The organism is Streptomyces sp. NPDC004667 (genome assembly GCF_040609475.1).
In the GTDB taxonomy this organism is placed as follows: domain Bacteria; phylum Actinomycetota; class Actinomycetes; order Streptomycetales; family Streptomycetaceae; genus Streptomyces.
Map to the genome: position 1 here is coordinate 1 of NZ_JBEXKC010000041.1, position 56,277 is coordinate 56,277.

52 protein-coding genes (1 of these 52 only partly in view) are annotated in these 56,277 nt (G+C 73.1%); 23 read left to right on the forward strand and 29 right to left on the reverse strand.

Annotated features, from left to right (window positions below):
- The first annotated feature begins 678 nt into the window (after positions 1-678).
- Entirely contained in the window at positions 679-1,677 is a 999-nt protein-coding gene (gene trpS, locus ABZW32_RS22540) for a tryptophan--tRNA ligase (protein ID WP_356218430.1), read from the forward strand.
- A 34-nt stretch (positions 1,678-1,711) separates the two neighbouring features.
- Here trpS and proC read toward each other — a convergent pair whose 3' ends face one another.
- The 4 genes from proC to ABZW32_RS22560 all read right to left on the reverse strand — a co-directional run bounded on the left by proC (position 1,712) and on the right by ABZW32_RS22560 (position 4,788).
- On the reverse strand, positions 1,712-2,521 hold the full coding sequence (proC, locus tag ABZW32_RS22545; protein WP_356218432.1) for a pyrroline-5-carboxylate reductase: 810 nt from the start codon (positions 2,519-2,521) through the stop codon (positions 1,712-1,714).
- A 96-nt stretch (positions 2,522-2,617) separates the two neighbouring features.
- A complete protein-coding gene (locus tag ABZW32_RS22550; RefSeq protein WP_356218434.1) occupies positions 2,618-3,355 on the reverse strand; it encodes an ABC transporter permease in 738 nt (245 codons plus the stop codon).
- Positions 3,352-4,200 carry an ABC transporter ATP-binding protein gene (locus ABZW32_RS22555; RefSeq protein ID WP_356218436.1) on the reverse strand — a complete coding sequence of 283 codons (849 nt, stop codon included), beginning with the start codon at positions 4,198-4,200 and terminating at the stop codon, positions 3,352-3,354. Before ABZW32_RS22555 ends, ABZW32_RS22550 begins: the two co-directional genes overlap by 4 nt.
- Positions 4,201-4,254: 54 nt before the next feature.
- Positions 4,255-4,788: a hypothetical protein gene (locus tag ABZW32_RS22560; RefSeq protein WP_356218438.1), complete on the reverse strand. Its 534-nt coding sequence runs from the start codon at positions 4,786-4,788 to the stop codon at positions 4,255-4,257.
- A 212-nt stretch (positions 4,789-5,000) separates the two neighbouring features.
- Here ABZW32_RS22560 and ABZW32_RS22565 point away from each other — a divergent pair, with 212 nt between their 5' ends.
- Entirely contained in the window at positions 5,001-6,365 is a 1,365-nt protein-coding gene (locus ABZW32_RS22565; protein WP_356218440.1) for a S41 family peptidase, read from the forward strand.
- 87 nt (positions 6,366-6,452) lie between these two features.
- On the opposite strand, the gene ABZW32_RS22570 is transcribed toward ABZW32_RS22565, so the two are convergent.
- Complete coding sequence (locus ABZW32_RS22570) at positions 6,453-6,755, reverse strand: peptidase (RefSeq protein WP_356218442.1); 303 nt, start codon at positions 6,753-6,755, stop codon at positions 6,453-6,455.
- A gap of 105 nt (positions 6,756-6,860) precedes the next feature.
- Between ABZW32_RS22570 and ABZW32_RS22575 the strand changes: the two genes are divergently transcribed.
- Positions 6,861-9,008 carry a serine/threonine-protein kinase gene (locus tag ABZW32_RS22575; RefSeq protein WP_356218444.1) on the forward strand — a complete coding sequence of 716 codons (2,148 nt, stop codon included), beginning with the start codon at positions 6,861-6,863 and terminating at the stop codon, positions 9,006-9,008.
- A gap of 148 nt (positions 9,009-9,156) precedes the next feature.
- Here ABZW32_RS22575 and ilvD read toward each other — a convergent pair whose 3' ends face one another.
- From ilvD to ABZW32_RS22600, 5 genes are all read right to left on the reverse strand, one after another.
- The gene (ilvD, locus tag ABZW32_RS22580) at positions 9,157-11,007 is read right to left on the reverse strand and encodes a dihydroxy-acid dehydratase (RefSeq protein WP_356218446.1); all 1,851 of its coding nucleotides are present in this window, start codon (positions 11,005-11,007) and stop codon (positions 9,157-9,159) included.
- Positions 11,008-11,129: 122 nt separating this feature from the next.
- Positions 11,130-11,798 (reverse strand): TetR family transcriptional regulator, encoded by a 669-nt coding sequence (locus ABZW32_RS22585; protein ID WP_356218448.1) that lies wholly within the window; start codon positions 11,796-11,798, stop codon positions 11,130-11,132.
- Positions 11,795-12,619, reverse strand: coding sequence for a sugar phosphate isomerase/epimerase (locus ABZW32_RS22590; protein ID WP_356218450.1), 825 nt, complete (start codon positions 12,617-12,619; stop codon positions 11,795-11,797). The genes ABZW32_RS22585 and ABZW32_RS22590 overlap by 4 nt, the downstream gene beginning before the upstream one ends.
- Positions 12,620-12,675: 56 nt before the next feature.
- Positions 12,676-13,326, reverse strand: coding sequence for a class I SAM-dependent methyltransferase (locus ABZW32_RS22595; protein WP_356218534.1), 651 nt, complete (start codon positions 13,324-13,326; stop codon positions 12,676-12,678).
- 22 nt (positions 13,327-13,348) lie between these two features.
- Positions 13,349-14,275, reverse strand: a complete 927-nt coding sequence (locus ABZW32_RS22600) for a Ppx/GppA phosphatase family protein (protein WP_356218452.1) — start codon at positions 14,273-14,275, stop codon at positions 13,349-13,351.
- A 62-nt stretch (positions 14,276-14,337) separates the two neighbouring features.
- Here ABZW32_RS22600 and ABZW32_RS22605 point away from each other — a divergent pair, with 62 nt between their 5' ends.
- Positions 14,338-15,156, forward strand: a complete 819-nt coding sequence (locus ABZW32_RS22605) for a hypothetical protein (RefSeq protein ID WP_356218454.1) — start codon at positions 14,338-14,340, stop codon at positions 15,154-15,156.
- 5 nt (positions 15,157-15,161) lie between these two features.
- On the opposite strand, the gene ABZW32_RS22610 is transcribed toward ABZW32_RS22605, so the two are convergent.
- On the reverse strand, positions 15,162-16,922 hold the full coding sequence (locus ABZW32_RS22610) for a hypothetical protein (protein WP_356218456.1): 1,761 nt from the start codon (positions 16,920-16,922) through the stop codon (positions 15,162-15,164).
- Between the two features lie 147 nt (positions 16,923-17,069).
- On the opposite strand from ABZW32_RS22610, the gene radA reads away from it, so the two are divergent.
- The gene (gene radA / locus ABZW32_RS22615; protein WP_356218458.1) at positions 17,070-18,491 is read left to right on the forward strand and encodes a DNA repair protein RadA; all 1,422 of its coding nucleotides are present in this window, start codon (positions 17,070-17,072) and stop codon (positions 18,489-18,491) included.
- 199 nt (positions 18,492-18,690) lie between these two features.
- Positions 18,691-19,815 carry a DNA integrity scanning diadenylate cyclase DisA gene (gene disA, locus ABZW32_RS22620; protein ID WP_356218460.1) on the forward strand — a complete coding sequence of 375 codons (1,125 nt, stop codon included), beginning with the start codon at positions 18,691-18,693 and terminating at the stop codon, positions 19,813-19,815.
- 323 nt (positions 19,816-20,138) lie between these two features.
- On the opposite strand, the gene ABZW32_RS22625 is transcribed toward disA, so the two are convergent.
- Positions 20,139-20,951, reverse strand: a complete 813-nt coding sequence (locus tag ABZW32_RS22625; protein ID WP_356218462.1) for a hypothetical protein — start codon at positions 20,949-20,951, stop codon at positions 20,139-20,141.
- Between the two features lie 160 nt (positions 20,952-21,111).
- On the opposite strand from ABZW32_RS22625, the gene ABZW32_RS22630 reads away from it, so the two are divergent.
- The 7 genes from ABZW32_RS22630 to ABZW32_RS22660 all read left to right on the forward strand — a co-directional run bounded on the left by ABZW32_RS22630 (position 21,112) and on the right by ABZW32_RS22660 (position 27,465).
- A complete protein-coding gene (locus tag ABZW32_RS22630) occupies positions 21,112-21,720 on the forward strand; it encodes a phosphatase PAP2 family protein (RefSeq protein ID WP_356218464.1) in 609 nt (202 codons plus the stop codon).
- 29 nt (positions 21,721-21,749) lie between these two features.
- The gene (locus ABZW32_RS22635; protein WP_356218466.1) at positions 21,750-22,676 is read left to right on the forward strand and encodes an A/G-specific adenine glycosylase; all 927 of its coding nucleotides are present in this window, start codon (positions 21,750-21,752) and stop codon (positions 22,674-22,676) included.
- A gap of 227 nt (positions 22,677-22,903) precedes the next feature.
- Complete coding sequence (locus tag ABZW32_RS22640) at positions 22,904-23,464, forward strand: SigE family RNA polymerase sigma factor (protein WP_030236813.1); 561 nt, start codon at positions 22,904-22,906, stop codon at positions 23,462-23,464.
- Positions 23,465-23,502: 38 nt separating this feature from the next.
- Complete coding sequence (locus ABZW32_RS22645; protein WP_356218468.1) at positions 23,503-24,153, forward strand: hypothetical protein; 651 nt, start codon at positions 23,503-23,505, stop codon at positions 24,151-24,153.
- A gap of 16 nt (positions 24,154-24,169) precedes the next feature.
- A complete protein-coding gene (cseB, locus tag ABZW32_RS22650) occupies positions 24,170-24,883 on the forward strand; it encodes a two-component system response regulator CseB (protein WP_356218470.1) in 714 nt (237 codons plus the stop codon).
- Positions 24,884-24,940: 57 nt separating this feature from the next.
- Entirely contained in the window at positions 24,941-26,251 is a 1,311-nt protein-coding gene (gene cseC / locus ABZW32_RS22655) for a two-component system sensor histidine kinase CseC (RefSeq protein ID WP_356218472.1), read from the forward strand.
- A gap of 44 nt (positions 26,252-26,295) precedes the next feature.
- The gene (locus tag ABZW32_RS22660) at positions 26,296-27,465 is read left to right on the forward strand and encodes a LamG-like jellyroll fold domain-containing protein (RefSeq protein WP_356218474.1); all 1,170 of its coding nucleotides are present in this window, start codon (positions 26,296-26,298) and stop codon (positions 27,463-27,465) included.
- 43 nt (positions 27,466-27,508) lie between these two features.
- On the opposite strand, the gene ABZW32_RS22665 is transcribed toward ABZW32_RS22660, so the two are convergent.
- Positions 27,509-28,117, reverse strand: coding sequence for a M23 family metallopeptidase (locus ABZW32_RS22665; RefSeq protein WP_356218476.1), 609 nt, complete (start codon positions 28,115-28,117; stop codon positions 27,509-27,511).
- Between the two features lie 816 nt (positions 28,118-28,933).
- Entirely contained in the window at positions 28,934-31,459 is a 2,526-nt protein-coding gene (locus ABZW32_RS22670) for an ATP-dependent Clp protease ATP-binding subunit (protein ID WP_356218478.1), read from the reverse strand.
- 451 nt (positions 31,460-31,910) lie between these two features.
- Here ABZW32_RS22670 and ABZW32_RS22675 point away from each other — a divergent pair, with 451 nt between their 5' ends.
- Positions 31,911-32,492, forward strand: coding sequence for an SCO3374 family protein (locus ABZW32_RS22675; RefSeq protein ID WP_356218480.1), 582 nt, complete (start codon positions 31,911-31,913; stop codon positions 32,490-32,492).
- On the opposite strand, the gene ABZW32_RS22680 is transcribed toward ABZW32_RS22675, so the two are convergent.
- The 12 genes from ABZW32_RS22680 to ABZW32_RS22735 all read right to left on the reverse strand — a co-directional run bounded on the left by ABZW32_RS22680 (position 32,471) and on the right by ABZW32_RS22735 (position 41,663).
- The gene (locus ABZW32_RS22680; RefSeq protein ID WP_030236840.1) at positions 32,471-32,812 is read right to left on the reverse strand and encodes an Lsr2 family protein; all 342 of its coding nucleotides are present in this window, start codon (positions 32,810-32,812) and stop codon (positions 32,471-32,473) included. The two genes, ABZW32_RS22675 and ABZW32_RS22680, sit on opposite strands and share 22 nt — an antisense overlap.
- 165 nt (positions 32,813-32,977) lie before the next feature.
- Complete coding sequence (locus ABZW32_RS22685) at positions 32,978-33,508, reverse strand: amino-acid N-acetyltransferase (RefSeq protein WP_356218482.1); 531 nt, start codon at positions 33,506-33,508, stop codon at positions 32,978-32,980.
- A gap of 9 nt (positions 33,509-33,517) precedes the next feature.
- Positions 33,518-33,964, reverse strand: a complete 447-nt coding sequence (locus ABZW32_RS22690) for a BlaI/MecI/CopY family transcriptional regulator (protein ID WP_356218484.1) — start codon at positions 33,962-33,964, stop codon at positions 33,518-33,520.
- A 105-nt stretch (positions 33,965-34,069) separates the two neighbouring features.
- Positions 34,070-34,237, reverse strand: coding sequence for a hypothetical protein (locus ABZW32_RS22695; RefSeq protein WP_356218486.1), 168 nt, complete (start codon positions 34,235-34,237; stop codon positions 34,070-34,072).
- Between the two features lie 14 nt (positions 34,238-34,251).
- Positions 34,252-34,911, reverse strand: a complete 660-nt coding sequence (locus ABZW32_RS22700; protein WP_356218488.1) for a hypothetical protein — start codon at positions 34,909-34,911, stop codon at positions 34,252-34,254.
- Between the two features lie 79 nt (positions 34,912-34,990).
- Positions 34,991-35,182, reverse strand: a complete 192-nt coding sequence (locus tag ABZW32_RS22705) for a DUF397 domain-containing protein (RefSeq protein ID WP_030236862.1) — start codon at positions 35,180-35,182, stop codon at positions 34,991-34,993.
- A 128-nt stretch (positions 35,183-35,310) separates the two neighbouring features.
- Positions 35,311-36,063, reverse strand: a complete 753-nt coding sequence (locus tag ABZW32_RS22710) for a GntR family transcriptional regulator (RefSeq protein ID WP_356218490.1) — start codon at positions 36,061-36,063, stop codon at positions 35,311-35,313.
- Between the two features lie 140 nt (positions 36,064-36,203).
- Positions 36,204-37,013, reverse strand: a complete 810-nt coding sequence (locus tag ABZW32_RS22715; RefSeq protein WP_266839828.1) for a type III pantothenate kinase — start codon at positions 37,011-37,013, stop codon at positions 36,204-36,206.
- Positions 37,014-37,016: 3 nt separating this feature from the next.
- Positions 37,017-37,985: a carboxylating nicotinate-nucleotide diphosphorylase gene (gene nadC, locus ABZW32_RS22720; RefSeq protein WP_356218535.1), complete on the reverse strand. Its 969-nt coding sequence runs from the start codon at positions 37,983-37,985 to the stop codon at positions 37,017-37,019.
- 2 nt (positions 37,986-37,987) lie between these two features.
- The gene (locus ABZW32_RS22725) at positions 37,988-39,739 is read right to left on the reverse strand and encodes an L-aspartate oxidase (protein ID WP_356218492.1); all 1,752 of its coding nucleotides are present in this window, start codon (positions 39,737-39,739) and stop codon (positions 37,988-37,990) included.
- The gene (gene panC / locus ABZW32_RS22730) at positions 39,736-40,731 is read right to left on the reverse strand and encodes a pantoate--beta-alanine ligase (protein ID WP_356218494.1); all 996 of its coding nucleotides are present in this window, start codon (positions 40,729-40,731) and stop codon (positions 39,736-39,738) included. The genes ABZW32_RS22725 and panC overlap by 4 nt, the downstream gene beginning before the upstream one ends.
- Complete coding sequence (locus tag ABZW32_RS22735) at positions 40,728-41,663, reverse strand: DUF2520 domain-containing protein (protein WP_356218496.1); 936 nt, start codon at positions 41,661-41,663, stop codon at positions 40,728-40,730. The genes panC and ABZW32_RS22735 overlap by 4 nt, the downstream gene beginning before the upstream one ends.
- 109 nt (positions 41,664-41,772) lie before the next feature.
- Between ABZW32_RS22735 and ABZW32_RS22740 the strand changes: the two genes are divergently transcribed.
- Positions 41,773-42,894, forward strand: a complete 1,122-nt coding sequence (locus ABZW32_RS22740; protein ID WP_356218498.1) for a beta-eliminating lyase-related protein — start codon at positions 41,773-41,775, stop codon at positions 42,892-42,894.
- Positions 42,895-43,010: 116 nt separating this feature from the next.
- Here ABZW32_RS22740 and ABZW32_RS22745 read toward each other — a convergent pair whose 3' ends face one another.
- Positions 43,011-43,220, reverse strand: coding sequence for a hypothetical protein (locus ABZW32_RS22745; protein WP_356218500.1), 210 nt, complete (start codon positions 43,218-43,220; stop codon positions 43,011-43,013).
- Between the two features lie 166 nt (positions 43,221-43,386).
- Here ABZW32_RS22745 and ABZW32_RS22750 point away from each other — a divergent pair, with 166 nt between their 5' ends.
- Entirely contained in the window at positions 43,387-44,511 is a 1,125-nt protein-coding gene (locus tag ABZW32_RS22750; protein ID WP_356218502.1) for a DUF5937 family protein, read from the forward strand.
- Between the two features lie 159 nt (positions 44,512-44,670).
- Positions 44,671-46,224 (forward strand): M28 family metallopeptidase, encoded by a 1,554-nt coding sequence (locus ABZW32_RS22755; RefSeq protein WP_356218504.1) that lies wholly within the window; start codon positions 44,671-44,673, stop codon positions 46,222-46,224.
- A 157-nt stretch (positions 46,225-46,381) separates the two neighbouring features.
- On the opposite strand, the gene ABZW32_RS22760 is transcribed toward ABZW32_RS22755, so the two are convergent.
- Positions 46,382-47,215 (reverse strand): hypothetical protein, encoded by an 834-nt coding sequence (locus tag ABZW32_RS22760; RefSeq protein WP_356218506.1) that lies wholly within the window; start codon positions 47,213-47,215, stop codon positions 46,382-46,384.
- 257 nt (positions 47,216-47,472) lie between these two features.
- On the opposite strand from ABZW32_RS22760, the gene ABZW32_RS22765 reads away from it, so the two are divergent.
- From ABZW32_RS22765 to ABZW32_RS22785, 5 genes are all read left to right on the forward strand, one after another.
- On the forward strand, positions 47,473-48,723 hold the full coding sequence (locus tag ABZW32_RS22765) for a CapA family protein (RefSeq protein ID WP_356218508.1): 1,251 nt from the start codon (positions 47,473-47,475) through the stop codon (positions 48,721-48,723).
- A 113-nt stretch (positions 48,724-48,836) separates the two neighbouring features.
- Positions 48,837-51,086, forward strand: coding sequence for a cache and HAMP domain-containing protein (locus ABZW32_RS22770; RefSeq protein WP_356218537.1), 2,250 nt, complete (start codon positions 48,837-48,839; stop codon positions 51,084-51,086).
- Positions 51,087-51,092: 6 nt separating this feature from the next.
- A complete protein-coding gene (gene pgsB, locus ABZW32_RS22775) occupies positions 51,093-52,919 on the forward strand; it encodes a poly-gamma-glutamate synthase PgsB (RefSeq protein WP_356218510.1) in 1,827 nt (608 codons plus the stop codon).
- Positions 52,916-53,398, forward strand: coding sequence for a poly-gamma-glutamate biosynthesis protein PgsC/CapC (locus tag ABZW32_RS22780; protein WP_030236898.1), 483 nt, complete (start codon positions 52,916-52,918; stop codon positions 53,396-53,398). The genes pgsB and ABZW32_RS22780 overlap by 4 nt, the downstream gene beginning before the upstream one ends.
- 45 nt (positions 53,399-53,443) lie before the next feature.
- Positions 53,444-54,547 carry an NlpC/P60 family protein gene (locus ABZW32_RS22785; protein WP_356218512.1) on the forward strand — a complete coding sequence of 368 codons (1,104 nt, stop codon included), beginning with the start codon at positions 53,444-53,446 and terminating at the stop codon, positions 54,545-54,547.
- Here ABZW32_RS22785 and ABZW32_RS22790 read toward each other — a convergent pair.
- Complete coding sequence (locus ABZW32_RS22790; protein ID WP_356218514.1) at positions 54,544-55,545, reverse strand: SAM-dependent methyltransferase; 1,002 nt, start codon at positions 55,543-55,545, stop codon at positions 54,544-54,546. The two genes, ABZW32_RS22785 and ABZW32_RS22790, sit on opposite strands and share 4 nt — an antisense overlap.
- A 107-nt stretch (positions 55,546-55,652) precedes the next feature.
- Between ABZW32_RS22790 and ABZW32_RS22795 the strand changes: the two genes are divergently transcribed.
- Positions 55,653-56,277, forward strand: the 5' portion of a protein-coding gene (locus ABZW32_RS22795) for a sensor histidine kinase (protein ID WP_356218516.1). 587 nt of this gene lie beyond the right edge of the window; only the first 625 of its 1,212 coding nucleotides appear in the window; its start codon is at positions 55,653-55,655; its stop codon lies beyond the right edge, outside the window.

A 56,277-nucleotide genomic window follows, 5' to 3' on the forward strand; every position in this document is an offset into this window, starting at 1 on the left:
CCTTTGTACTCACCCTCGCGGGCTTTCCTCCGGGCTTTCGTTCTGTTCTTGCGTTTCCGACTCTATCAGACTCTTTCGTGTCCGATTTTCCTCGGTGCTTTCGAGGTTCTGCGCTTTCGCGCTTTCCCTTTCCGGCGGTTCCGACTCTATCAGATCCTTTCGGGCCTGACTCCCAGTCAGCGGGTTTTGCGTTCCGGGCTGTTGGGCCCTTCCGGCGAGTGAGACAGTAGCGGATTCCCTGCCCCCGAAGCCAATCGGCGGCTGCGTCCTGGAACGCGGATTCCTCATTCGCAAATACGCATGAAAACGAGACGACAGCATGCGTCGTTCGTTCGAATGTGTAGTGCGGGATGGCTGTCCGGGGACCGACCGGGGTCGGCGCTCACTTCGGACAACTCGAAGAACCTTACGGATCGGGCACAGGCGTGTCAACCCCCGGCTGACCTCCGGGAAACCTCCCGCGCTCCTCGCCGCTCCCGGGCTACGCTGCCTCCCATGACTACGCATGCGCTCATGCCCAGCCTTCGCTGGTGGGCCGCCTGACGGCGGCCGACCTTCCACGCGAGCACGCATGCGCTCACGGCCGCCGCTACGGCGGCCGTTTCTGTTTCTCCCTCCCGGGAGTGGCTCGGTCGCCCGTCGCGGTGGCTCCGACACCACACACAGGGAGAGCAGGACATGACGAGGATCTTCAGCGGGGTCAAGCCGACGGGGCATCTGACGCTGGGGAACTACCTGGGCGCCGTACGCCAGTGGGTCGCCGCGGACCACGAGCCCGACGACGCGCTGTTCTGCGTGGTCGACCTGCACGCGCTGACCGTCGAACACGATCCGGCGCGCGTGCGGCGGCTCAGCCGGCAGGCCGCGACGCTACTGCTCGCCGCCGGCCTGGATCCCGCGCGGTGCACGCTCTTCGTGCAGAGCCACGTCGACGAGCACACCCGGCTGGCCTACCTGCTGGAGTGCACCGCCACCGACGGGGAGCTGCGGCGGATGATCCAGTACCGGGAGAAGACGGCCAGGGCCCGGGAGTCGGGGGAAGGGGTGCGGCTGTCGTTGCTCACCTATCCCGTGCTGATGGCCGCCGACATCCTGGCGTACCGGGCGGACGACGTGCCGGTGGGTGAGGACCAGCGGCAGCACGTGGAGCTGACGCGGGACCTGGCGGTGCGGTTCAACCAGCGGTACGGGCCGGTCTTCACCGTGCCGAGGGCGACGCTGCCGACGGTGGCCGCGCGGGTCATGGACCTCCAGGACCCGACGTCCAAGATGGGGAAGTCGCACGAGAACGGCGCCGGGATCGTGTACCTGCTCGACGAGCCGGAGGTGGTGCGCAGGAAGGTGATGCGTGCCGTGACGGACAGCGGGGAGGGCGGGGTGGTCTACGACCGGGCCGCGCGGCCGGGGGTGGCGAACCTGCTGGACGTCCTCGCGGCCTGTACGGGCGGGGAGCCCGAGGAGCTCGCGCGGGGGTACGAGCAGTACGGGCCGCTGAAGCGGGACGTCGCCGACGCGGTGGTGGAGCTGCTGCGGCCGCTTCGGGAGCGGCACGCCGAGCTGGCGGCGGACCCCGGGGAGGTGGAGCGGGTGCTGCGGGCCGGGGCCGGGCGGGCCCGGGCCCTGGCGCGGCCGGTGGTGGACCGGGCGTACGAGGCGATCGGGCTGCTGGCGCCCTAGGCCTCGTCCTCGTACGCCCGTGGCGGCGGTCCGGTCAGTTGGCTCCGGAGGCGAGTTCGCGGCTGCGGTCGCGGGCTGCCTCCAGGGCCGCGATCAGGGCCGCGCGGACGCCGTGCTTCTCCAGTTCGACGATGGCGTTGATGGTCGTGCCGGCCGGGGAGGTGACGGCCTCGCGGAGCTTGACCGGGTGCTCGCCGCTGTCGCGGAGCATGACGGCGGCGCCGATGGCGGCCTGGACGATGAGGTCGTGGGCCTGGGCGCGGGGCAGTCCGAGGAGGATGCCGGCGTCGGTCATGGCCTCGACCAGGAAGTAGAAGTAGGCGGGGCCGGAGCCGGAGAGGGCGGTGGCCGCGTCCTGCTGGGACTCGGGGACGCGCAGGGTCTTGCCGACGCCGCCGAAGATCTCCTCGGTGTGGGCGAGGTGGGCGGCGGTGGCGTGGCTGCCGGCCGAGATGACGGACATGGCCTCGTCGACGAGGGCGGGGGTGTTCGTCATGACGCGGACGACGGGGGTGCCGGGGGCGAGCCGCTCCTCGAAGAAGGAGGTCGGGATGCCGGCGGCGCCGCTGATGACCAGGCGGTCGGAGGGGACGTGCGGGGCGAGCTCTTCGAGGAGCTTGCCCATGTCCTGCGGCTTCACGGTGAGGATGAGGGTGTCGGCGCGCTTGGCGGCCTCGGCGTTGGTGACGGCCTCGACGCCGTAGCGGGTGCGGAGCTCCTCCGCGCGTTCGGGGCGGCGGGCGGTGACGAGGAGTTTCGCGGCGGGCCGGCCGCCGCGGATCATCCCGCTGAGCAGGGCCTCGCCGATCTTGCCGGTACCGAGGACTGCGACTGTCTGGGTCATGCCCGATTCACCTCGCCGAACGAACGTAAGGGCGTACGCGCTCATCCTTGCACCCGGGTGCGGGGTGGGGCCGGGTGTGTCCGGTCCGTGGGCGGTCTACGGGGTGCGGCGGCGCAGGGTGGCGGCGCCGAGGGCCAGGACGAGGAGGGCGCAGGCGGCGACGACGACGGTGTCGCGGACGAAGTCGGCCGTCATGTCGGTGTGGGTGAGGACCTGGGTCATGCCGTCGACGGCGTAGGACATGGGCAGGACGTCGGAGATGGCCGAGAGGACGGGCTGCATGGTGTCGCGGGCGGCGAAGAGTCCGCACAGGAGCAGCTGCGGGAAGATCACGGCCGGCATGAACTGGACGGCCTGGAACTCGGACGCGGCGAAGGCGGAGACGAAGAGGCCGAGGGCGGTGCCGAGGAGGGCGTCGAGGAGGGCGACGAGCAGGAGCAGCCAGGGGGAGCCGACGACGTCGAGGCCGAGTAGCCAGAGGGCGAGGCCGGTGGCGAGGAGCGACTGGACGACGGCGACGGCGCCGAAGGCGAGGGCGTAGCCGGCGATGAGGTCGCCCTTGCCCAGCGGCATGGCGAGGAGGCGTTCGAGGGTGCCGGAGGTGCGTTCCCGCAGGGTGGCGATGGAGGTGACGAGGAACATCGTGATGAGGGGGAAGATCCCGAGGAGGGACGCGCCGATGCTGTCGAAGGTGCGCGGGCTGCCGTCGAAGACGTAGCGGAGCAGGGTCAGCATCAGGACGGGGACCAGCAGCATCAGGGCGATGGAGCGCGGGTCGTGGCGGAGCTGGCGCAGGACGCGGGCGGCGGTGGCGGTGGTGCGGGCGACGTTCATCGGGTCTGCTCCGGGAGGGCGGTGACGTGGGCGGGGGCGGCGGCCGCGGCGTTGGCTTCGTCGACGAGGCGCAGGAAGCCCTCCTCGACGGTGGTGGCGTGGGTGCGGGTGCGCAGGGCGTCGGGGGTGTCCTGGGCGAGGATGCGGCCCTCGCGCATGAGGAGGAGGTCGTGGCAGCGCTCGGCCTCGTCCATGACGTGGGAGGAGACGAGGATCGTGGCGCCGCGGGTGGCGGTGATGTCGTGGAAGAGGTTCCACAGGTCGCGGCGCAGGACGGGGTCGAGGCCGACGGTGGGTTCGTCGAGGACGAGCAGTTCGGGGGCGCCGAGCAGGGCGACGGCGAGGGAGACCCGGCTGCGCTGGCCGCCGGAGAGGTTGCCGGCGAGGGCGTCGGCGCGGGTGGTGAGGTCGACGTCGGTGATGGCGCGGGTGACGGCTTCGCGGCGGCGGTCGGCGGCGGCGCGGCCGGGGTCGAGGACGGCGGCGAAGTAGTCGAGGTTCTGCCGGACGGTGAGGTCGTCGTAGACGGAGGGGGCCTGGGTGACGTAGCCGATGCGGGAGCGGAGCGCGGGGTGGCCGGCGGGGCGGCCGAGGACGTCGAGGGTGCCGGTGACGTGGGCCTGGGTGCCGACGACGGCGCGCATGAGGGTGGATTTGCCGCAGCCGGAGGGGCCGAGGAGGCCGGTGATGCGGCCGCGGGGGACCTCGAAGGCGAGGTCGTCGAGGACGGTGCGCGGGGTGCGGCCGGTGCCGCGGCGGACGGTGAGGCCGTGGGCGTGGACGGCGGGGGTGTGGACGGCGGGGGGTGCGGTGGACGGCGGCGCCTCGGGCCCGTTATTCATCATGTGATGAATAATGCTCCTGGCGGTGCCGGTCGTCAATCCGCGGACGCGCCCGGGTTACTTCTTGCGCTTGGGGCGGCGGGCGGCCGGGTTGCCGGTACGGGTGCTGCGGCGGCGGGCGTACTCGGCCTGGGCCCGCTCGTACTCGGCGCGGCGGAGCTTCTCGCCGGGGGCTTCGACGAGGCAGCGCAGGAAGTACGCGATGAGGGAGCCGATGAAACCGATCGCCTTCAGGCCCTTGAGGGCGGCCTCGTCGGAGGACGGGGCGGGGCGGCGGCCGAAGGACTCCCAGGTCTTGACGAAGGCGATGGAACTGGCGATCGCGAAGAGCACGACCACGGAGATGCTGAGGAACGGACCGACGTTGCCGATCTCCAGGCCCTCGTAGGCGAAGCGCAGGAGGTACGCGGAGGCGAAGGCGCCGAGCAGCGAACCGGCCGCGACGGCGACGCGGCGCAGGACGTAGCCGTTGTCGTGCTCCACCCAGGTGGTGCCGAAGAACTTGATCGGCTCGGGCTGCGGCCCGGGGGCCGGCCCGTCCGTGCCCGCTTCCCGGCCGTGGGTCTGGTCTCGTCGGTCGTCGTCGCTCACAGCAGCGATTATCCCCCGGCGGGGTGCGGGCGCCCGAGGCGTCTCGCGTGGCGGAACGGGTGACCCCGTCCCGTCCGGGCGGTCGCCGGGACGGCGGCACCAACGGGGGCTGGCCCCACCCCCGATGGGCCGGACAGCCGGATGGCCTCAGGGATCCGGTGTCGGCGACGGTGGGGTGGTCCGAGCAGACCGCCCACAGACAAGGCACCATCGTGCGCATCGTCACGGCCACCGCCGTCGCCCTGGCCCTCACCCTCGGGGCCGCGCCGGCCGCCACCGCCCGGCAGCCGGCCACCGACGGGATCTGGCGCACGGACGGCTACGGCACCGTGCTGTCCATCCGCGACGGAACCTTCCAGGAGTACCAGACCACCGCCGTCAGCTGTCTCGCGGGCGCCTCCGCACGCCGGACCGGCCCCGATGCCTACACCAGGACCGACGGCACCGTCCTGACGGTGCGCACCCGGGGAGACGGCGGGTCCGTGCGGGCGGACGGCGACGTCGGCGAGCGGAACCTGCGCAGGATCGCGGAGCTGCCCGCCGCCTGCAGGAGGCAGGCCCCCCGGGATTCGGTCGCCGCCTTCGACGTCTTCTGGCAGTCCTTCGAGGAGAACTACCCCTTCTTCGCCGCCAAGGGCGTCGACTGGCACGCCGTGCGCGACCGGTACCGGCCCCGGGTGCACGCGGACACTCCCCCGGACGAGCTCTTCGCCGTCTTCAGCGAGATGGTCGGGCCGCTCCACGACGCCCACGTCGCCGTCCAGGACGGCGACCGGATCTTCGCGCGGGGGCGCCCCGGCACCGTCCAGCCCGACGGCACGCTGGACGCCAGGGTGAAGGAGTTCGTCGTGGAGCGCGACCTCAAGGGCGCCCGGAACATCCGGGACTTCGCCAACGGGCGGATCACCCACGCCGACCTCCCCGGCGGGCAGGGCTACCTGCGGATCTCCGGCTTCACCGGGTACGCGGCGCCCGGGGCCCCGTACAGCGCCCAGCTGGCCGAGCTCGACCGGGCGCTGGACACGGCCCTCGGGCGCGATGGCGGCCGGCAGCCGAAGGGCCTGGTCATCGACCTGCGGATCAACGGCGGCGGCTCCGACGCCCTGGCCCTCCACCTGGCCGGGCGGCTCACCGACAGCCCCTACCTCGCCTACTCCAAGCGGGCCCGCAACGACCCCGCCGACGCCACCCGGCACACCCGCCCCCAGCCCGTGTACGTCACGCCCGCCCGGGGCCCCCGCTACACCGGGCCGGTCGCCGTGCTGACCGGCGGATCGACCGTCAGCGCGGGGGAGACCTTCACCCAGGCCCTCATGGACCGGCCGGGCCGGACGGTCCGCGTCGGGCAGCCCACGCAGGGCGTCTTCTCGGACTTCATGGTGCGCGCCCTCCCCAACGGCATGGCCGCCTGGATGCCGAACGAGGAGTACCTGACCCGGTCGGGAACGACCTTCGACGGCACGGGCGTCGCGCCGCACCTCACCGAGCCGGTCTTCACCGACGAGGAGTTCGCCGCCGGGAGGGACTCCGCCTTCGACCGGGCCGTGGACGTCCTGCGGGAGCGGACCGCCCGCTAGGCAGTCCCCTTCCGGACGGCAGCGCGCCGGCCGGGACCCTCGTGCGAGGGTCCCGGCCGGCGCACGTCGTTCCCGGTTCCGCCGCGCTCAGTCGCAGCGGCCGGCGACGTAGCCGTCGGTGCCGGTCTTCACGTAGGCGTCCGAGACGAACTTCCCGTTGCCGATGCAGTCCCAGATGTCCGTCGTGCCGTACGGGCCCGAGACCGTGGTCCCCGGGCACTGGCAGCGGATCGAGACGCTCGCGCCGAGCGGCAGGGTGTCGATGATCGCGTAGCCGGTACCGGGACCGCTGCGGACGTTGACCCGGTACCCCGGCGCGACCTGGAACATCGGCAGGCCGGCGGTGGCCGCGAGGCCCTCGGCTTGGCTTGATTCGTTCTCGACTGACATAAGACTCTCCCCCCATGGGTGTTGCGCTGCGCAACGCGCGCAGGGTAGCAAGCCCTTGGATGCTCGCATGTGCCATCGACTAGGCTCCGACGGGGGTGGTGAGCGGTGCATTCGCTGCGGGCGGACTACGCGGGGTTTCCGGAGTACGCCGGGCAGTACCGGCTCGAATCCGTGCTCGGCTCCGGTGGCATGGGCGTCGTCCACCTGGCCGCCTCCAGCTCCGGGCTGAAACTCGCCGTCAAGGTCGTGCACGCCCAGCACGCGGTGGATCCGGAGTTCCGGGCGCGCTTCCGGCAGGAGGTCGCCGCCGCCCGGCGGGTGAGCGGGGCGTTCACCGCGCCCGTCGTGGACGCCGATCCGGACGCGGAACGGCCGTGGATGGCCACCCTGTTCATCGACGCCCCGACGCTTTCCGAGCGGGTACGGGAACGCGTGCTGGACCCGCCGGAGCTGGCCCGGCTCGCCGCCGGGCTGGCGGAGGCGCTGCGGGACATCCACCGGGCCGGGGTCGTGCACCGGGACCTGAAGCCCAGCAACGTGCTGATGGCCCCGGACGGGGTGCGGGTCATCGACTTCGGCATCTCGCGCCCGGCCGACAGCGACCTGCGCACCGAGACCGGCAAGCTGATCGGGACGCCGCCGTTCATGGCGCCGGAGCAGTTCCAGCGGCCCCGGGAGGTCGGGACCGCGGCGGACGTGTTCGCGCTGGGGGCGGTGCTCGTGCACGCGGCGACGGGGCGGGGGCCGTTCGACTCCGACAGCCACTACCTGGTGGCGTACCAGGTGGTGCACAGCGAGCCGGACCTGACGGGACTCCCGGCCCGGCTCGTACCGATCGTGGCCCGGTGCCTGGCGAAGGATCCGGCGGACCGGCCGACCGCGGACGCGCTGATCGCCGAGATCCGGACGGTGACGGGCCGGACGGGGGAGGACACCCAGGCCTTCATACCGCACCCCCGTCGGCCCGTCGTCGAGGAGGAGATCACGCACCGGCGGGACCGGCCCGCCGTGGACGGTGTCGGCCCGGCGGAGCCCGTCGACCCGGCGGCCGCGCCGCGCGGGCGCGCGGGACGCCGGAGGGCGGTCGCGGCGGGGGCCCTCGGGCTGCTGCTCGCCGCCGTGGCCGCCGGCGGGTACCTGTGGTCCGGCGCGGGGGAGCCCGGGCCGGGCGCACCGCGGGACTCCGGGGCGTCCGCCGCGGCGGGGCACCCCGTGGTGTCCCCGTGGTCGGTCCCGCTGGGCGGGCACACCGCGTCCTGTTCGGCCGAGGCCGCCGGGCTGTACTGCTCGGGCCGCGGGCTGGCGGCGGCCCGGCTCGACGCCGCGAACGGTTCGACGACGTGGGCCGTCCGCACGAACGCCCCCGACCAGCCGGGTGCCACCACGATGACCCCGCTGTTCGCGGGCGGGACGCTGCTGGCGGCGGCGCCCGGCGGCGAGGTCCTCCAGGCCCTGGACGCGGGTACGGGTGCGGAGCGCTGGCGGCAGAAGCTGCCTCCGGGCGGCCGCGTGGTGGCCGCCGGTCCGCACGTCCTGCTGGTGACGCCGAACGGGGGCGTCACCGCCTTCGACGCCGCGTCGGGCACCGAGCGCTGGAACCGGCGGGGCGAGCCGGGATCCGGGTGGTGGGGTGCCCGGGGTCAGAAGGGCGAGCCGGTGTTCTACGTGTCGACGGCCGATCCGTCCGGCAAGTCCACCCAGGTCTCCGAAGTCGACGCGGCGAGCGGCGAGGTGCGCTGGCAGGTGCGGGCGGTGGGCCGGCTGCAGCCGTTCGGCACGGCACGCGGTGCGCTCTGCCTGCTGGACAACGATCCGACGACCCACGCGGGCGCCGTCGTCCGGATCGACCTGGCGACGCGCTCGGTCCACCGGGTCCAGCTGTCGGCCCCGCTGTACGACGCTCAGGCGACGGTGGAGCCGAACGGAACGGTGTACGCCTTCGGTACGCAGGGCGCGGTCGTGGCGGTCGACACGAACAAGGAGCTGTGGCGGCTGGAGACCGGCGCGGCGAGCGCCTCCGGTCCCGCGTTCCTCGACGGGCGGGTGTACCTGACCGCGTCGGACGGCCGTCTGCTGGCCGTCGACGCGGCGGCGGGGCGGCTGCTGGGACAGACCAGGGCCCGCATGGCCACCGGCCAGGCCACGGTGAGCGCCGCCGTGCCCGCTCCCGTGTTCTCCGGCGGCCGGGTCTACGCCTCCGCCCCCGACGGGACCGTCTTCGCCGTGGACGCGAGGAACCCTGCGGGGTGGTGAGCCACGGCCGTCGGGCGGAGCCCGGCGCAGCGCCGCGAAGCCCGGGAGGCGCCCCGGCGCCGAACGGCGCGAGCGGCGCGTCGGGAAGGAGACGCGAGGAACCCCGCCGGGTGGTGAGCCGCCCGGCGGGGCTGCGAAGGCCGGTGGGTCAGCCCAGGCGGGTGACGTCGCGGACCGCGCCCTTGTCGGCGCTGGTGGCCATCGCCGCGTAGGCGCGCAGGGCCGCGGAGACCTTGCGCTCGCGGTCCTTGGGGGCGTAGACGCCGCCGAGGGCCTCGTGGCGGGCAGCCAGCACCTCGTCGGAGACCAGGAGCTCGATGGAGCGGTTCGGGATGTCGATGCGGATGCGGTCGCCGTCCTCGACGACGGCGATGTTGCCGCCCGAGGCCGCCTCCGGGGAGGCGTGGCCGATGGACAGGCCCGAGGTGCCGCCGGAGAAGCGGCCGTCCGTCACCAGGGCGCAGACCTTGCCGAGGCCGCGGCCCTTGAGGAAGGAGGTCGGGTAGAGCATCTCCTGCATGCCGGGGCCGCCGCGCGGGCCCTCGTAGCGGATGACGACGACGTCGCCCGGCGCGATCTGCTTGCTGAGGATCTTCTCGACGGCCTCGTCCTGCGATTCGCAGACCACGGCCGGGCCCTCGAAGGTCCAGATCGACTCGTCGACGCCGGCCGTCTTGACCACGCAGCCGTCGGCCGCGATGTTGCCGCGCAGGACGGCGAGGCCGCCGTCCTTGGAGTACGCGTGCTGCACGGAGCGGATGCAGCCGCCCTCGGCGTCGAGGTCGAGGGTCTCCCAGCGCTCGGACTGGGAGAAGGCGGTCGCGGAGCGCTTGCAGCCGGGGGCCGCGTGCCACAGCTCCATCGCCACCTCGGAGGCGGTGCCGGAGCGGGCGTCCCACTGCGCGAGCCAGTCCTCCAGGTTGTCCGAGTGGACGGTGTTGACGTCCTTGTTGAGGAGCCCGCCGCGGTGCAGTTCGCCGAGGATGGCGGGGATGCCGCCGGCGCGGTGGATGTCCTCCATGTAGTACGTGCCGCCGGGCGCCACGTTGGGGGCGACCTTGGACAGGCACGGGACGCGGCGCGAGACGGCGTCGATGTCGGTGAGGTCGTAGTCCAGGCCGGCCTCCTGGGCGGCGGCGAGGAGGTGGAGGATCGTGTTCGTGGAGCCGCCCATGGCGATGTCGAGGGCCATGGCGTTCTCGAAGGCCTCGCGGCTGGCGATGTTGCGCGGGAGGACGGACTCGTCGCCGCCCTCGTAGTAGCGCTTGGTGATCTCCACGACCGTGCGGCCGGCGTCCTCGTACAGGGCGCGGCGGGCGGTGTGCGTGGCGAGGACCGAGCCGTTGCCGGGGAGGGCGAGGCCGATGGCCTCGGCGAGGCAGTTCATCGAGTTGGCGGTGAACATGCCCGAACACGAGCCGCAGGTCGGGCAGGCGTTCTCCTCGATGCGCAGGACGTCCTCGTCGGAGACGTTCTCGTTGGAGGCGTCGACCATGGCGTCGATCAGGTCGAGCTTGCGGACGGTGCCGTCGACGAGGGTGGCCTGGCCGGCCTCCATCGGGCCGCCGGAGACGAAGACGACCGGGATGTTCAGGCGCAGGGCCGCCATCAGCATGCCGGGGGTGATCTTGTCGCAGTTGGAGATGCAGATCAGCGCGTCGGCGCAGTGCGCCTCGACCATGTACTCGACCGAGTCCGCGATCAGGTCGCGGGAAGGCAGGGAGTACAGCATGCCGGCGTGGCCCATGGCGATGCCGTCGTCGACCGCGATCGTGTTGAACTCGCGCGGGATCGCGCCGGCGGCGCGGATCGCGTCCGAGACGATGCGGCCGACCGGGGCCAGGTGGGTGTGGCCGGGGACGAACTCGGTGAAGGAGTTGGCGACCGCGATGATCGGCTTGCCGATGTCCTCGCTCGCTACGCCCGACGCGCGCATCAGCGCACGAGCGCCTGCCATGTTGCGGCCGTGGGTGACGGTGCGGGACCTCAGCTCGGGCATGCGGTTTCACTCCCCATGAGTGCGGCTGTACGGTCAGCCGCGACTGTGGATATGGCTCGGTTACAAAGCTACGCCCACCGCCCGCGATCCGGACGCCTCGTCCGGATGCCGGGACGGCGGGCTCATTCCTCGGTCAGGTAGCGCTGGAGCGTGGGCGCCACGAGGGCGACGATCGCCTCCGGGTCGGCGGACGCGAGCGGCTCCACGCGGACCACGTAGCGCAGCAGCGCGATGCCGATCATGTGGGAGGCGGCCAGCTCGGCGCGCAGCGTCGGGTCCGGTACGTCGAGGTCGGCGGCGACCCGTTCCAGGACCCGGCGCAGGATCAGGCCGCGCAGCACCTTGGCCGCGGCCTCGTGGGTGAGGGCGGAGCGGATCACGGCGAGCAGGGGGGCGCGGGAGACCGGGTTCTCCCAGATGCCGAGGAAGTAGCGGGCCAGTCGTTCCCCGATGCCGTCGGGGCCGTCGCCGATGATCGCCGGGACGACCAGGGCGGGCTCCATGCTCACCTCGATGACGGCGGCGAAGAGGTCGTCCTTGCTCCCGAAGTAGTGGTGCACCAGTGCCGGGTCCACGCCGGCCACCTTGGCGACGCCGCGCACGGAGGTCTTGTCGTAGCCGCGCTCGGCGAACACCTCGCGCGCGGCGAGGCGGATCCGCTCCTGGGTACCGGGGCCGTCGTCGGTCTCGTCCTGGCGGGGGCGGCCGGGGCCGCGGCGGCGCCTGACGGGCCCGGCGGGCGGCTCCGCGGGCGGCTCGGGGTGCGCCGAAGGCTCCGACGGCTCCCTCATGGGCGGCGCACCGGCTTCGAGAGGTGCAGGCGGGTGAAGGCCAGCGCCTCGGCGAGGTCCGCCTCGCGCTCGGCGGAGGACATGGCGCGGCGGGTGTTCACCTCGATGACGACGTGCCCGTCGAAGGAGGTCCGGGCCAGGCCGGTGAGCAGCTCGGCGCAGGGCTGGGTGCCCCGGCCGGGGACCATGTGCTCGTCCTTGGCCGATCCGTTGCCGTCGGCGAGGTGGATGTGGGCGAGCCGGTCGCCCATCCGGTCGATCATGGCGGTGGCGTCCGTACGGGCGGTGGCGGTGTGCGAGAGGTCGACGGTGAAGTGCCGGTAGTCGTCCTTGGTGACGTCCCACTCGGGCGCGTAGGCGAGCATCTCGCGGTCGCGGTAGCGCCAGGGGTACATGTTCTCCACGGCGAAGCGGACGTCGGTCTCGTCGGCCATCCGCCAGATCCCGCTGACGAAGTCGCGGGAGTACTGCCGCTGCCAGCGGAAGGGCGGGTGCACGACGACCGTGCTCGCGCCCAGCTTCTCGGCCGCCGCGCGGGCGCGCTGGAGCTTGATCCAGGGGTCGGTGGACCACACGCGCTGGGTGATGAGCAGGCAGGGGGCGTGGACGGCCAGGATCGGCACCCCGTGATGGTCCGACAGCCGGCGCAGGGCGTCGACGTCCTGGCTGACCGGGTCCGTCCAGACCATGACCTCGACGCCGTCGTAGCCGAGGCGGGCGGCGATCTCGAAGGCGGTCGCCGTGGACTCCGGGTAGACGGAGGCGGTGGAGAGCGCGACTTTCGGGGTGGAGGTGGTCGGGATACGGACTGGTTCTGCCACGGGGACAGATTACGGGGCCCCCGCCCCGCCGGGGCGGCCCGGCCCCGGAAGCCGTCTCAATGCCGTCGCCAGACCAGCGTGTAGCGCCAGAACAGCCGGCGGCGCAGCCGGACGCCCGGCAGCAGCCGGGCGGCCTCGTGGGCGATCTCGGCGAAGGTCATGGACGCGGGCCGGGTCGGGGCGGTCATCGAGACCGGGCGGGGTGCCGTACGCCCCTTGTTCTTGATCCATCCCAGGGCGGCGTTCAGCGGGACGGCGACGGCGCCGAGGAGGTGGTCGCCGCGGGTGCTCGCCCGGTACGCGCCGACGACGACCAGGGTCCCGCCGGGCGCGAGCCGCTCGCGGAAGTGGCCGAGGGCCTCGGTGAACGGCAGGTGGTGGAGGACGGCCACGCACGTGACGACGTCGTACGTCCCTTCCTCCGCCAGCGCCTCCCCGACGGCGAAGGTCACCGGCGCCCCGGCGGGGGTGAGCTCCCGGGCCCGCGCGACGATCCGCGGATCGGCGTCGACCCCGTGCACGGCGGCGGCGCGCGCGGTCAGCGCCCTGGCCAGGTCGCCGCTGCCGGAGCCGACGTCCAGGGCTCGGGCGCGGCGGCGGGGCAGCTGCCGCAGGATCCACGGGTGGTAGTGGGCGTTGTGGTCCCAGGGGTGGGCGTCGTTGAACCGGCCGAGGGCCTCGATGACGCGGGGCGTCAGGATCGTGATCATCCGACGATGGTCGCCGGGGCTACGGCAGGTGGTCCAGCCTCCGCAGGATCACGCCCTCGCGCAGGGCCCACGGGCAGATCTCCAGTTCGTCCACGCCGAAGAGGTCCATCGCGGCCTCCGCCACCAGGGCCCCGGCCAGGAGCTGGTTGGCCCTGCCGTCCGAGACGCCGGGGAGGGCGGAGCGTTCGGCGGTGGTCATCGCGGCCAGGCGCGGGACCCACTCGCCCAGGGACTTGCGGGTCAGGTCGCGCTGCACGTACAGGCCGTCCGCCTCCCGGGCCGCGCCCGCGATGCGGGCGAGCTGCTTGAAGGTCTTCGAGGTGGCGACGACGTGGTCCGGGGCGCCGAAGCGGCTGAACTCGCCGACCGTGCGGGCGATGCTGGCCCGCACGTGCCGGCGCAGGGCCTTCACGTCCGCGGGGTCCGGCGGGTCGCCGGGGAGCCAGGCGGAGGTGAGGCGGCCGGCGCCGAGCGGGAGGGAGACGGCCGCGTCCGGCTCCTCGTCGATGCCGTACGCGATCTCCAGCGAGCCGCCGCCGATGTCCAGGACCAGCAGCTTGCCGGCCGACCAGCCGAACCACCGCCGGACCGCGAGGAAGGTCAGCCGGGCCTCGTCGTCGCCGCTGAGCACCGGGAGCTCCAGCCCGGTCTCGGCCTTCACGCGGGCGAGGACCTCGTCGGCGTTGGTGGCCTCGCGCACCGCGCTGGTCGCGAAGGGCAGCAGGTCCTCGCAGCCCTTGTCCTCGGCGGCCTGCACGGCCTCGCCGATCACCGAGACGAGGCGCTCTATGCCGTCCGCGCTGACGGCCCCGCGCTCGTCCAGGAGCTGTGCCAGGCGCAGTTGCACCTTGTGCGAGTGCGCGGGCAGCGGGCGCGCGCCGGGGTGCGCGTCCACCACCAGCAGATGGATCGTGTTCGAACCCACATCGAGGACACCGAGTCTCATGCGGGAAACGCTACTGGGCCGAACGCGGAGGAGCGGAGTAAGGGGCCCTTAGGCTGGGCTTTGTGCCAAATACGAAGAAGGCCAACAAGACCCGGTCGACGAAGGACAAGGGCAAGGAGCCGGACGAGAAGGGGCTCGACTTCCCGCGGGCCTGGGTGGAATTCCCCGACCCCGCCGATGACGAGCAGGTCTTCCGCTGCGACCTGACCTGGCTGACCTCCCGCTGGACCTGCATCTTCGGCAGTGGCTGCCAGGGGATCCAGGCCGGGCGGGCCGATGACGGCTGCTGCACCCTCGGGGCGCACTTCTCCGACGAGGACGACGAGAAGCGGGTCGCCGAGAACGTGGCGCGGCTCACACCCGAGCTGTGGCAGTTCCACGACGTCGGGAGCGAGTCCGGCTGGACGCAGCTCGACGACGACGGGGAGAAGCAGACCCGCCGCTGGGACGGGGCCTGCATCTTCCTGAACCGGCCCGGTTTCCCGGCCGGGGCGGGGTGCTCGCTGCACATCCTGGCCCTCAAGGGGGGCCAGGAGCCGCTGGAGACCAAGCCGGACGTGTGCTGGCAGCTGCCGATCCGCCGGACGTACGAGTGGATCGACCGCCCCGACGACACCCGGATCCTGCAGGTGTCGATCGGCGAGTACGACCGGCGCGGCTGGGGTCCGGGCGGTCACGACCTGCACTGGTGGTGCACGTCGGCGACCTCCGCGCACGGTGCCGGCGACCCGGTGTACGTCTCGTACCGGGCGGAGCTGACGGAGCTGATGGGCGAGCAGGGGTACGCGGAGCTGGTGAAGCTGTGCGAGGCGCGGCTGGCCTCGCTGCTGCCGATGGCGCCGCATCCCGCGGACCCGGTGCCCCCGGTGGACCGCGCCTGACGGTGTCAGGGCCCGGAGGGGGCCGGTCCGGGGGAAACCGTTCCTCCTGAGGACGGCTCCGGGGCCGGGGGGTCCGTCGGCGTGGGCGTCGGGGTGGGCGTCGGCGTGGGGGTCGGTGTCGGGGTCGGCGTGGGGGTGGGCGTCGGGGTCGGTGTCGGTGTGGGCTCCGGCGGGTCCGGGGTGGGGGCCGGGCGGCCCCGGCCCTGGACGACGATCATCGCGCCGGCCGGGTCCACCCCGACGCGGGCGCTCCAGGCGCCGACGGGCTGGGCCCCGGCGTCCACGGTGATCCGCAGGATGACCGATTCTCCGGGGGCGAGCGTGCCCGCCGTCCGGCTCGCCCGCAGCCAGGGCGCGTCCGACCAGAGCCGCCAGTCGACGGGGCCGCCGCCGGAGGCCGTGAGGGTGAGCAGGGTGGTGGAGCCCCGGGTGGTGGCGGCGACCGTGAGCCGGCCGGGGGCGCCGGGGATGTCCGCTCCGGGGGTGGCCGGCGCGCCGGTGCTGATCACCTCGACGGAGACGTCGGGGCCGGCGGCGCCGGGGGCGAAGCCGGGCTCGCCGGTGGTGCGCGCGGTGTTGCCGGCGTTCTCGTATGCGGTCAGGGGGCGCCCCTCGGCCGCGTACGGGGGCGGGATCTGCGATTCACCGGCGGAGATGCGGATGCCGTCGGCGCCGACGGGTTCGCCGGTGACGGGGGCGCCCCGGTACGCCGCCCACAGGGCGAGCACGGGAGCGGCGACGACGGTGGCGACGACGGTGGTGGTCACGGCCCGCGCCCGCAGCCGGTCGCGGCGGGCCGCACGGTCCTTGGGGTGCAGGGGGAAACCGGTCCGGTCGAAGCGCGGTCCCGGCCGCCCGCCCCGGCGCCGGCCCGCGTGGAGCATCGCGGCGTGCACGGCGGGGCGGGGGGCCGGGACCAGCGGGAGCGCGGCGTGGACGCCGCCGGTGCCGGGCCAGGGCGCGCCGGCGCCGACGCGTTCGGCGGCGCGGCGGCAGCGCGGGCAGTCGTCGACGTGGCGGACGAGTTCGGCGCGCAGGGTGCTCGACAGCAGTACGTCGCCGGGGGTGCCGTCGCCCCGGTCGCCGGTGAGGCGGGCCACGGCCGGACAGTTGCCGCTCTCCACGACGGCGAGCGCGGCGCGGGTGCGCTCCACCTCACAGGCGGCGCCGGACAGCAGCTCGCGCGCGGCGGCGGCGGGGGTGCCGAGGACGGCGGCGAGTTCACCGACGCCGAGCCGGTGGCGGACGGCGAGTTCGAGGGCCTCGCGCTGCTCGGGGGTGGTGCCGGCGGCCTCGGGCCAGGCGAGCCGGGCCAGCTCGGTACGGCGGTGGGCGCTGACGTCGGACCCGGGGCGCTCCCCCGGAGCATGCCCGGCGTTCGTGTGCTCCGGCGCACGCCGGGCGGAATGCGCCCCCTGGCGCGCGCTCCGCCGCTCGGCCAGCCGGCTCAGGCAGCCCCAGCGGGCCAGGGCGTACAGCCAGGCGCGGCGCCCGCCCTCGTCGGGACACCGGCCGGGATGGCGTTCGGCGACGGCGAGGACGTCACCGAGCACCTCGGTGGCGGTGTCGTGGTCGCAGAGGACGGAGAGGCAGTAGGTGAACAGTCCGTCCAGGTAGGGCTCGTGCCGGGAGGGCGGGGGCTGTTCGTCCGGGACCGCCGGGCGGTCGGGGTGCACCGGGGCCGCCGGGGCCGCCGAGCGCGTGCGCCCGTGCGCCCGGTGTGCGCCGGTGCGCGATGCGGGGTCTCCCTGGTTGCTGCTGTTCACTCGGCGACCGTAGGCGGCGCGCCGGTGATGCCCCGGAAGCCTTCAGCAGTTTTAGCCCTTACGGGTGAACAGATCCGTACCCCGCTGACAGCGGCCCTGACGCCCGCACGGCCGGGGCTGTCGGTGGCTGCGGTTACCGTGGGCCGCATGGCTGCTGCCCGTACCTCCCGCTCGTCCGCCAAGGACCGGCCCTCCTACCGTTGCTCCGAGTGCGGCTGGACGACCGCGAAATGGCTCGGCCGCTGCCCCGAATGCCAGGCGTGGGGCACCGTCGAGGAGATGGGCGGGGCGCCCGCCGTACGGACCACCGCGGCCGGCCGCGTCTCCGCGCCCGCCCTGCCCATCGCCCAGGTCGACGGCCGTACCGCGACCGCGCGCAGCACCGGCGTCGACGAACTGGACCGCGTCCTGGGCGGCGGGCTGGTCCCGGGCGCCGTCGTCCTGCTCGCCGGCGAGCCCGGCGTCGGCAAGTCGACCCTGCTGCTCGACGTCGCGGCGAAGGCGGCCACCGACGACCACCGCACCCTCTACGTCACGGGCGAGGAGTCCGCGAGCCAGGTCCGGCTGCGCGCCGACCGGATCAACGCCCTCAACGACCACCTCTTCCTCGCCGCCGAGACCGACCTGTCCGCCGTACTGGGCCACCTCGACGCGGTGAAGCCCTCCCTGCTGGTCCTGGACTCCGTACAGACCATCGCCTCCCCCGAGATCGACGGCGCGCCCGGCGGCATGGCCCAGGTCCGGGAGGTGGCCGGCGCGCTGATCCGCGCGTCCAAGGAGCGGGGCATGGCCACCCTCCTGGTCGGCCACGTCACCAAGGACGGGGCGATCGCCGGTCCCCGCCTGCTGGAGCACCTCGTGGACGTGGTCCTCAGCTTCGAGGGCGACCGGCACGCGCGGCTGCGCCTGGTGCGCGGTGTGAAGAACCGCTACGGCGCCACCGACGAGGTCGGCTGCTTCGAGCTCCACGACGAGGGCATCACCGGGCTCGCCGACCCCAGCGGGCTGTTCCTGACCCGGCGGGCCGAGGCGGTGCCGGGCACCTGCCTGACCGTGACCCTGGAGGGCAAGCGCCCGCTGGTCGCCGAGGTGCAGGCGCTCACCGTCGACTCGCAGATCCCCTCCCCGCGCCGGACCACCTCCGGGCTGGAGACCTCGCGGGTCTCGATGATGCTGGCGGTGCTGGAGCAGCGCGGGCGGATCACCGCGCTCGGCAAGCGGGACATCTACAGCGCGACCGTGGGCGGCGTGAAGCTCACCGAACCGGCCGCCGACCTCGCGATCGCGCTCGCGCTGGCCTCGGCCGCCAGTGACGTGCCGCTGCCGAAGAACCTCGTCGCCATCGGGGAGGTCGGGCTCGCCGGTGAGGTGAGGCGGGTGACGGGTGTGCAGCGGCGGCTGTCCGAGGCGCACCGGCTGGGCTTCACGCACGCGTTGGTGCCGGCGGATCCGGGGAAGGTTCCCGCGGGGATGAAGGTGACCGAGGTCGCGGACGTGGGCGACGCGCTGCGGGTGCTGCCGCGCGGCCGCTCCCGTACCCCGGCGAAGGAGCGCGGCGCAGCGGAATAACAGCCTCCGCACGCGGGCCGGCCCGGACCTCCCGCGGGCCGTCCCGGGCCAGGTCAGCGGACCCGCGCGGGCCCGCGTACGGACCCCCGTCGCGGCGATGCGCGCCAAGGCACGGCGGGCGCACAGCCCGCGCCGGTAGACTTTGTGCTGGTCCGCCCGGCTGTACGCAGGCGGCGCAACCCGCGACCGGAGGAGTGCAGTGGCAGCCAAGGACGGGGCATCAGCACCCGGGAAGTCCGGCGCGAGCTCCAAGCACGACGCGCTGATGCGCGCCTCACTGAGCGCCGTCGCACCTGGTCAGCCCCTGCGCGACGGCCTGGAGCGGATCGTCCGCGGCAACACGGGCGGGCTCATCGTCCTCGGCATGGACAAGAACGTCGAGGCGATGTGCACGGGCGGCTTCGTGCTGGACGTGGAGTTCACCGCGACCCGGCTGCGCGAGCTGTGCAAGCTCGACGGCGCGCTCATCCTCGACAAGGACATCACCAAGATCCTGCGGGCCGGCGTGCAGCTGGTGCCCGACGCGTCGATCCCGACGGAGGAGACCGGCACCCGGCACCGCACCGCGGACCGCGTCTCGAAGCAGTGCGGCTTCCCGGTGGTCTCCGTGTCGCAGTCGATGCGGCTGATCGCCCTCTACGTGGACGGGGAGCGGCGGGTCCTGGAGGAGTCCGGGGCGATCCTGTCCAGGGCGAACCAGGCGCTGGCCACCCTGGAGCGCTACAAGCTGCGGCTCGACGAGGTCGCGGGGACGCTGTCGGCGCTGGAGATCGAGGACCTGGTCACCGTCCGCGACGTGACGGCGGTCGCCCAGCGGCTGGAAATGGTCCGCCGGATCGCGACGGAAATCGCCGAGTACGTGGTCGAACTGGGCACGGACGGACGACTGCTGTCGCTCCAGCTGGACGAACTGACCGTCGGCATCGAGCAGGAGCGGGAGCTGGTGATCCGGGACTACGTTCCGGAGCCGACGGCGAAGCGTTCCCGCACGGTGGAGGAGGCGCTGCCGGCGCTGGACGCGCTGACGCATCCGGAACTGCTGGAACTGGCGATCGTGGCGAAGGCCCTGGGGTACACCGGCTCGCCGGAGACCCTCGACTCGGCGGTGTCGCCGCGCGGGTACCGGCTGCTGGCGAAGGTGCCGAGGCTGCCGGGGGCGATCATCGAGCGGCTGGTCGAGCACTTCGGCGGGCTGCAGAAGCTGCTGGCGGCGTCGGTGGACGACCTCCAGGCCGTGGACGGCGTCGGCGAGGCCCGTGCGCGCAGCGTCCGCGAGGGCCTGTCCCGCCTGGCGGAGTCCTCCATCCTGGAACGCTACGTCTGAGGCACCCCCGGGGGCTCCGCCCCGGTTTCCGAGGCAGGCGCGCGCAGCGCCGAGCCCGTCCGGGCACAGCCCGGGAAACGGGTCCGGGCACAGCCCGGGAAACGGGTCCGGGCACAGCCCGGGGAACGGTGGAAGGGCGGGTAGGGGACGGCTCCGCGCAGCGGCAGCCGCCCGTAGGCGGCCACCAGGCCCGGCGCGGCCGACGGACGGAGTCCGGCGCAGCGGGCCGAAGCCCGGAAGGCGCCCCGGCGCCGCCCGGCGCGAGGGCCGCGTCAAGAAGGAGCGGGCCGCGTCAAGAAGGAGCGGGCCGCGTCGAGAACCGGTCAGTCCTGCTTCAGGACGAAGGAGGTGCGGGCCACCGGGAGGCCCGGGGACTTCACCTCGACCACGTACGTGTCGGGCGCCGGGCTGCCCGCCGGAGGCGTCTGGCACTGGTCCGGCGCGCTCGGCTTGCGGTCCCACTCCACCGCCTGCTTCGTCTCGCCCTGCGCCGGAAGCCGGAAGAACGCGTTCGCCGCGTTCGCCGGGCAGTCCGCGGAGGACCAGACGGCCTTGGCGCCCTGCGTCTGGAAGATCGTCACGACGGCCTGCTTCGGACCGAGTCCGAACTTGCAGGTGCTGCCGGAGATGTTGCGGACGAGGAGTTCGAGGCGCGGCTTCTCGTTCGTCTCGTACTCGTTCTTCACGCTCCTGACCTCCCACTGCAGCGCGCTCGCCGGGCACGTCGGGAGCGGGGAGTCCGCCGGCACCTGCGCCGTGGAGCCGCCGGCCGCGGAGCCGGAGCCGGAGCCGCCGGAACCCGAAGCGGAACCGGAGCCGGAGCCCGAACCGCCGCCGGACTCACCGTTCTTGCCCCCGCCGCCCGAAGCCGAACCGGAGGCCGCGCCCGAGTCACCCCGGCCGCCCGGCGCCTGACTGATCGCCGGCCCGGAGCCCGAGGGGCCGGGGGTGATCGTGCGCACGGGTCCGGAGCCGTCGCCACCGCCCTTGCCGTTCGTACTCGACGTACCTCCGCCGGAACTGACGGTCCATACGGCGAGCAGCGCCAAGAGCGCCGCGACGGACGCCAGAACGGCCCTCCGTCGCCAGTAAATGGAGGAGGGGAGCGGCCCGACCGGATTGCGCAGAGATCCCACGGACCGAACCTTACGAGAACTCGTGCCGCGATCAGCGTCCCCCATGCCGCACATCCGGCAGGTTTTGCCGATGATCATCCTGCGGGCGTACGCCGGACCGACCGGAACCGGCCAAGGTACTGACACCACTGGAACAGGAGTTTGAGTACCGTCGGTGACCATGGACAGCTCTGCCCTCTACCGCGACATCACCGACTTCGCCCACTCCACGCCCTCCTGGGTGCGGTGGGCGTTCGAAGTCTGGACCGAATTCGGACTGCTGCTCTTCGGTCTGCTCTTCATAGCCGTCTGGTGGCGTGCGCGCGGGCACGGTGATCCCCGGGCGGTGGCGCTCGCCGTCCTCGCCCCGCTGGCCACCGCGCTCGTCTACGTCGCCTCCGAGCTGGTGAAGTCGACCGTGAACGAGGAGCGGCCCTGCCGGGCGGTGGCCGGGGCGGCCGCCTCGCTCGTGCCGTGCCCGCCGCACGGGGACTGGTCCTTCCCCAGCAACCACTCCGCCATCGCCGGCGCGGCCGCCGTCGCCCTCGCGCTGGCCGTGCCCCGCCTCGCCCTGCTGACCGTGCCCGTCGCCCTGCTGATGGCGTTCTCCCGGGTCTTCGTCGGGGTGCACTACCCGCACGACGTGGCGATGGGCCTGCTGCTGGGGGCCTCGCTGGCCACCCTCGCCGTGCTGGCGCTCACGAACCCGCTGGCCCGGGTGACGGCCGCGGTCCGCACGAGCGGCACCCCCGTCGCCGTCTGGTTCACCGGGCCGGGCCGGGCGGGGTAGGACCGAAACGTGCCAGGATGCGGACTGCCATGACTGCATCTGCATCTGCCTCATCCCCCGCGTCCCCCGCCGGTCCGCCGCGCGCCCACGCGCTGCACTCCCCCGTCATCGCCTGGTTCGACGAGCACGCCCGCGACCTGCCCTGGCGCCGCCCCGAGGCCGGCTCCTGGGGGGTCATGGTCAGCGAGTTCATGCTGCAGCAGACCCCCGTCAGCCGGGTCCTGCCGGTCTACGAGCAGTGGCTCGCCCGGTGGCCCCGGCCCGCCGCCCTGGCCGCCGAGGCGCCGGGCGAGGCCGTACGGGCCTGGGGGCGGCTCGGCTACCCGCGCCGGGCCCTGCGCCTGCACGGCGCGGCCGTCGCGATAACGGAACGCCACGGCGGCGACGTGCCGAGCGACCACGCCCAGCTGCTGTCGCTGCCCGGGATCGGCGAGTACACGGCCGCCGCCGTGGCCTCCTTCGCGTACGGGCAGCGGCACGCGGTGCTGGACACCAACGTGCGCCGGGTCTTCGCCCGCGCGTCGAGCGGGGTCGAGTACCCGCCGAACGCCACGACGGCCGCCGAGCGGCGCCTGGCCCGGGAACTGCTGCCGGACGACGAGGCCACGGCGGCCCGCTGGGCCGCGGCGTCGATGGAGCTGGGCGCGCTGGTGTGCACGGCCAAGAGCCCGGACTGCGCGCGCTGCCCGGTGGCGGGCCTGTGCGCGTGGCGCCTGGCCGGGAAGCCCGCGTACGAGGGACCGCCGCGGCGCGGGCAGACGTACGCCGGGACCGACCGGCAGGTGCGCGGGAAGCTGCTGGCCGTACTGCGCGAAGCGGTCGGTCCGGTTCCGCAGTCGGTGCTCGACACCGTCTGGAACGAACCGGTGCAGCGGGCGCGCGCGCTGGACGGGCTGGTCTCCGACGGGCTGGTGGAACCGCTCGTGCACGGCATGTACCGGCTGCCGCAGGGCTGACCGACGAAATCCGAACGCCCCCGGCGGCCGGCCGGAGCGCGGCTCGAAGTTGACTCGACGATTCCGCTTCGGGCCGCGAAACCCCAGCTCACGGGCACTGTTACACAACCTACGGGTGTCCGTGCGCCCACCGAAGGCTGACCCGCACAGTGCCGTGACAACCCGTCCGTAACTTCGGATCCACAAGCCAGCGCATGAGCGGTTGGTCGGAACGGAGGCGGTCTGAGATGGCGCACGGCGAGGTACTCGAATTCGAGGAGTACGTCCGCACCCGGCAGGACGCCCTGCTGCGCAGTGCCCGGCGCCTGGTCCCGGACCCGACCGACGCCCAGGACCTCCTCCAGACCGCCCTCGTGCGCACCTACGGCCGCTGGGAGGGCATCGCCGACAAGTCGCTGGCCGACGCCTACCTCCGCCGCGTCATGATCAACACCCGTACCGAGTGGTGGCGGGCCCGCAAGCTCGACGAGGTCCCCACCGAGCAGCTCCCCGACGCCTCCGTCGAGGACGGCTCCGACCAGCGCGCCGACCGCGCCCTGCTGATGGACATCCTCAAGGTGCTCGCGCCCAAGCAGCGCAGTGTGGTGGTGCTGCGACACTGGGAGCAGATGAGCACCGAGGAAACGGCCGCGGCGCTCGGTATGTCGGCGGGAACCGTGAAGAGCACCCTGCACCGCGCACTGGCCCGGCTCCGTCAGGAGCTGGAGAGCCGGGACCTAGACATGCGTGCGCTCGAACGCGGTGACCACACCATCCGTGACGAGGGGCGGGAGCGGTGCGCGGCCTGACTGGCCAAGACCCGAGCGGTAGAGGCTCTCTGGTACTGATGTCGGCGGGGACGGTCGTCCTCGTCGGCACAGTGCTGTTCGCGGCCGGCTGCTCCACCGGGGGCACGGGCCTCAAGGACGGCGGCCCCGCCCACACCGAGACCGTGTCCCGGAGCAACCAGCCGACCAGCGACGGGGCCAGCGAACCGGCCTCCGCGGACCACTCCCCCGCCGCCTCCACCGGAACGGCCAAGCGCGTCGACCCGGTGGCCCTGCTCAAGGCGGACCCGAAGGTGAGCGCCGCGGTCAAGCGCGACCTCAAGCCCTGCACGGGCCAGCAGTACCCGATCGACGTCAGCTACGGGAAGGTCACCGGGAACACCGTCGTCGACATCGTCGTCAACGTGCTGTCCTGCGCCGACGCGATGGGCCGCGGCTCGTACGTCTACCGGGCCGATGGAGGAAAGTACGAGAATGTCTTCGCGGACGAGCAGCCGCCCGTCTACGCGGAGATCGACCGCGGTGAGCTGGTGCTCAACAAACCGGTCTACGGGAAGAACGACACGCTCGCCTACCCGTCGGGCGAGGACGTGATCACGTACCGCTGGAACGGGGAACGGTTCACCGAACAGGACCGGGTGCACACGGACTACAGCAATGTGGTCGACGGCGGGAGCCCTCCCGCCCCGGCCGTATCGCCGAAGAGCTGACGAGGTGAGGGTGGGCATGGCCGAGACCCATGTGCTGTTCGTGGAGGACGACGACGTCATCCGCGAGGCCACGACGCTGGCGCTGGAACGCGACGGCTTCGTGGTCACCGCCATGCCCGACGGACTCTCGGGGCTGGAGTCCTTCCGCGCCGACCGCCCGGACATCGCCCTCCTCGACGTGATGGTGCCCGGAATGGACGGCGTGAGCCTGTGCCGCCGCATCCGCGACGAGTCCACCGTCCCCGTCATCATGCTGTCGGCCCGCGCCGACTCCATCGATGTGGTCCTCGGCCTGGAGGCGGGCGCGGACGACTACGTCACCAAGCCCTTCGACGGCTCCGTCCTCGTCGCCCGGATCCGCGCCGTGCTGCGCCGCTTCGGCCACGCCGGCGGCCCGCAGAACGGCGCCTCGAACGGCGACGGGGCCGACGGCGCCGGTGAGCGCGGGGTGCTGTCCTTCGGCGACCTGGAGGTCGACACCGAGGGCATGGAGGTCCGCAAGGCGGGTGCCTCCGTGGCGCTGACGCCGACCGAGATGCGGCTGCTGCTGGAATTCTCCTCCGCGCCCGGTACCGTCCTGTCGCGCGACCGGCTCCTGGAACGGGTCTGGGACTACGACTGGGGCGGGGACACCCGCGTCGTGGACGTCCACGTCCAGCGGCTGCGCACCAAGATCGGACAGGACCGGATCGAGACGGTCCGGGGCTTCGGATACAAGCTCAAGGCATGAGGAACACGAGGGTCATGAGGGACGCGACCGCATGAGGACCATGAGGACCGCGACCGCATGAGGCGCTTCACCCTGCGCACGGGAATCCGCTGGAAGATCACGCTCGCCATCGCCGCCGTCGGCGCGCTCACCGCGCTGGCGCTCAGCCTGGTGGTGCACAGCGCTGCCCGCGTGTCGATGCTGGAGAGCGCCCGCGAGGCCGAGCTGGAGCGGGTGCAGTTCATCGCCCGCACCGCCGAGGCCGGCCGCAAGCCCATCTGGGGCGCGAAGCTCAACGACCCCGAGCTGCCCTCGGAACTGCGCGAGAAGGCCCGGTCGGGGCGGCGCGGCACCTACGTCCAGGAGTCCCGCAAGGGGCCCGTGGTGTGGGCCGCGGTCCCCCTCGGCAACGGACAGGTGCTCTCCCTGAACCACCAGTTCCGTGAGAGCGCGAACATGGTCCGCGACCTGGACCGGGCGCTGGTGGTCGGCTCCCTCGCCGTCGTGATCGGGGGGTCGGCCCTCGGCGTGCTGATCGGCGGCCAGATCTCCAGCCGGCTGCGCAAGGCCGCGGCCGCCGCGCAGCGGGTGGCGCACGGGGATCCGGACGTACGGGTGCGGGACGCGGTGGGCGGTGTCGTACGGGACGAGACGGACGACCTCGCACGGGCCGTGGACGCCATGGCGGACGCCCTCCAGCAGCGGCTGGAGGCCGAACGGCGGGTGACCGCGGACATCGCGCACGAGCTGCGGACCCCGGTGACGGGCCTGCTCACGGCCGCGGAACTGCTGCCCCCGGGCCGCCCGACGGAGCTGGTGCTCGACCGGGCGCGGGCGATGCGCGCCCTGGTCGAGGACGTGCTGGAGGTGGCCCGGCTGGACAGCGCGTCCGAGCGGGCCGAGCTCCAGGACGTGGCGCTGGGCGAGTTCGTCAGCCGGCGGGTGTCCACGCTGATGCCGGAGGCCTCGGTACGGGTCGTCGCGGACGAGATCGTCAGCACCGACCCGCGCCGTCTGGAGCGGATCCTCGGGAACCTGCTGGCCAACGCCGCGCGCTACGGGCGGCCGCCGATCCAGGTCGACATCGAGGGCCGGGTCGTGCGCGTGCGGGACCACGGGCCCGGATTCCCCGAGGCACTGCTGCTGGAGGGGCCGAGCCGGTTCCGGACCGGGTCGACGGACCGGGCGGGCGTCGGGCACGGGCTGGGACTGACCATCGCCGAGGGCCAGGCCCGGGTACTGGGGGCCCGGCTGACGTTCCGCAACGTGGCGGGTCCCGGCGGGGCGACGGGCGAGGGCTCCGCGGCGGGGGCGGTGGCGGTGCTGTGGCTGCCCGAGCACGCCCCGACGGCGACGGGGAGCTTCCCGATCATCCAGCTGCCGGGCTGACGCGGCCGTTCGCCCGCGCACCGCGATGTTTTAGCATCCGTGCCATGACTGACGGTACGGATCGCCCGCACGGCCCCCAGCCCGACCCCGCCCCCGGGAGCGGCGGCGGCTACGGATACCCGCCGGGACCGATATCCGGCGGGTACGGCTATCCGCAGCCCCCGGAGCCCGCCCCCGGCGACGCCTCGAACCCCTACCGGCCCGAGCCCGTACCGGGCGGGGCGGACGGCGGCCAGGGCGGCTTCGGCCCGCCGCAGGCGCAGCCCCCGCTCGCCGCGGAACCGCCCGCGCCCGAGCCCTTCAGCGCGGCCGCGCAGCCGGACTGGCAGGCGATGGCCGACCGCACGGAGGCGCAGCGGCGCAAGCGCAGGCTGCTGACCATCGGCGTCGGCGCCCTGGTGGTCGCGCTGGTGGCCGGCGGCGCGGCCTTCTTCGTCCTGCACGGATCGGACGAGCCCGGCAAGGACCCCGTGACGGCCTCCTCCGGCTCCCCGAGCCCGTCGGGCCCGGCGGAGTCCCCGGACGGCAAGACCCCCGAGGACGACTCCCCGACCGTTCCGGGCGAGCCGAACCTGCTGCGCGACCGCAGCGGCAAGATGGGCATCGCGCTCGGCCCCGGTGCCTCGCTGGGCGAGCTGGCCAAGCGGACCGAGGTCAGGTTCAAGGGGGCGGCGGACTCGTACGCGCAGGGCGCCGAGGCGGCCGTGGACGTCTCGAAGAGCTTCACCGTCTCCACGCGCGCCTACAACGTGGCCGAGACCGGTTCGCGGATGGCGGTCAGCCAGGGCGACGGGGACTCGTACGCCTTCGAGCTGGGCTTCGAGGTCGTGGGCGGCAAGAAGGCCTGGGTGTTCCGGGTGCAGACCGGGGACAAGGGCCAGGCGGCGACGGCCCAGCAGGTGGTCGTGGACAACGTCGACACGACGCGGAACTGGGCCCTGCTGACGGGGACGTACGACGCGGAGAAGAAGACCATCGCGCTGTGGGTCGACGACAAGCAGGCCGGTCAGGCCCAGGTGTCCGGCATCTGGGCCGGTCCCGGCCCGCTGCAGCTGGGCCGGGCCCGCCACCACGGGATCTGGAGCGCCGCGTGGGACGGCCCGCTGGACCACATCCGGATCTTCGACCGGGCGCTGGGGCAGGAACAGATCACGGGCCTGAAGAACAACAAGCTCGACAAGAAGACCAAGCCGACGCACTCGTGGCTGATCTGATCCCGCCGGGGCCCGCGGGGATCCCGCGAGGCCCGGAGGCGTCTCAGACGCTGACGCCGACGGTGCGCAGGAAGGCGACCGGGTTGACGGCCGAGCCGTAGTTCGGGGTGGTGCGGATCTCGAAGTGGAGGTGCGGGCCGCTGGAGTTGCCGGTGTTGCCGGACAGCGCGATCTGCTGCTTCACGGAGACCTTCTGGCCGATCTTGACCTGGATCTTCGAGAGGTGCGCGTACTGCGAGTACGTGTTGTTCGCGTGCTTGATCACGATGGCGTTGCCGTACGCGGGGCCGTCGCCGCCGCCGTTCGGGCCGGCCTTCACGACGGTGCCGGCGGCCGCGGCCTTGACCGGGGTGCCGACGGGGACGGCGAAGTCCTGGCCGGAGTGCTTGTGCGACCACATGGTGCCGCCCTTGCCGAAGGTCGCGGACAGCGTGTAGCTCTTCACGGGCTTGTCCCACAGGCCCTTCGCGGCGGCGGCCTGGGCCTGCGCCTGCGCCTGGACGGAGATCTGCTCGGCGACGGCGGGGAGGGCGGCGGGGGCCTGTGCTGCGAAGGCGGCGGTCGTGCCGGCCCCGACGGTCAGGGCCGCACCGAGACCGGTGGCGGCGAGGACGATACGGGTACGACGGGTGCTGACGCGCTTCGCGAACATGTGGAGACCTCCGGGGCCGGGGACAGGGCGTGTATCGGGCAAGAAAGGACCCGGCGCTGCGACCGTGGGCCGTGGCTGCCGGGCTTGCCCCACCTTGGTAACCCGGGCCTCCCGGCTTCCCCAAACACCGCTTTTACTACCCGGGCTCGTAGGAACGGCCGGGCTTCCGGAGCTGTTGACGGGCTCCCGACTGCGACGGAGTAGGGACAAAACGGGCGGCGAAATCTACGAGTCGTTCTAGTAGGTCCGATTTGCCCTGTGCGGCTTGTCACCGGCGGCGGAGGCCCCAAGTGGCCTGCGTCACCGCCGTTTCGACGGTTCCGGGGGCCCGGGGCCGGTCCGTGTGCTCCGGGCCGCCCCCCGACCCGGCCCCGGACGCGAGCGCCGGCCGCCCCGGATGGCCGCCGCCGACGAGCTCTTCTGCGTCCCGCTCGCCCCCGCCGGCCCCCGCACGGGCCGTGCGGGGCGAGCAGGGCCCTGGCCTGCCCACGGGGCCCGAACGGCCCCGCTGGGGCCTTCGGGCCCCAGCGGCGAGCCGCGCACGGCCGAGGCGGGCCCGGGGGCCCGGGTGGGCCGGGGCCCGGGTGGGTCGGGGCCCGGACAGACCGCAGCAGACCGAGGACGGCGCGGACGGCCGGGGTCCCCGCGCGGACGGCCTCAGGAACCCGGGGCGGCCGGACCGAAACCGAGCACGGGCACGCGGCTACGCCCCCGCGGGGAGCGCGGGCCCCGACCGGCGGGGCGGGTACGGCGAAGGGGCGCCCCCGGGAGGTGATCCCGGGGGCGCCCCTTCGTACTACTGACCGCCGTCGGCGCTTACGCGCCCTTGGACAGGTCCGGGCCGGAGCCCGTGGCCTCGATCGGGGGGAGGTCGGGCAGCGCCGACTTCTCCTCGCCGCGGAAGGTGAACTTGGCTTCCTCGCCCTCACCCTCCACGCCGACGACCACGATGTGACCGGGGCGCAGCTCGCCGAAGAGAATCTTCTCCGACAGCAGGTCCTCGATCTCGCGCTGGATGGTCCGGCGCAGCGGGCGCGCACCCATGATCGGGTCGTAGCCGCGCTTGGCCAGGAGCAGCTTCGCCTCACCGCTGAGCTCGATGCCCATGTCGCGGTCGCGCAGGCGCTCGTCCACCTTGGCGATCATCAGGTCGACGATCTGGATGATGTCTTCCTGGCTGAGCTGGTGGAAGACGACCGTGTCGTCGACGCGGTTCAGGAACTCGGGCCGGAAGTGCTGCTTGAGCTCTTCGTTGACCTTCGCCTTCATCCGGTCGTAACCGGTCTTGACGTCGCCCTGGGCGGCGAAGCCCAGGTTGAAGCCCTTGGAGATGTCCCGCGTACCCAGGTTGGTCGTCATGATGATGACCGTGTTCTTGAAGTCCACGACCCGGCCCTGGGAGTCGGTCAGGCGACCGTCCTCCAGGATCTGGAGAAGGGAATTGAAGATATCCGGGTGCGCCTTCTCGACCTCGTCGAAGAGGACGACGGAGAACGGCTTCCGGCGGACCTTCTCGGTCAGCTGGCCGCCCTCTTCGTAGCCCACGTAGCCGGGGGGCGAACCGAAGAGGCGGGAAACCGTGTGCTTCTCGCTGAACTCCGACATGTCGAGGGAGATCAGCGCGTCCTCGTCACCGAAGAGGAATTCGGCGAGCGTCTTGGACAGCTCGGTCTTACCGACACCGGACGGACCGGCGAAGATGAACGAGCCACCGGGACGCTTCGGGTCCTTCAGACCCGCACGGGTGCGGCGGATGGCCTGGGAGAGCGCCTTGATGGCGTCCTTCTGGCCGATGACGCGCTTGTGGAGCTCGTCTTCCATGCGCAGGAGGCGGGAGGACTCCTCCTCCGTGAGCTTGAAGACGGGAATGCCGGTCGCGGTCGCGAGGACCTCGGCGATGAGCTCGCCGTCGACCTCGGCGACGACGTCCATGTCGCCGGCCTTCCATTCCTTCTCGCGCTTGGCCTTCGCGGCGAGCAGCTGCTTCTCCGAATCACGGAGCGAAGCCGCCTTCTCGAAGTCCTGGGAGTCGATGGCCGACTCCTTGTCGCGGCGCACGGCCGCGATCTTCTCGTCGAACTCGCGGAGGTCCGGCGGCGCGGTCATCCGGCGGATGCGCATTCGGGAGCCGGCCTCGTCGATCAGGTCGATCGCCTTGTCCGGCAGGAAGCGGTCCGAGATGTACCGGTCCGCCAGCGTCGCCGCCTGGACGAGGGCCTCGTCCGTGATGGAGACGCGGTGGTGGGCCTCGTAGCGGTCGCGCAGGCCCTTGAGGATCTCGATCGTGTGGGGGAGGGAAGGCTCCGCCACCTGGATCGGCTGGAAGCGGCGTTCGAGGGCCGCGTCCTTCTCGAGGTGCTTGCGGTACTCGTCCAGCGTCGTGGCACCGATGGTCTGGAGCTCACCACGGGCCAGCATGGGCTTCAGGATGCTCGCGGCGTCGATCGCGCCCTCGGCGGCACCCGCACCCACGAGGGTGTGGAGCTCGTCGATGAACAGGATGATGTCGCCGCGGGTGCGGATCTCCTTGAGGACCTTCTTCAGGCGCTCCTCGAAGTCACCGCGGTAGCGGGAGCCGGCGACCAGTGCACCCAGGTCCAGGGTGTAGAGGTGCTTGTCCTTGAGGGTCTCGGGCACCTCGCCCTTGACGATCGCCTGGGCCAGGCCCTCGACGACGGCGGTCTTGCCGACGCCGGGCTCGCCGATGAGGACCGGGTTGTTCTTCGTACGGCGGGACAGCACCTGCATGACCCGCTCGATCTCCTTCTCGCGCCCGATGACCGGGTCGAGCTTGGATTCGCGGGCCGCCTGGGTGAGGTTGCGGCCGAACTGGTCGAGGACGAGCGAGGTCGAGGGGGTGCCCTCGGCCGGGCCGCCTGCCGTGGCCGACTCCTTGCCTCCACCGGTGTAGCCGGAGAGCAGCTGGATGACCTGCTGCCGGACTCGGTTGAGATCGGCGCCCAGCTTCACGAGGACCTGGGCGGCGACGCCCTCGCCCTCGCGGATCAGGCCGAGCAGGATGTGCTCGGTGCCGATGTAGTTGTGGCCGAGCTGGAGGGCCTCTCGGAGCGAAAGCTCCAGGACCTTCTTCGCCCGCGGGGTGAAGGGGATGTGGCCGGACGGGGCCTGCTGCCCCTGACCGATGATCTCCTCAACCTGCTGGCGAACAGCCTCGAGCGAAATCCCGAGGCTCTCCAGGGCCTTAGCGGCGACACCCTCACCCTCGTGGATCAAGCCCAGGAGGATGTGCTCGGTGCCGATGTAGTTGTGGTTGAGCATCCGGGCTTCTTCCTGAGCCAGGACGACAACCCGCCGCGCGCGGTCGGTGAACCTCTCGAACATCGTTTATCGCTCCTCAGAGCGGTCGGGCAGTTCGGGGTCGGTCCCCGCCCTGTCCTTCCGCATGCTAGTCCCGCGGGACGGGACAGCTCATTCCAACTGCCGACATCCGTCCACGGCTCACCCCCACGTCGGTGAGGAAAACCGGCTGTAAGAGCCGACTACTGCTCCAACCCGATGGTGCGAGACGATGTTCCCGCAGGCCAGGCAGATACCCGTCACACGTGTACGCCGATGGCGAACGGGAGCCGCTCAAATCAGCGTGTCGCCCCGATCCACTAGGAATGTCTTACCCGTAAGGACTGACACTCCATGCCCTCGGGCACACTTCCCTCCGCTACGGGCGAACACGCTTGTGTCCCGAATCCGGGACTCCGCCCGGCGGACCTTTACGCTCCGCACCTACTCGGCCGCGCTCCGTAACCCCGCGACGCGGGGCGGAGTTGCTCCGGTCATGCCCCTCACCGCCGCGAGCGCCGCCCCCTCGCCCCGCGTCCCGCCCGAGGAGGACATCCGCTCCTGGTACGAGCGGGTGCTCGGCTGGGCCGTCGTCGGCGGGCCGCCCGGCCGGCTGGTCACCGGGACCCGGTTCGACGTGCTGGAGGTGCCGGCCGACGCCGGTGCCGCCCTGCTGCGCCGGCCGGTCGCCACCGGCCCGGTGGCGCTGGCCGGGGGCCGGATGGGCTTCCTGGTGGCCCCGGGGGCCGCGGAGGAGCTCGACGGGCTCCTCGACTGGCTGGAGTGGGGCGGGGTGGCGCTGGAGCTCACCGCCCTGGGTGCCGGGGACGGGATCGCCGCCCCCGTGCCGCCGGGGCGGAACGGGAGGGAAAGCCCTCGGGGGGCCGCCGTCTGGCTGCGGCCCCCCGAGCTGGGGTGCGAGGCGTCACTGCCTGCCCTGCCCGGTCCGGGGCAGGGCCACCGTCCCGGACAGCGGGCCTGCGGGCCCGACCTCGTACGCCTGGTGGCCGCGGCGGCGACGGAATGTCACCGGGCACGGCTGCGAAGGCGTACGCCTCAGCCCTTGGCCTTTTCGTAGGCCTCGCGGATGTCGGCGGGGACACGGCCGCGGTCGTTCACGTTGTAGCCGTTCTCCTTGGCCCACGCGCGGATCTCGGCGGTGTCCGGATTGCCGGCCGACGCGGCGGCGCGACCACCCTTGGCACGGCCCGCGGAGACGCGTCCGCCGGTGCGGCGGCCGCCCTTGGTGTACGGGTCGAGCAGCCCGCGGAGCTTTTCAGCGTTGGCGGTGGTGAGGTCGATCTCGTAGGTCTTGCCATCCAGAGCGAACGTCACGGTCTCGTCCGCCTCGCCACCGTCGAGGTCGTCGACAAGAAGGACCTGAACCTTCTGTGCCACCGGATTTCCTTTCATCGAAAATGCAGTACGCGGAAAGGAAACCGCTTTTGCGTGGAAAACACAAACCCCCGGTGAGAGGTTCAGGGCCGCAACAAGGCGGGAAACGTACGCGATTCGGACATAGGCCTCAGGCCTGCTGCGGCCCGGAAAAGCGGCCGTGCTCGATCAGAGGTGCAGAAGCATCCGGCTGTTGCCCAAGGTGTTCGGCTTCACTCGTTCGAGACCGAGGAACTCCGCGACTCCCTCGTCATAGGAACGCAGGAGCTCCATGTAGACATCGGTCTCCACCGGGGTCTCGCCGATCTCGACGAAGCCGTGCTTCGCGAAGAAGTCCACTTCGAAGGTCAGGCAGAATACCCGGCTGACCCCGACCAGGCGGGCGGTCTCCAACAACTTGGCGAGCACCCGATGTCCGACGCCGGCGCCCAAGAGCTCCCGGTCGACGGCGAGAGTGCGGACTTCGGCGAGGTCTTCCCACATGACGTGGAGAGCCCCGCAGCCGACGACCTGGCCGTCCAAGTCGCGTTCCGCGACCCAGAACTCCTGGATGTCCTCGTAAAGGACCACGGGGGCTTTGTCGAGGAGGATCCGCTGCTGCACGTACTGGTCGAGGAGGCGGCGCAGCGCCGGAACATCACGGGTGCGCGCGCGGCGGATGGTCACTGTTTTCGCGTCTGCGGTGGAAAGCTCTCCCATACCCGGACGCTATCGCCCCGGGGCGGCCGGCTGCTCGCCGGAGTCCCCTTCGGCTTCCGCGGGGCCGGCGTCGGGGGCGGGGGCGGCCTCGGCTTCGTCGTGCTGGACGATCCGGATGGCGTCGCGGAGGGCTTCCCGCTGTTCCTGGGACATCATCCCGAAGAAGGCCACGAGGGCGGCCGCGGGGCTGTCACTGGTCGACCACGCTTCGTTCATCAGTGCGGCCGAGTAGGCGGCGCGGGTGGAGACCGCCGTATATCGATAGGCGCGGCCTTCGGCTTCCCGGCGGACCCAGCCCTTCTGATGGAGATTGTCCATAACGGTCATGACCGTGGTGTACGCGATGGACCGTTCCTGCTGGAGGTCTTCCAGGACTTCCCGAACGGTGACCGGGCGGTTCCACTGCCACACCCGCGTCATCACAGCGTCTTCGAGTTCTCCCAAGGGGCGAGGCACAACAGCACGATAGTGCGGCTTGGGATGAATTGCCCGACTATTCGGGCGGCAACGCGCGGCCAATCCCCGGGCGGGTCCACCCGGGCGACGGCATCGGCGCGGTGGCTACTTCCGCGGCTGGCGGGTGGCCTCGGCGCGGGCGAGCACGGCGTCGACGGCCGCGTCCTCCTTGGCCTTGTTGGCGCCGCCCTGGCTCTTCACGATCGTCTTCACGAGCAGGATGAAGAACGTGGCCATCACGATGGGGGGCACGAGCGCGGAGACGTAGTCCATGCCCCCCAGCGTAGCTACCCCACGGCGAGGCCGGCCGCCGGGGGCGGGGTGGGCTTGCGGCGTGGCGGGAAGACCTCGCCCGGGGTCGGGACGGGCCGCGCCGGGCGCTCGGGGTGCCCGGGCCCCGAGGGCTCCTCGGGCGAGGGCGAGGGGGCGGGCGAGGGGGCGGGCCGCGGCCGCTCCGGCTCCGGCTCGGCGCCGGAGTCCGCCGCGCGGGGCTCCCCGCGGCCGCCGGCCAGGGCCAGCAGGCGGGTGCGGGGCGCGGGGGCGGTACGGAGCCTGCGGCGCACGGAACGCTCGGCGACGCCCTGGGCGCGCTCCAGGACGGCGGCGGCGACCGGATTGGCCCGCAGGGCGCGCAGGGCGGCGAGGTCGTCTGGCGCGGGCTCGTAGCCGGCCGCCAGGGCGTCCTGGAGCAGCTCCAGGTAGCCGGAGAGGCTGCCGGGCAGGGCGTCCCGGTAGCGGGCGAGATCGTCGAGCAGGAACGCTCTGAGCCGGCCCGCCTCCAGGACCGCTTCGTCCACCGACGCGGCGAGGCGCAGGCAGTCCTGGACCTCGGTGGTCGTCAGGGGGGCCGTGGAGGGCTGGAGGGCGTGGGCGAGGAGGCGCCTGAGCACGTGCAGCTCGGCGGCGCCGAACGCCATGCCGCCGCGGGATCCGTAGGGCGTGGGCATGGGCCGAAGATACGCGCTAATCGGACAAAATCCCCTGATGGTGCGGGTTCGCGGCGCGGCGGGGGCCGCGCCGCCCCGTTCAGCCGGTCCGCTTCACCGAGCGGACGAAATCGGCCCAGGCGGCGTGCGTGGTGGCCATCACCAGGTGCGCCGGGTCGGCCCGGTCGGCCACCCGGACGAGCGTGCCGGGGGCGGCCGCCACGTAGACGCAGGCGTCTCCCTCGCCGCAGTAGGACGACTTCCGCCAGTCGGGACGGGCGTTAGCGGTCATGGTGTCTCCTCCGCCGTGAACGGGGTCGCGGCCTTGTGGACCGCGGTCTCTCCAGCGCGACGCTATCCCCGCCGGAGGCGTACTCCAGCCATTTCCGTGAAAAATCGCGCGGAAATCACGGCCGGATCTCAGTCCACGGGGAAGGCGTACGCGATCTCGTAGCGGGAGTCGGGGATGACGAGGTCGGCGGTCTCCACCGGGCGGCCGTCCACGTCGATGTACGTGCGCTCGACCTGGGTGATCAGCGAACCGAGGCTGATCCCGAGGAGGTTGGCCTGGTTCTGGTCGGCGCGGGAGGGCCGCGGGACCTCCACCACGGAGGCCACGGTGATGCCGATGGACCGCATCCGCGCCACGACCCCGGCGCCGCGCATCTCGCCCTCCTCGGGCAGCATGATCGGGGTGCCCGAGGTGATCTCCAACGGCTCCCAGGACTCGGAGAGTTCGGCGGGGCTGCCGTCGGCCATGAACTCGTAGCGGGTCATCACGCAGGGGGCGCCGGGCTCGATGGCCAGGCGGGCGGCGATGCGTTCGGGCGCCGGGGTCTGCGGGACGGTCCGGGAGTCCCAGGAGGCGGCGATGCCGTGCGCGGCGGCCTCGGAACGGAAGGTGTTGCCGGCGCCGGGCACGCGGCGGCGGGTGCGGAGCATCCGCATGCGCCGGCGCGGGGTGCGCACGTAGGTGCCGGAGCCGGCCCGGCCTTCGAGGAAGCCCTCGATGATCAGCTGCTCCATCGCCCGCTGGGTGACGCTCTGCCCGACCGCGTATTCGTCCGCGAAACGGGCGCGGGAGGGGAGTTTGTCGCCGACCGCCCACTCGCCCGCCTCTATGCGGGCCCGGAGCGAGTCGACCACCTGCAAGTACGGTGAAACACGGGGCATTTGGGCCGTCCTGTGCCGTCTCGGCGGTGCCGCCTGCGGAGCGAGTGCGTCCGACGCCGACAAGCTAACCGATCAGGTTGAAGCTGAGGATTCGGCCTGACGGTGCGTGCCTCCGCCCGTGCGGGCGGAGGCCGCCGCCGTCATTCGAAGTTCGGCGCGTTGCGCTCGTAGACCAGCCGCAGGCCGATCAGCGTCAGCCACGGCTCGTGGTCGTCGATCACCGACGCCTCGCCGAGGACGATCGGCGCCAGTCCGCCGGTGGCGATGACGCGGACGTCCGCCGGGTCTCCCGCGGGGCCGGCGAGCTCCTTGGCCATGCGCGTGACGATCCCGTCGACCTGGCCCGCGAAACCGTAGACCACGCCCGACTGCATCGCCTCGACCGTGGACTTGCCGATGACGTTGCGCGGCCGGGCCAGCTCGATCTTGCGGAGCTGGGCGCCGCGCACGCCGAGCGCCTCCATCGAGATCTCGATGCCCGGGGAGATCACCCCGCCGACGTACTCGCCCTTGGCGGAGACCGCGTCGAAGGTGGTCGCCGTGCCGAAGTCGACGACGATCGCCGGTCCTCCGTAGAGCTCGACGGCGGCCACCGCGTTGATGATGCGGTCCGCGCCGACCTCCTTCGGGTTGTCCATGAGGATCGGCACGCCCGTCTTGACGCCGGGCTCGACCAGCACCGCCGGGACGTCGCCGTAGTAACGGCGGGTGACCTCGCGCAGCTCGTGCAGGACCGACGGCACCGTGGCGCAGATCGCGATGCCGTGGATCCCGTCGCCGAGCTCGTTGCCGAGCATCGGGTGCATTCCCATCAGGCCCTGCATCAGGACGGCCAGCTCGTCGGCCGTCCTGCGCGGGTCGGTCGAGACGCGCCAGTGCTCGACGATCTCGTCACCGTCGAACAGGCCCAGGACCGTGTGGGTGTTGCCCACGTCGATGGTGAGCAGCACCGCTTACACCGCCTCGCGCAGGTCGAGACCGATGTCGAGGACCGGCGAGGAGTGCGTCAGGGCGCCGACCGCCAGGTAGTCCACGCCGGTCTCGGCGTAGGCGCGGGCGGTGTCCAGGGTGAGGCGGCCCGAGGACTCCAGGGTGGCGCGGCCGGCCACGATGGTGACGGCCTCCTCGGTCTCGGGGACGGTGAAGTTGTCGAGGAGGATCAGGTCGGCGCCGGCGTCCACGACCTCGCGGACCTGGTGCATGGTGTCGACCTCGACCTCGACGGGGACGTCCGGGAAGGCCTCGCGGACGGCCTTGAAGGCCTGGGCGACGCCGCCCGCGGCGACGACGTGGTTGTCCTTGACCAGGGCCGCGTCCGACAGGGACATGCGGTGGTTGACGCCGCCGCCGCAGCGGACCGCGTACTTCTCCAGGGAGCGCAGGCCCGGCGTGGTCTTGCGGGTGTCGCGGACCTTCGCCTTCGTGCCCTGAAGGACGTCGGCCCAGCGGCGGGTGGCGGTCGCGATGCCGGACAGGCGGCACAGGATGTTCAGGGCGCTGCGCTCGGCGGTCAGCAGGTCGCGGGTGCGGGCGCGGACGGACAGCAGCAGCTGCCCGGCCTCGACCTTGTCGCCGTCCTCGGCGTGCCGCTCGACCTCGAAGGCCTCGGTGCACACCACGGAGAACACGGCCTCGGCGATGCGCAGGCCGGCCACGACACCGGCCTCGCGGGCCACGAAGTCCGCGATGGCCTCGGCGTCCTCGGGGACGGTGGCGACGGTGGTGACGTCGACCCCGCCGTCCAGGTCCTCGGACAGGGCCATGTGCGCGATGTCCTCGACCTCGATCGGGTCCAGGCCCGCGTCCACCAGCAGCTGGGCCAGCGCCGGGTCGAGGCCGGTCTCCTCGCCCTCGCCACAGCCGCAGTCGTCGCCGCAGCCGCCTTCGTTCTGGTCGATCAGGGGGAGTTCGGGGGTGCTCACGGTCACTGCTCCAGGCTCTGGGGGGTGAGGGGGACGTCCACGGACGGGAAGTCCGCGGAGTCGGTGGGGACGACGACCAGGGCCCGCCGCTCGGTCGCCGACAGCCGGACGACGAGGTGACGGCGCCAGGCGGCGTCGTCCCGGTCGGGGTGGTCCTCGCGCCAGTGGCAGCCGCGGGTCTCGGCGCGCCGCTGCGCGGCGGCGACCAGGACGCGGGCCACGCACAGCAGGTTGGTCGCCTCCCAGGTCTCCACGCCCGGGACGGCGGTCTTGCCGTGGGCCTCCAGCTCGCCCAGGGCGGTCGTGTAGAGGGTCTCCAGCGCGGCGGCCGCCGTGCTCAGGGACTCGGCGGAGCGCAGTACGCCCGCGCCCTCCGTCATGATGCGCTGGATCTCGTACCGCGCCTCGGCGGGCTGGAGCGGGCCGGTCGCGGGGACCGGGATGCCCGGTCCGCCGCCGCCGGGGGCGCGGTCCAGGATGTCGTCGGCGATCCGCTCGGCGAAGACCAGGCCCTCCAGCAGGGAGTTGGAGGCCAGCCGGTTCGCCCCGTGCACGCCGGTACAGGCGACCTCGCCGCACGCGTACAGGCCGGGGACGGTGGTGCGGCCGTGCAGGTCGGTGCGTACGCCGCCGGAGGCGTAGTGCGCGGCGGGCGCGACCGGGATCGGCTCGGTCACCGGGTCGATGCCGTGGGCGCGGCAGGCGGCCAGGATCGTCGGGAAGCGGTGTTCCCACATCTCGGCGCCGAAGTGCCGGGCGTCCAGGTACATGTGCTGGGTGCCCTGCTCCAGCATGCGGCGCGTGATGCCCTTGGCGACGATGTCGCGCGGGGCCAGTTCGGCGAGCTCGTGCTGCCCCACCATGAAGCGGACGCCGTCGGCGTCGACCAGGTGGGCGCCCTCGCCGCGGACGGCCTCCGAGACCAGGGGCTGCTGGCCCTCGGCGTCGGGTCCGAGGAAGAGGACGGTGGGGTGGAACTGGACGAATTCGAGGTCGGACACCTCGGCCCCGGCGCGCAGGGCCAGGGCCACGCCGTCGCCGGTGGACACCGACGGGTTGGTGGTGGCGGAGAACACCTGGCCCATGCCGCCGGTCGCGAGGATCACGGCGGGCGCGTGGACGGCGCCGACGCCGTCGTGCTGGCCCTCGCCCATGACGTGCAGGGTGACGCCCGCGGTGCGGCCCGCGGCGTCCTGGAGGAGGTCCAGGACGAGGGCGTTCTCCACGGTCTCGATGCCCGCCGCGTGGACGGCCTCGACCAGGGCGCGGGAGATCTCGGCGCCGGTGGCGTCGCCGCCGGCGTGCGCGATGCGGCGGCGGTGGTGGCCGCCCTCGCGGGTCAGCTCTATCTCGCCGGTGTCGGCGGAGGTGTCGAAGACGGCGCCGGTCGCGATGAGCCGGCGCACCGCGTCCGGGCCCTCGGTGACCAGGAGCCGTACGGCCGCCTCGTCGCACAGGCCCGCGCCCGCGACGAGGGTGTCGTCCAGGTGCTGCTCGGGCGTGTCGCCCTCGCCGAGGGCGGCGGCGATGCCGCCCTGGGCCCAGCGGGTGGAACCGTCGTCCAGGCGTGCCTTGGTGACCACGACCGTACGGCGGCCCGCGGCCGCGCAGCGCAGCGCGGCGGTCAGGCCCGCGACGCCCGAGCCGACGACCACGACGTCCGCCTCGACGGCCCAGCCGGGGGCGGGGGCGTGCAGCCGTATGCCGGTGCCGCCGGTGCCGTCCGCCGGGATGCCTCTGCCTGTGGTGCTCACGCGTGTGCTCCGAACTCCAATGGGATGTTGTCGATCAGCCGGGTCGCGCCGACCTTCGCCGCGACGGCCAGCACGGCCTGACCGGTGAAGTCGGGGCCGACGTCGGTGAAGTCCTGCGGGTCCACCAGGGCCAGGTAGTCCAGGACCAGCGGCGGATCGTGCCGGCCCGCCTCCTCCAGGACGTGCTGGGCCGCGGCCCGTACGGCGTCCGGCAGGCCCGAACACGCCGCGGAGACGGCGTGCGCGTCCGCGGAGGCCCGGATCTCGCCGAGCCGGGCCAGGCCCGCGGCGCGCTCGTCGCTGGCGGGGGCGGCCTCGGCGCGGGCGCGCAGCGCCGCCTGGGCGGCGAGGCGGTCGCGGCCCGCGAACAGGGCGCGGGACAGGGCGAGGGCGGTGTGCCGTTCGAAGGGGGAGAGGTAGCGGTTGCGGGAGGACAGGGCGAGCCCGTCCTCCTCCCGGACGGTCGGCACGCCGGCCACGTCGACGGGGAAGTTGAGGTCGGTCACCATGCGCCGGATCAGGGCCAGTTGCTGGGCGTCCTTCTGGCCGAAGAGGGCCAGGTCGGGGCGGGTGAGGTGGAGCAGCTTGGCGACGACGGTGAGCATCCCGTCGAAGTGGCCGGGGCGGGTGGCGCCTTCGAGGCGCTCGCCCATGGGACCGGCGGTGATCCGCACCTGGGGGTCGCCGCCGGGGTAGACCTCTTCGACGGCGGGGGCGAACACGGCGTCGGCGCCCGCCTCCTCGGCGATCCGCAGGTCGGCGTCGAGGGTGCGGGGGTAGCGGTCGAGGTCCTCGTTCGCCCCGAACTGGAGGGGGTTGACGAAGACGGTGACCACGACCTGCCCGTCCGGGCCGGCCTGTTCGCGGGCGGTGCGGACGAGGGTGGCGTGGCCCTCGTGGAGGGCGCCCATCGTCATCACGACGGCGCGGCGGCCGGTGCGCGGGAGCTTGTGGAGTTCTTCCGCGGTGTTCAGCAGCAGCGGGCCGGTCATCGGGCGCCACCCTCCGGTTCGGCGGTGTCGGCGAGGACACCGAGCAGGTCCTCGGCCAGTTCGGGCTTGAGCAGGCCGTGCGCGAGGGCGCGGTCGGCGGTGGTCCGGGCCATGGCGAGGTACCCGGCGACGGTGGCGGGGGCGTGCTTGCGCAGCTCGGAGACGTGCGCGGCGACCGTACCGGCGTCGCCGCGGGCGACCGGGCCGGTCAGCGCCGCGTCCCCGGAGCGCAGGGCGTTGTCGAGGGCCGCGCCGAGGAGGGGGCCGAGCATCCGGTCGGGGTGTTCGACACCGGCGGTGCGGAGCAGTTCTATCGACTGGGCGACCAGGGTGACCAGGTGGTTCGCGCCCAGGGCGAGGGCGGCGTGGTAGAGCGGGCGGCTGTCCTCCGCGATCCACTCGGGCTCCCCGCCCATCTCGATGACCAGGGCCTCCGCGGCCAGCCGCAGTTCCTCGGGGGCGGTCACGCCGAAGGAGCAGCCGCCCAGGCGCTGCACGTCGACCTCGGTGCCGGTGAAGGTCATCGCCGGGTGCAGGGCCAGCGGGAGGGCCCCGGCGCGGCGCGCGGGGTCGAGCACCGAGGTCCCGTAGCGCCCGGAGGTGTGGACGAGGAGCTGTCCGGGGCGGACGGCGCCCGTCTCGGCGAGGCCCTCGACCAGGCCGGGCAGGGCGTCGTCGGGGACGGTGAGCAGCACCAGATCGGCCCGCTCCAGCACCTGCGCGGGCGACACGAGCGGGACGTCGGGCAGCATCCGCGCGGCGCGGCGCCGGGAGGCGTCGGAGACTCCGGAGACGGCGACGGGACGGTGCCCGGCCTGCTGGAGCGCGCGGGCCAGCGCGGGGCCTACCCGGCCGGCTCCGACGACGCCGACGGTGAGCCGGGCGGGACGGCCGGACGGATCCCGGGACTCCGTCTGATGGGGTGCGTTCACGCGGGCGATGCCTTCCGTTCCAGTCCGCGGGGGGTACCGGACGATACGCCGCCATGCTAGCCCCTGGGGCCGTGGCGGGGCCGCGCCGACCGGGGGCATGATCGGGCCCATGACCGATGACGAGGAACGCACGAAGCGGCTGGTGGCGGCGGGGCGGGCGGCTGAACGGTCGCTCTCGGGGGGCGCCCGGGACGCGACGGTCGGTGAGCTGCTCGCCGCCCTCGCCGAGGCCCCGTACGACCTGGAACAGCCCCCCGACGTGTACGGCGACGGGATAGTCGCCGAGCTGGAGGCCCGGGTCGCGGAGCTGCTGGGGACCGAGGAGGCGGCGTTCTTCCCCACGGGGACGATGGCGCAGCAGGTCGCGCTGCGCTGCTGGGCGGGGCGGACCGGGAACCCGGTGGTGGCGCTGCACCCGATGAGCCATCCGGAGCGGTGGGAGGGCGGCGCGCTGCCGGTGGTCTCCGGGCTGCGGACGGTCCACCCGACGACGGAGCCGCGGCAGCCGACCGCGCGGGAGGTCACCGACCTGCCGGAGCCCTTCGGCACGCTGATGGTGGAGCTGCCGCTGCGCGACCCGGGCTTCCTGCTGCCGACGTGGGAGGAGCTGGAGGAGCTGGTCGACGCGGCCCGGGAGCGGGACGCGGTCGTCCACTTCGACGGGGCCCGGCTGTGGGAGTGCGCGACCCACTTCGGGCGGCCGCTCGCGGAGATCGCGGGGCTCGCGGACTCCGTCTACGTCTCCTTCTACAAGTCCCTCGGCGGGCTGAGCGGGGCCTGCCTGGCCGGCCCCCGGGGCTTCGTGGAGGAGGCCCGCGTCTGGCGCCACCGGTACGGGGGGCAGGTCTTCCACCAGTTCCCGCAGGCCCTGTCGGCGCTGGCCGGGCTGGAGCGGCGGCTGCCGCTGCTGCCGGCCCGCGTGGCGCAGGCGAAGGTGGTCGCCGCGGCCCTGCGGGAGGGCTTCGAGGAGGCGGGGGTGCCCTGGTTCAAGGTCCACCCGGAGGTGCCGCACACGCACCAGTTCCAGGTGTGGCTGCCGTACGGGGCGGACGCGCTGACGGAGGCGGGCCTGCGCCTCGCGGAGGAGACGGGCACGCTCCTGTTCCGCCGCTGGTCGGCGCAGGGTCCCCCGGGGATGTCGATGACCGAGGTCGAGGTCACGGAGCCGGGGCTGTCCTGGACGGCGGACGACGTCCGGGCGGCGGTACGGGGGTTCGTGGACCGGCTGTAGCTCCCCGGCCGGGCCCCGCGGGGTGGAAGGCCCGGGTCCCGCCCCGGACCCCGGCAGCGCCCCGCCGGGTGGAGGCCCGGGTCCCGGCAGTGCCCCGCCCGGGCCCGCCCCGGGCCTCAGCAGGGCCTCGCCGGGTGGAGCAGGCGGTGCAGGGCCGCGCGCCAGGGGTGGGTGGCCGGGCGGCCGTCGAGGACGGCGCGGAAGCGGGCCTCGGTGCGGACGGAGCGCAGGACGTCCCAGTCGCCCCGGCCCGGCGGCGGGGGCTGGGGGGTGCCGTGCTGGGCGGCCCGGTAGCTGTCGAGGAGGTACTGCTCGGTGGCGGTCATGCATCCACCCTCACCCCGTCGGCGGCAACCCGCACGACGATTGACGCCGACCGTCAATCGAGGCCTCCCACCTGCGCCGGAGCTCCCCCGCCCGTCACCCGGACGGACGGGGCGGGGTGCGTGCTCCCGGCTCCCGCGCGGGCCCGTCCGGGGCCAGAATGGGGCGATGAGCGTCACGATCGACATAGCCGGGCTCCCCGCGGAGCGGATCGGTTTCGCGCCGGCTCCGCTCGCCGAGCTCTGTATGGCCCTGCACGCGCTGTCGCAGCCCGCGCACCACCCCGAGCTCCATTCCTGGACGAACTCCACCAGAGCCTCGCTCGATCCCTGCCTGGCGGAGCGGCTGATCGAAGCCGAGTTCATGTGGCGCAGTTCGTTCTCCGACATCTTCATGGCCTTCGCCGGGATCCCCGGCGGTTCGGGCCGCCCCGGAGCCACCCTGGCCGAGGACCTGGACATCCTCGACCGGATGGACGACGAGCGGTTCGTGATGGCCGCCCTGGAGCACTGCTGGCTCGCGCTCTACAACGAGGGCGGCGGGCCCTCCCCGCTGAAGGACCCGGGCGCGCGGGCCAAGGCGCTGGAGGCGGCTGCCGCGCGCGGCCCCCGTCAGCTGGACTTCTCCATCCGGCTGCTGGACGACACCCGCTCCGTCCGGGTCTGGCTGCGCCGGCTCCTGGAGGACTGCGACGAGGCCTTCTTCGCCGAGACCTGGCGGCGGATCGAGCCGCGGCAGGCGGCGGACGCCCGGCACAAGGCGGAGGTGCTGCGCCACAAGGGGCTGCCGGCGGCGCTGCGGGAGGTGTCCGGGGCGCTGAGCGTGGACGGGGGGCTGACCACGATCACCGCCGACAAGATGGTCAACGGCCAGGCCACGGCCACCGATCCGCGGGTCGGTCCCGGGCTGCTGTTCGTGCCGACGAACTTCGGCTGGCCGCACCTGCTGGTCCTGCACGCGCCCGGCTGGCGCCCGGTGGTGCACTATCCGCTGAACTCGCCCGGACTGGCCCCCGAGCCGGGCTCGGTGGAGCTGCTCGCCCGCCGGATGGAGGCGCTGGCGCACCCGGTGCGGATGATGCTGTGCCGCAGCCTGGCGCGGGCCCCGTACACGACGACCGAGCTGGCGCGGGTCTACGGGATCACCCCGCCGGAGGTGTCCCGGCACCTGGCGGTGCTGAAGAAGGCCGGACTGCTGCACGCCCGCCGCCAAGGCCGTTATGTGCAGCATCAGTTGGATCTGTCCGTGGTCGCTCGAATAGGTTCCGATTTCATCGAGGGCATTCTCCGCTGACCACTCTTCGGACGATGGCCGGATTTCGACGGCGCAGAGTCACCGATATGCGGATTTCACAAACCGGAAGCAGTGAAAACCCTGGCGACAGGGGCCTGTTGGTGCCTAACGTGCGTCCACCACCCACCCCATTGCCCCGCGTGCCGTGAAAGGACCTTCATGCCCTCTCGCCGTATAGCCGCAGCAACCGCCGCACTGGCGGCCGCGGCCCTCGTCTCGCCGCTCCTCCTCGCCGGCCCGGCCGGTGCCACCGCGAGCCCGCAGAGCGATGCCGCCAGGGGTGACGCGCTGGCCAGGAAGCTGGTCAAGGAGGCGACCGGCAAGGGCGCCAACAACCACCTGAAGGTCCTCCAGTCGATCGCCGACTACAACAAGGGCACCCGCGTCGCCGGTTCGAAGGGGCACGTCCAGTCCGCCCAGTACGTCGAGGCCGTGCTCAAGGCGGCCGGGTACAAGGTCACGCGCAACGAGTTCGACTTCGTGTACGTCGAGACGATCTCCGAGAAGCTGAAGGTCAACGGCGCGGCCGGCCGTGACGTCCCGATCAAGCTGATGACGTACACGGCCAGCGGTCCGGCCGAGGGCGTCACCGCGCAGCTCGCGGTCGCCCCGGTCGACGCCGACGGCAGCAACGGCTGCGAGCCCGGCGACTTCGCGGCCGGCACCTTCACGGGCAGGATCGCGCTGGTCAAGCGCGGCGGCTGCACCTTCGCGGTGAAGCAGGCGAACGCGGCGGCGGCCGGCGCGGTGGGCACGGTCATCTACAACAACACGGCGGGCGCCCTGAACGGCACCCTCGGCGACGCCAACGCGGGCAAGGTCCCCACCGGCGGCGTCTCCCAGGAGGAGGGCGAGAAGCTGGCGGCCGAGGCGGCGGCCGGTCCGGTCTCGCTCACCCTGGACATCCGCGAGCTGCGCGAGAACCGCAAGACCTTCAACGTGGTCGCGGAGACGCAGGGCGGCGACGAGAACAACACCGTCTTCCTCGGCGCGCACCTGGACTCGGTGGCGGCCGGTCCCGGCATCAACGACAACGGCTCCGGCTCGGCGGGCATCCTCCAGGTCGCGCAGCGCCTCGCGAGCGAGCAGAAGAAGATCAAGAACAAGGTCAAGTTCGCCTGGTGGTCGGCGGAGGAGTTCGGCCTGCTCGGCTCGGAGGCGTACGTCGCCTCGCTGACGCCGGAACAGAAGAAGCAGATCAAGCTGTACCTGAACTTCGACATGATCGCCTCGCCGAACGCCGCCTACTTCGTCTACGACGGCGACGACTCCGACAAGGTCGGCTCGGGCCCCGGCCCGGAGGGTTCGGCGCAGCTGGAGAAGCAGATCACCGACTTCCTCGACGCGCAGAAGATCCCGCACGAGGGCAGTGACTTCACCGGCCGCTCGGACTACGGCCCGTTCATCGAGGCGGGGATCCCCTCCGGCGGTACGGACACGGGCGCCGAGGGCATCAAGACCCCGGAGCAGGCCGCGAAGTTCGGCGGTCAGGCGGGTGTCGCCTACGACGTGAACTACCACGGCAAGGGCGACGACATCACCAACATCGACCAGAAGGCGCTCGACATCAACGTCGACGTCATCGCGAACGCGGTCGGCCACTACGCCTACGACCTGGCCCCGCTGACGCAGCCGGTCACCCCCAAGCCGAGCACCGGCTCGGGCAACGGCGGCGGTCTGCGCCCGGGTCACGACCACGACGTCACGCAGTAGGCCGCACGGCGGCTCGGCCCGGCCCGGCGGGCGGCCCGGCTAGACCCGGCGGCTCAGCCCAGCCCGGCCCGGCAGCTCAGCCCGGCCCGGCCCGGCCCGGCAGCACGAGCCCGCCAGTACGAGCACAGCGCAGCGCAGCCGCGCAGCGCAGGGGCCGTCATCCCGTCGGGGTGGCGGCCCCCGCCGCGTCCGGGGCCCTCGGCGCCTCGCCCGCCCACCCCTGGGTGACGGCCGCGACCGCCCCGGCGACCTCGGCCAGCCGGCCCGCGTCGGCCCGCACCGAGCGGGCCAGTTCGAGGTGGAGGAAACGGGTTCCCCGTTCGGCCGCCAGTCGGCCCTGCTCGTTGTTGCGCCCCGAGAGGCGGCAGTTCGCGGCCCAGGCCCGGCACGGCCTGATCCCGTGGCCCTCCAGCCGCGCGGCGAGCCGCTCCGCGTCGGCGGCGGCCGTGTTGCCGGACCCGGTGGAGACGACGGCTCCGGCGGCGGGGGCGGAGGAGTCGGCGAACCCGTGGAGCTGGATGCCGGGCAGGCCGCGGCGGGTGAGCTCGGTGACGACGGCGTGGAAGACGGAGTCGGTGCGGTGGGCCATGTCGGCCACGTCCCCGGAGGCGGCGGTGTCCTCCTCCTCGGCCCCGCCCGCGTCGGCTCCGGAGTCGGAGCCGGATCCGGAGCCCGCCTTGCGGTGGGCCCCGGCAAGGACCATGACCCCGCCGGGGGCGCCGCGCAGCACCTGCGCGCCGAGGCGTTCGGTGTCCTGGTCGGCGATGGGGTGCGGGACCTGGACCGACCAGCGCGGGGGCGCGCCGAGGTCGACGTAGACGCGGCCCCAGCCGCGGTTCGCGGATCCGGGGCGGGCGGCCGCGTCGGCGACCTCGGCGAAGCGGCGGCCGTCCGGTCCGTCGGTGAAGGTGTCGAGGCGGTAGTCCACATCGGCGAGCCGGGTACGCGCTTTATCGACATTACCGTCGAAAAGGGCTGATACCCCTTCCATGACGGCGTCCCGTTCCGCCCGCGTCGGTACGCGATAGCCGCCCGTCACTCCGAATTCGGAGGTGAATCGGGTCACCCTCTCCAGCAGCCCCGTGTCCGGGACCACAGGGGAAGGGATGGATGCGGCCCTCTTTTCGGCCACATAAGAAGGTACGAAAGCGACATAAGCGACCCCAGCCATGATCGCCACGCACATGATCGCAACAATCGTTACGTTTTTTGTGAATCTCGCAGTCGTCACTGGCCGAAAATAGCTGAGTGAAATTCACCCCCGTCCGCCCGGCCTCCCCCCGGAGGCGCGCCGCGCTGCTGGCCCTCCCGCTGAGCCTCTCGCTCGCGGGCTGCGGTCTCCTCGGCGGCCCGGCGGGCGGCCCTGCGGGCGGCGGCGCCGCCGGCGGCACGGGCGGCAAGGGCGGGGGCCGTTCCTTCACCGTGGCCGCCGCGGGCGACATCCTCATCCACCCCCAGCTGACCGAACAGGCCGCCCGGGACGCGCGGGCCGCCGGCCACCAGGGCTACGACTTCGACCGGATCATGGCGGGGGTCAAGCCGGTCATCAGCCGGGCCGACCTCGGGATCTGCCACATGGAGGCGGTCCTCGGCAGCCCCGCCGGCCCCTTCCGGGCCTACCCCGACTTCCTCGTCCCGCCGCAGATCGCCAAGACGGTCAAGGCCATCGGCTACGACACCTGCTCGACGGCCTCCAACCACACCCTCGACCACGGCCCCGAAGGGGTCTACGGCACCCTCGACACCCTCGACCGCGAAGGCCTGCGCCACACCGGCTCCGCCCGCAGCCAGGCCGAGGCGGACACCCCCCTGATCCTGGACGTCAAGGGCGTCAAGGTCGCCCAGATCTCCTTCGCCTTCGGTTTCAACGGGCGCGAGCTCCCCCCGGACAAGCCCTGGCTGGCGAACCTGACCAGCTTCAAGGCCATCGCCGCCGCCGAGAAGAAGGCCCGCGCGGCCGGCGCCGACGTGGTCGTCCTCTCCATCCACTGGGGCCGCGAGCACCAGCCCGACCCGAGCAACCAGCAGCTGGACCTGGCCCGCCGGATCGCCCGCGAGACCGGGATCAACCTGGTCATCGGCCACCACAGCCACGTCGTCCAGCCGATGGAGAAGATCGGCGGCACCTGGATCGCCTACGGGCTCGGCAACCAGCTCGCCCGCCACGACGTGCCCGGCGGACTGACCGAGGAGGGCGCCATCGGCTGGTTCGAGTTCACCGAACGCGGCGGCGCCTGGGACGTGCGGGCCAGCTACGTACCCACCTTCACCGACATCCCGCCCGACCCGGAGGCCGCCCCCGGCGCCGACCCGGCCGCCGTGCAGCCCGTGCGCGACCACCGCCTGGTCGACGTCGCCGAGGCCCTGCGCGGCGACGCGCGGCTCCTGCCGCAGCAGCGCGCCCGCTACCGGCTGGCCTTCGAACGCACCCAGGGCACCCTGCTCAACCGCGGCGCCGCCAAGGACGGGCTGCGCGCCCTGCGGGAGCTGCCGGACTGACCCCGTACGTCCCCCCGCCCCACCCCTCCCGCACCTCCCCCCGCTCCAGGAAGGACCCCGCTGTGGCCGCTTCGCGCACCACGCGGCGGCGCAAGGCCCGCCGCAGGGCCGACATGTCACTCCTCGGTGGCATCAGGCCCCCGATCACCGTGCTGTCGGTGCTGCTGCTCGCCCTGGCGGGATTCACGGCGTTCAGCCTCGGCACCGTCCACGAGGACCGGCTGCCCGAGGCCGTGCTCACCTCGCAGCAGCACTTCGCCGAGGACGGCGCGATCGCCCTGCGCGCCTCCCTGGACGAGAGCGTCACCGACCTCGACCGGGCCGCTGCGCTCTTCTCCACCGGCAAGCCCGTCGCCCCCGACGCGGTACTCGACCGCATCGGCAGCGTCTACCAGAAGTGGCGCGGCACCGCCGTCGTCGAGATCGGTTCCGGCCGGCTGCTCGCCGCCCGAGGCGAGAACCTCCCGCTGACCGCCGTCGACCGCACGAAGCTCTCCGGCGCCGACGGCCTGGCCCCCCGCATGGTCAAGATGCCCGGCGGCGAGACCCGGCTGCTGACCCTCTCCCTGCTCACCTGGAAGGACCAGCCCCAGCAGCTGCTGGTGGCCTCCAGCAGCCTGCGCTTCCCCGGCATCAGCCTCGGCAGGTTCCGCTCCATCGCCGTCGTCGGCTCCGACGGCGCCGTCCTGAGCAGCGACGGCATCCCCGAGCCCGAGATGGTCGCCGAGACCCAGCGCGCCGACATCAAACGCGACACCAAACAGCTGGCCTCCTTCGCCAAGGCGGCCGCCAGGAAGACCCGCGCCAACCCCCTCACCGCCAAGGAGCCCGGCTCCGGCGGCTTCCCCGGGGTCAGCGGCAGCCTGCTGGGCGGCGAGTCCGGCGGGGACCGCGCCGCCGCCGGTTACGCGGGCCTCGCCGGCTCCGAGGCGGGCGTCGGCACCACCGCCACCAGCCTGGACCTCACCGTCGTCGCCATGGTCAACGTGCCGCAGAACCCGGCCCGCACCTCCGACGCCTTCGCCGGAATGGTCCTGGCCGGCGCGCTGCTCCTGGTCGGCGCCCTCGTCGTGGCCCTGCTCGTCGCCACCGTGCAGCGCCCGCTGATCGCCCTCTTCCTCGACAGCCGCCGCCTCACCCGGGGCGACCTCACCCGCCCCGTGGCCGTCCCCCGCGGCGCCGAGGCCACCCGGATCGCCGCCGCCCTGGAACGACTGCGCCTCCAGCTGCGCGACGGCGCCCCGGCCGAGCCCGCCGCGTCACCCGCCCGGGCCCGCCGCAAACGCCGTACGGGCGCCCGTACGCTCCTCGCCCTGTGCGCGGTCCTGCTCCTCGCGTGGTGCCTCCCGCTGGGCCTGCTCGTCAACCGGGCCGGGGACGCCGTCGTCGTACCCCAGCAGCTGGTCAACGACCAGCGCGAGCGCACCGACACCCTCAACGACCGGGTCCGCCGCGCCCTGAACGAGGGCCAGGCCGACCTGCTGTCCGTGGCCTCGTCGATGGACGGCGACACCGCCCCCGAGCACATGAGCGCGGTCCTGGAGCGCACCGCCGACGAACACGCGCGCTACCAGTCCCTCTACGTCCTGGACCCCGCCGGCAAGATCCTCGCCCGGGCGGGCGGCACCCCGAAGGCCGCCGACGGCAAGGGGCCCCGCAAGGATCCGGTGGCCCTCGACGACAGCGGCAAGAGCCCCGTGATCGTCGCGACGGCACCGGTCCCCGGCAAGGCGGGCACGGCCGTCGTCGGCGAGCTGCGCATCGACTTCCTCAACTCCCTCCTCAAGCGGCCCGGCCTCGGGGAGATCCGCGTCGTCGACGCCAAGCACCGGATCATCGCCTCCAACGGCGGCTACCGCGCCTTCCAGAAGCTCGACGAGGCACGCCTCGACGCACTCGTCGACGGCTCCGCCCTCAAGGTCGGCATGGCCCCCCGGCCCGGCAGCGTCCTCTACCGCAGCGGCGGCGACCACGTCATCGCCGCCGCCGCGCCGTTCTCCGGCGGCGGCGCGGCCGGGGACCTGAAGTGGACCGTGGTCAGCTGGCAGTCCGCCAAGGGCCTGGCCATCCAGGAGTACAGCCTGCAGAACCGCACCGTCCTCGCCGGGCTCCTCGGCTTCGCGGTCGGCGCGGCCTGCCTGGGCTGGCTCCAGATCATCGTGATCGCGCCGCTGCGCGAACTGGCCCGGCGCGCCGAGGCCCTCGCCGACGGCGACCGGCGCACGGTCCTCTACCCGCGCCACCACGACGAGGTCGGCGCCGTCACCCGCAGCCTGGAGATCATCCGGCAGCAGCTCCAGCAGCGACAGCAGCAGCGCAAGCAGGCCGCCGGACAGCCGTCCGCGCCGGCCGGAAAGAACTGATCCCCCGTGCTCTTCCTCTACTGCGTGCTGCTCGTCTGCTGCCTGATCATGCTGGTCGCGGGCATCGTCGAGCAGCGCCGGCACTTCTCCAACCTGGACCGGATACCGAACCGGGTGCTCGTGAACGGCATCCGCGGCAAGAGCTCCATCACCCGGCTGTGCGCGGGCGCGCTGCGCGGCGGCGGCCTGACGACGGTCGCCAAGACCACCGGAACGGCCGCCCGGTTCATCCACCCCGACGCCACCGAGGAGCCGGTCTACCGCAAGTTCGGCATCGCCAACGTCGTCGAGCAGATCGGCATCGTGCGGCGGGCCGCCGCCTACCGGCCGGACGCGCTGGTCATGGAGTGCATGGCGGTCATGCCGGCGCTCCAGGAGATCAACCAGTCGAAGCTGATCCAGTCGACCATCGGCGTCCTGTGCAACGTCCGCGAGGACCACGTCGCCGAAATGGGCCCGACCCTCGACGACATCGCCCGCTCCCTGTCGCGCTCGATGCCGCACGGCGGGATCTGCGTCACCGCCGAGAAGGAACGGTTCGACGTGCTCCAGGAGGAGGCCGACGCCCGGGACTGCACGCTGGTCTACGCCGACCCGGACACCGTCTCCGACGAGGAGCTGCGCGGGTTCAGCTGGTTCACCTTCAAGGAGAACGTGGCCATCGCCCTCACCGTCGCCGAACTCCTCGGCGTCGACCGGGCGACGGCCCTGAAGGGCATGTACGAGGCCCCGCCGGACCCGGGCGTGCTGTCGGTCGAGCGGTACCTGGCGCCGGGCGGCAAGCGGCTGCGCTTCGCGAACGTCTTCGCGGCGAACGACCCCGAGTCCACGCTGATGAACATCAACCAGCTGCTGGACCTGGGTGCGGTGGACCGCCCGCTGAACGTGGTGATCAACTGCCGGCCCGACCGGGTCGAGCGCAACGGCCAGATGGGCTCGATCGTCCCCGAACTCCAGCCGGACCGGGTGTTCGTGATCGGGCACCCCGCGAAGAGCGCCATCGACGCGATCCCGGCCGAGTGGCGCGACCGCGCCGTCGACCTCGGCGGTGACCAGCGCGACGGCGAGGAGTTCATGCACGAGCTGCTGGGACACCTCGGGGAGAGCTCCTCGCTGGTGGCCATCGGCAACATCCACGGGCAGGGCGAGATCCTGCTGGAGCACCTCGCGGAACTCCCGCCGGACGAGTCCGAGCCGGAACGGGACGCCGAGGAGGGGGCGCAGGAGCCCGCCCCCGTCTTCACGCGCCCGCTCGACCCGTACGCGGAGGACCCGTACGGCCAGGACCCGTACGGCCAAGGCCCGTACGACCAGGATCCGCACCACCGGGGCCCGTACGGCCAGGACCCGTACGCGGGCACCCCGCACCCGCAGCAGCCCCCGTACGCGGGTGCCGGACACCCGCAGCAGCCCCACCCGCAGCCTCCGCACGCCCAGGGCCCGTACCCGCATCCGCACGCCCAGGGCCCGTACCCGCAGGAGCAGCCCCACCCGCAGCCTCCGCACGCCCAGGGCCCGTACCCGCATCCGCATGCCCAGGGCCCGTACCCGCAGGAGCAGCCCCACCCGGGGGCCCCGTACGGGCAGCAGCCGTACCCGGGGCCCTCCGTCGGGCAGCAGTACGCGCGCGCCGCGTACGGGCAGCAGCCCCCGCCGCAGCCCCCGCACGGAGGACCCCCGCAAGGGCGGCCGCCGCAAGGGCGGCCGCCGCAGCCGCGGCCCCCGCGGCCCGCGCCCGACCCCTACGGCATCGGCGCCGCCACGCCGGTCCCGGCCTGGCCGCAGCAGGCGCCGCAGGTCCCCCCGAACGCCCACCCAGGAGAGCCCCGTTGATCCCCGCCGTCCTCACCCCCGAGATCGCCGCGATCGGCATCGCGCTGGGCCTGCTGTTCTCCCTGCTCTGCTACCTCACGACCAACCTCTCCCCCGGCGGCATGATCACCCCGGGCTGGCTCGCGCTCACCCTCATCGAGGACCTCCAGCGCGCCGCCCTCGTGGTCGGCATCACCGTGATGACGTACGTCCTGACCCTGCTCACGCAGAAGTTCGTCATCCTCTACGGCAAGCGCCTCTTCGCCGCCGTCGTCCTCATCGGCGTCCTGCTCCAGGCCACCGTGGTGATCGTGCTCCAGATGGAGTTCCCGCTCCTGTACGCGAACCAGACCCTCGGCTTCATCGTCCCGGGCCTGATCGCCTACCAGCTGGTCCGCCAGCCCAAGGGCGCCACCCTGCTCGCCACCGGCAGCGCCACGCTCATGACGTACGTCGTCCTGACCGCCGGGATCCTGCTCGGCGTCATGCCCAGCGCCTGACGCCCCGCAACTCCACCCTCCACCCACCGCCCCGGAGCCTCCCGCATGACCGCCCCGTCGAAGAAGTCGAAGAAGCCGAAGAAGAAGAGCGGCACCCGCTCCGCGCTGCACACGGTCACCGTGCTCGCGCTGCTGGCCGGCAGCGCCTACTTCACCTACGCGCTGCGCACCGAGGAGCAGGCCAAGACCCCCGCCGTGCACGTCGTCGCCGACCGGAACGGCGCGGGCGGCATCACGGCGGGCTCGAACGGGGCCCAGAAGTGGGAACGCCTCCAGAGCCCCGCCCGGTCGGTGCTGCGCGACGGCAGTGGACAGGTCCTCGGCACCTTCACCGACGGCGCCCGCACCGCCACCCTCACCGGCCCCAGCCGCACCTTCGGCGAGCCCGCCAACACCGCGTCCCGGGTCGTCACCGAGAACTGGGTCCGGCTGATGCCCGAGGCGTGGAAGCAGGGAGCCGAGAACCAGCAGTGGTTCAAGGACTGGTTCAAGAAGTACTACGGGAGCAGCGAGGACGACGTCTTCGCGACGGCCTTCCAGTACGTCGACAAGGCCCCGGTCAAGAAGGACGCCCAGGGCACCCCCTTCGCCGGCGACGCCTCCTTCGGGCCGCTCAACCCCACCGGTTCCGAGGGCAACGACCTGCGCCTGGAGCAGTCCGACTTCTACGACTACCTCGGCAAGCCGTACACCTTCCGCAACGGCGTCACCAAGCAGCCGCAGCCGGCCCGCTACCGGGCGATCGACTGCTCGGGCTTCGTGCGCACCGTCTTCGGCTACCGGGCCCGCTACCCCCTGATGCCCGACGACACCCCCGGCGCCGGCCTGCCGCGCACCGCGAACGGCATCGCCCGCTCCGCGCTGGGCGCGGACGTCATCCCGCTCAAGGGGATCGGCCCCGAGCACCGGCCCACGTCGATCGACGTGATCCAGCCCGGCGACCTGCTGTTCTTCAAGCTCGACGCCCGCACCAAGGACCGCCTCGACCACACGGGCATCTACCTGGGCACCGACTCCGACGGCCACAACATCTTCATCTCCAGCCGCGAAGAGGCCAACGGCCCGACCATCGGCGACAAGGGCGGCGCCTCGCGCCTCGACGGCAACGGCTACTACGCGACCACCCTGCGCAGCGTGAAGAGGCTCTAACGGTCCCCGGCCACGGGCGGCCACGGCGGGATCCCGACCGGCTGCACCAGCCAGCCGAAGTCGCCCAGGCCGCCCCGGGCCGTGAGCTCCGCCGCCTCGCCCGCCGCCGACAGGGCCCGGACGTACGCCGCCGGGTCGGTGGAGGCCAGGGCCAGCGGCGGGCGGCCGCACGGGACGCCGAGGGCCGTCAGCGCCTCCCGCTGGGTGAGCAGGGCCGCCCCCGGCCCCGCGCAGGCGTCGAGCGCCACGTGCGCGGTGACGTCGCAGCCGCCGTCCGGGACCGGCGCCACCTCCCGGCCCTCCCGGAACCCGGTCAGGGTGCCGAACGGGGGCCGGGCCCCGCGGGTGTGGGCGTAGTCCACCGCCACCGCCAGGCCCCGCTCCAGGGTGGCGACGGCCGCCGCCCAGGCCTCGTCACGGGCCCGGCCGATCTCCGCCCTGCCCTCCTCCCCCGCCGCCGCGCCGGGCCACCACCGCTCCAGCCAGGCCCGGTCCGCCGGGTCGAGGGGGCCGCCGGGGGTCTCCGTACCGTCGGGGTCGACCAGGACGTAGCGGCCGTCCTCCACGACGTCGAGGGGGACGTTGTCCAGCCACTCGTTGGCGAACAGCAGGCCCGTCGTCCCTTCTGGGGGCTCCGCCACCCAGCGGATCCGCGGGTCCAGCCCCGCCGGCTCCGCCGCGCGCTCCACCGCGTACGGCCGCACCCGCCCGGCCACCCCGGGGGGCAGCGCCGCCAGCACCCCGGTCAGCAGCTCGCCGCGCCCCGCGCCGACGTCGACCAGGTCGAGCCGGTCCGGGTGCCCGAGCGCCCCGTCGACCGTGCGCAGCAGCCGGGCCACGGCCCCCGCGTAGAGGGGCGAGGCGTGCACGGAGGTGCGGAAGTGCCCGGCGGGCCCGGGACCGCCGGGACGCACGTAGAACCCGCCCGGACCGTACAGCGCGGCCTCCATGGCGGCCCGCCACCGCACCGGTCCCCCGACTCCGCCCTGAGCGCTCATCCCACAAAGGGTAAGGTCACCCTCCACCTTGGGGAGTACGCCCCCGTCACAGGGATCGCACCTGTGGTTGACTCCAGCACCTATCTCCTGTCCCTACTCTGGGTTACGTGCAACGCCTCTACGACTTCATCCGCCGACACCCGACGAGCGTCGACAGCTTCTGGGCCGTCCTCCTCTTCGGGCTGTCGATGCTGATCGTCGCGGACGACTCCGGAGTGGCCGGCACGAGCACCCTGCACCGGCTGCTGGCCGTGCCGTGCGTCATCGCGTTGTGCACCGCCGTCGCGCTGCGCCGCAAGTGGACCGTGGCGATGTTCTGGCTGACGGTCGGGGCGGGCGCGTGGCAGCTGGTGCTGGGCCCGACGGCGAACCTCTTCGACTTCGCGATGCTGGTGGTCCTCTTCACCGTGGCCGCCGGCGACGTCCCGCGCTGGATCTCGCGCACCGCACTGGGCATGGGACTGCTCGCCTCCCCGCTCTACTTCGCGCGGTTCGGCGTGGACAAGGGACCCAGCGGCGCCGAGGCCGTCCTGTTCACCCTGTTCATGATGGTCCCCTTCGCCCTCGCCTGGGTGCTGGGCGACTCGCTGCGCACCCGCCGCGCCTACTACGCGCAGCTCGTCGAGCGGAACCAGCGCCTGGAGAAGGAGCGCGAGGCCCAGGCCAAGGTGGCGGTGGCCGCCGAGCGCGCCCGGATCGCCCGCGAGCTGCACGACGTCGTCGCGCACAACG

What these genes read in the sequence shown, in the direction of transcription:
- ABZW32_RS22785 (WP_356218512.1), top strand. Translation starts at nt 53,444, where the DNA reads ATGACCGCCCCGTCGAAGAAGTCGAAGAAGCCGAAGAAGAAGAGCGGC.
- ABZW32_RS22685 (WP_356218482.1), bottom strand. Translation starts at nt 33,508, where the DNA reads ATGGGAGAGCTTTCCACCGCAGACGCGAAAACAGTGACCATCCGCCGC.
- ABZW32_RS22710 (WP_356218490.1), bottom strand. Translation starts at nt 36,063, where the DNA reads ATGCCCCGTGTTTCACCGTACTTGCAGGTGGTCGACTCGCTCCGGGCC.
- radA (WP_356218458.1), top strand. Translation starts at nt 17,070, where the DNA reads ATGGCTGCTGCCCGTACCTCCCGCTCGTCCGCCAAGGACCGGCCCTCC.
- cseB (WP_356218470.1), top strand. Translation starts at nt 24,170, where the DNA reads ATGGCCGAGACCCATGTGCTGTTCGTGGAGGACGACGACGTCATCCGC.
- trpS (WP_356218430.1), top strand. Translation starts at nt 679, where the DNA reads ATGACGAGGATCTTCAGCGGGGTCAAGCCGACGGGGCATCTGACGCTG.
- ABZW32_RS22700 (WP_356218488.1), bottom strand. Translation starts at nt 34,911, where the DNA reads ATGCCCACGCCCTACGGATCCCGCGGCGGCATGGCGTTCGGCGCCGCC.
- ABZW32_RS22645 (WP_356218468.1), top strand. Translation starts at nt 23,503, where the DNA reads ATGTCGGCGGGGACGGTCGTCCTCGTCGGCACAGTGCTGTTCGCGGCC.
- ABZW32_RS22755 (WP_356218504.1), top strand. Translation starts at nt 44,671, where the DNA reads ATGCCCTCTCGCCGTATAGCCGCAGCAACCGCCGCACTGGCGGCCGCG.
- ABZW32_RS22670 (WP_356218478.1), bottom strand. Translation starts at nt 31,459, where the DNA reads ATGTTCGAGAGGTTCACCGACCGCGCGCGGCGGGTTGTCGTCCTGGCT.
- ABZW32_RS22790 (WP_356218514.1), bottom strand. Translation starts at nt 55,545, where the DNA reads ATGAGCGCTCAGGGCGGAGTCGGGGGACCGGTGCGGTGGCGGGCCGCC.
- ABZW32_RS22550 (WP_356218434.1), bottom strand. Translation starts at nt 3,355, where the DNA reads ATGAACGTCGCCCGCACCACCGCCACCGCCGCCCGCGTCCTGCGCCAG.
- ABZW32_RS22660 (WP_356218474.1), top strand. Translation starts at nt 26,296, where the DNA reads ATGACTGACGGTACGGATCGCCCGCACGGCCCCCAGCCCGACCCCGCC.
- ABZW32_RS22555 (WP_356218436.1), bottom strand. Translation starts at nt 4,200, where the DNA reads ATGATGAATAACGGGCCCGAGGCGCCGCCGTCCACCGCACCCCCCGCC.
- proC (WP_356218432.1), bottom strand. Translation starts at nt 2,521, where the DNA reads ATGACCCAGACAGTCGCAGTCCTCGGTACCGGCAAGATCGGCGAGGCC.
- cseC (WP_356218472.1), top strand. Translation starts at nt 24,941, where the DNA reads ATGAGGCGCTTCACCCTGCGCACGGGAATCCGCTGGAAGATCACGCTC.
- ilvD (WP_356218446.1), bottom strand. Translation starts at nt 11,007, where the DNA reads ATGCCCGAGCTGAGGTCCCGCACCGTCACCCACGGCCGCAACATGGCA.
- ABZW32_RS22630 (WP_356218464.1), top strand. Translation starts at nt 21,112, where the DNA reads ATGGACAGCTCTGCCCTCTACCGCGACATCACCGACTTCGCCCACTCC.
- ABZW32_RS22770 (WP_356218537.1), top strand. Translation starts at nt 48,837, where the DNA reads ATGTCACTCCTCGGTGGCATCAGGCCCCCGATCACCGTGCTGTCGGTG.
- ABZW32_RS22665 (WP_356218476.1), bottom strand. Translation starts at nt 28,117, where the DNA reads ATGTTCGCGAAGCGCGTCAGCACCCGTCGTACCCGTATCGTCCTCGCC.
- ABZW32_RS22600 (WP_356218452.1), bottom strand. Translation starts at nt 14,275, where the DNA reads ATGAGACTCGGTGTCCTCGATGTGGGTTCGAACACGATCCATCTGCTG.
- ABZW32_RS22570 (WP_356218442.1), bottom strand. Translation starts at nt 6,755, where the DNA reads ATGTCAGTCGAGAACGAATCAAGCCAAGCCGAGGGCCTCGCGGCCACC.
- ABZW32_RS22740 (WP_356218498.1), top strand. Translation starts at nt 41,773, where the DNA reads ATGACCGATGACGAGGAACGCACGAAGCGGCTGGTGGCGGCGGGGCGG.
- ABZW32_RS22695 (WP_356218486.1), bottom strand. Translation starts at nt 34,237, where the DNA reads ATGGACTACGTCTCCGCGCTCGTGCCCCCCATCGTGATGGCCACGTTC.
- panC (WP_356218494.1), bottom strand. Translation starts at nt 40,731, where the DNA reads ATGACCGGCCCGCTGCTGCTGAACACCGCGGAAGAACTCCACAAGCTC.
- ABZW32_RS22585 (WP_356218448.1), bottom strand. Translation starts at nt 11,798, where the DNA reads ATGAGGGAGCCGTCGGAGCCTTCGGCGCACCCCGAGCCGCCCGCGGAG.
- ABZW32_RS22705 (WP_030236862.1), bottom strand. Translation starts at nt 35,182, where the DNA reads ATGACCGCTAACGCCCGTCCCGACTGGCGGAAGTCGTCCTACTGCGGC.
- ABZW32_RS22760 (WP_356218506.1), bottom strand. Translation starts at nt 47,215, where the DNA reads ATGGAAGGGGTATCAGCCCTTTTCGACGGTAATGTCGATAAAGCGCGT.
- ABZW32_RS22745 (WP_356218500.1), bottom strand. Translation starts at nt 43,220, where the DNA reads ATGACCGCCACCGAGCAGTACCTCCTCGACAGCTACCGGGCCGCCCAG.
- ABZW32_RS22635 (WP_356218466.1), top strand. Translation starts at nt 21,750, where the DNA reads ATGACTGCATCTGCATCTGCCTCATCCCCCGCGTCCCCCGCCGGTCCG.
- ABZW32_RS22675 (WP_356218480.1), top strand. Translation starts at nt 31,911, where the DNA reads ATGCCCCTCACCGCCGCGAGCGCCGCCCCCTCGCCCCGCGTCCCGCCC.
- ABZW32_RS22750 (WP_356218502.1), top strand. Translation starts at nt 43,387, where the DNA reads ATGAGCGTCACGATCGACATAGCCGGGCTCCCCGCGGAGCGGATCGGT.
- ABZW32_RS22640 (WP_030236813.1), top strand. Translation starts at nt 22,904, where the DNA reads ATGGCGCACGGCGAGGTACTCGAATTCGAGGAGTACGTCCGCACCCGG.